Genomic DNA, 57,671 nt, shown 5'->3' on the forward strand with positions numbered 1-57,671 from the left:
TTTCTTTTGATATGTCAATATCTTTTTTGTGATTTTTTATATTTTTTTCTACAAATTTTACTCTAAATATTCACTCCCATTTCAGATAATATTCCCTTCAATATATGTAGATCTTTTAGATATGTATCTTTTAAATCCCTTTTATATAAAATCGCAGCAGGATGATACAGAGGAAAAACTTTATAAGGCTTTCTATCGATTTCGGCTTGTAACATTTCGCCATGTACATCTCCAATTTTTACATCATTTTGAAATATTCCTTTCAAAGGGGTATTCCCGAGAGTAACCAATACCTCTGGATCAATAATACATATCTCCGCAAACAAAAAATCCACAAATTTTTCGATTTCCTTTTCTGTAGGAGGCCTATTTACTAATCTTCCAGTTTTAGCACTTTCTTTCGTTGGTCTGTATTTAACAATATTAGTTATATATACTTTTTCTCTTTTTATTTCCAATGTCGTTAGAAATTCATTTAAATATTTCCCTGCTTGCCCCACAAACGGTTTTTTTTGCTCAACCTCTTTTGCTCCTGGAGCTTCTCCTATAAGAATTATAGGACTATCTACGTTCCCATTTCCTAACACTATGTCTTTATCCTTATAAGCATTAAGTATTTTATTATTTAGTTTCAACAATTCTTCATTCTTCAATAACTTCATCCTTTCTCGGAGTTAAAATCACTTCCTTATATTTATCTCTTATTTTCTTAAAATCTTCCCAAGAATCTTTTTTCTTATTTTCGTCTCTTAAAAGCGCTGCCGGATGATAAGTAGGCATAATATAAAAGCTTCCTCTCTGAATCCATTTTCCTCTATCAGCAGTAATCTTAAAATCCGGACTGATAATATTTCTTGCGGCTATAGCTCCAAGGCAAACTATTATATCAGGATTTATTATTTTAACTTGCCATCTTAAATATTCAATGCATATGACACTTTCCTCTTCATAAGGATTTCTGTTATTCGGAGGTCTACATTTAACTACATTTGCTATATAAACATCTTCTCTCTTCAAGCCGATTGCTTCTACCATCTTATCTAAAAGTTGCCCTGCTTTTCCTACAAAGGGCCTTCCCTGCTGATCTTCATTATATCCGGGCCCTTCTCCAATAAACATCAATCTTGCTTTTTTATTCCCTTCTCCAAATACTACATTAGTCCTTCCCTGGCTTAAATCACATCTGTGACATTTAGAAACTATATATTCAAGTTCCTCTAAAGTATACATTTTAATTCCCCCGAACTATATCTTAAACTACATATATTTTATCACAATTTGGTTTGTAAAATAAAATTATATTTGCTTTAGGATTTATTATTAAATTCATAATTTTATCTACATCTCAAATTTACACCTTTAAGTTTATGAAATCTTTTCTGAATTATCCGAGTAAATTTAAATTTAGTTCTTCTGTTCCGTTACAATTTAAAATCATGTCCTTACTGTGATTGATATATTTAATTTTCTACTGTAAATATAAACAGCGGCTTTGAAATTCTAAATAAAAGAGCACTGCAAATATTTTAAAGACTAAAATATTTGCGGTACTCTTAATCGAATACTAAAAATATATCGTTATTCCTCCAAAGGTTTCATAGTCGGGAATAATAAAACATCTCTGATACTTGGCTGATTTGTAAGCAATATTACCAGTCGATCTACTCCTATCCCAAGGCCTCCTGTAGGTGGAAGTCCTACTTCTATGGCATTAACAAAATCCGTATCCATCATATGAGCTTCCTCATCTCCCAGTTCTCTTTGTTTTAATTGATCAACAAATCTTTGTTTTTGATCTATGGGATCATTAAGCTCACTAAAAGCATTGGCGATTTCCCAAGTATTGATAAATGCTTCAAACCTCTCAGTTTTTCTTGGATCATTAGGATTCTTTTTAGCAAGAGGAGAAACTTCAACGGGATGACCCGTGATAAAAATTGGTTGAACCAAATTCTTCTCACAGAAAGCTTCAAAAAATTCATTGATTACATGTCCTCTCGTCATTCCGGATTTTATTTCTAATCCTTTTTCTTTAGCTATTTCTATAGCCTCTTTGTCAGTATTTATTTTACTAAAATCTACACCAGAAAATTCTTTTATAGCTTCTTCCATATCCATTCTCTTCCAAGGAGGAGTTAAATCTATATCTATACCTTGATAATTAATCTTAGTAGTTCCTAATGATTCCTCTGCCACATAGGCTACTATTCCTTCCGTTATCCTCATCATTTCTTCATAATCCACATAGGCTTGATAAAGCTCAATGTTTGTAAACTCAGGATTATGTTTATAGTCCATACCTTCATTTCTAAACATTCTTCCCATTTCATATACTTTCTCAAAACCGCCGACTATAAGCCTTTTCAAATATAATTCATTGGCAATCCTTAAATACATGTCTATGTCCAAAGTATTATGGTGAGTAATAAAAGGTTTTGCATTTGCTCCCCCAGCTATTGTACCAAGTATGGGAGTTTCAACTTCTAAAAAACCTCTTTCATCAAGATACTTTCTTATATTCTTTAAAATTTTAGTTCTAAGAATAAATGTATCTCTTACTTCAGGATTTACTATTAAGTCCACATATCTTTGTCTGTATCTCAAATCCATATCTTTAAGCCCATGAAACTTTTCCGGAAGTATCTGAATGGATTTTGAAAGAAGAACAATTTTTTCGGCTCTAATTGATATTTCCTCTGTATTCGTTTTAAACACCTTTCCTACGACCCCTATTATATCTCCAATGTCATACTGCTTTATCCAACCATATTCTTCTTCTCCTATAGAATTCATCTTCGCTAATATTTGAATTTTATCTTCACTATCCTGTAAGTCAAAAAATATTATTTTCCCATGGCCTCTTTTGGACATAATCCTCCCTGCCACAGATACTTCTTTTTCTTCCAATTCATCAAAATTCTCTTTTATTTCTGTGCTATGATGAGTATAGTCGAATTTTTCAATAATAAAGGGATTCCTTCCTGCTTCTACTAACTGTTTTAGTTTCTCTCTCCTTAGTTTAAGTATTTCATTAATTTTTTCTTCAGTTCCTGGCATTTCCGTTCCTCCTCTACTTGTTAATTTTCAGAATTTCATATTTTATAATTCCATCTGGTACATGTACTTCAACAATATCCCCTATTTTACCTCCTATTAACGATTTCCCCACGGGAGATTCATTTGAAATTTTGCCTACATAAGGATCTACCTCTGCTGAACCAACTATAGTATACTCTATTTCTTCATCATACTCCAAATCTTTAAGAAGCACTTTAGAGCCAATCGTTACCACATCTGTTTTAATATCATCATCATCAATTACTTTAGCATTCCTAAGCATATTCTCCAATTTTACTATTCTTTCTTCCAATTGAGCCTGTTCATTCTTTGCTTCGTCATACTCGGAATTTTCACTTATATCTCCAAATGCCAAGGCTTGTTTTATTCTCTCAGCAACTTCTTTTCTTCTGACTGTTTTTAAAGTTTCCAGTTCCTCCTCCAACTTTTTTAAACCATCAACCGTAATAAAAACATTTTTATCAGCCATCTGTACCTCTCCTTTTCTTATAATAACACATCTCATTTATCTATTTGTTAGAATATTGATTTCATTATATGGTGACATTATAATTTAGCTTTTCTTTATTGTCAAGTACTTACAATTTTATTTTATTGCTCCTATGAATAATAACAAACTCTTCTATTGTATATTCCCTTCCATTTGCCAATATCCCCAGAAAATCTTTATAATCATGTTGTTCAAGTAATTCATATTTATTAGAAAATATTTTCTCCTCAGGAGCAAAGTACTCATTTGTTTTTATTTTACCTTTCGTCGAAAATAAAAAATCTTCAATGGGCACTATTGTTTTCTCTTTAATTTGAGTCAAAAATATTTTATTTCTGCTTAAATCAAATACCACAGACTTTTTTCTTAATTTATTTGAGTCAATGATATTTTTTTCTTTAAAATTAATTATTATCGAATAATTGGACAATATTTTATCAACATTCTGAGAATAAAATATCGATAAACCAGTTTTTTCTAACGTATTAGAAGTCAATTCATCAATATAACCCCTTTTTTCATCTGTAACAGTTAAAAATCCTATTCCTTTGGAAAGATTTTCTACTAATAAATAAAATGACGGATCATCTTCTCCAATAATCAATATTTCTTTTCTTCTCAGATCCTCTTTCATTTCTTGAAAAATCTCATTTAACACGTGAGGAAGAAATTCTGCCATTACCATCTTTCCATCTGCTACAGAAAAACTTGTTTCTCTTTCAATTTTCAGTATATCTTCATTGTCAAAAATATAGGAACTATCAAATACAATATTCTTAAAATCCCTTTCTTCGATATTATTTATGCTGTGAATTATTTCATCAATAAATTTATCTTTTTCCTTCGGCATAAGAGGTGATATTCCAAAGCTCTTTCCTATAATATTTTCCTTAATGTCAACGATATCCATTATTATCTTAGAGCCGAAAACTTTCATTATTTTGTCAGGACAATATTTAAATATTCCTTTTTTTAAGTATCTTCTATAATCTTCCTCCCCTATAACATATAAAAAGTCAAAACATATATATCCCCCCAAATTTTTATTATATGAACATATATATTACCCACTTCTCAAATTATGCCGAAATTCTTTTAAATATTCTAATAATAATTCTTCTATCTCATTTTTATCATTCATTTGATTGATATGATTTTTAATCACCGCCGAATTTTTCATACCTTTTATATACCAGCTTAGATGTTTCCTCATTTCTTTAATTCCTCTTTTTTCTCCTTTAACAGAACAAATGAGTCCCATATGTCTTATGGCAGTATGAATTATCTCTTCTTCTGTAGGCAAAAAATCTTCTTTGCCTTGAATCAGCCTCAGAATCCGTTTAAATATCCAAGGATTTCCTCTGGCACTTCTTCCTATCATAACTCCGTCACATCCGGTATAGCGAAACATTTCAACAGCATCTTTCGGTTCGTAAATATCTCCGTTTCCTATAACCGGTATTTTAACCGTTTTTTTAACTTCCCTAATAATATCCCAATCGGCTTCTCCAGAATAAAACATATCTCTGGTTCTTCCATGAATAGTTATCCCTTGAGCACCTGACTCTTCTATTATTTTAGCTACTTTCAATGCATTTATATTTTCTTTGTCCCATCCTTTTCTTATTTTAACCGTAACAGGCTTTTCTGCAACTTTAACTACATTGCTTACTATCTTTCCTATTAAATCAATGTCCTTAAGTAATGCACTTCCATCTCCATTTTTCACCACTTTAGGGGCAGGGCAACCCATATTTATATCTATTACATCTATGTCGTTTCTCTTATTTATATGGTCTGATACTACTTCAGCCATAATATCCGGATCAGACCCAAATATTTGAACTCCAACAGGTCTTTCTCCATTTTCTATACTCATAATATCGTAAGTCTTTTTATCTTTATAATAAAGGCCTTTTGAACTTACCATTTCAGTATATACAAGGCCGGCGCCCATTTCTCTGCATATAATCCTAAATGAACTATCAGTTACTCCTGCCATAGGAGCAAGAAATATATTATTTTTAACATCAACACTGCCAATTCTCATCTTTCCACTCCTTAGAATTTAAAAATAAGTAGCCTTAAAGGCTACTTGAATTTTTATTTCTTTTGTATATTATCTTTAACCCCTCTAAAGTCAGGAGTTTATCTATCCTGTTAATATACTTGCTTTCACTCGCCAAAAGAGAAGCAAATCCTCCCGTCGCTACTATATTTTTAACTTTCCCTTCAGGTTTCAACTCATTTATCATTTTTTCGATAATATAATCAACCAGCCCTCTGTATCCATATACCAATCCGGCCTGTATACTGCTTACAGTATTTTTACATATTACTCTTTCAGGTTCTACCAACTCAACTTTAGGTAGTTTCGCCGTTCTCATAAATAATGCTTCACTGGAGATTTTAATACCGGGAGCTATAGCTCCTCCCAGATAATCCCCGTTTTTGGATATGGCACAAAAAGTTATTGCGGTTCCGAAGTCAACTATAATCAAAGGTCCGCCGTACTTTTCATATCCGGCTACCGCATTAACTATTCTGTCGGCACCCACCTCTTTGGGATTGTCATATTTTATATTCATTCCGGTTTTTACACCTGGCCCTATTATCAAAGGGTCATGTCCAATATACCTCTTAATAGTGGCATCTAAAGTATACATTAAAGTAGGTACTACTGAAGAAATTATAACATCTTCCACATCCTTAAAACATAAATTGTGATAACTAAATATCTGCCTTAGTAAAAGACCGTATTCGTCGGAAGTTTTGTCCTTATCCGTAGCTATTCGCCAATCATAAAGTAATCTATCTCCATCATATACTCCCAACACAATATTTGTATTTCCTACATCTATAACCAATAACAATGTTATACCCTCCTATAAACTACCCTTTTTATTAAGGGAAGCTATTACGCTTGTAGTTATTATTATTGCGACAATTATTTCCGGTATTCCGTTAGCCACTCCAATTCCGACTATAGCTTTTCCTACAGCCGTTGAGCTAATTCCTGCTTTTTGTACGAATTCCTCTCCATAAATCCAATATATTCCTGACATAACTCCAACGGTATTGGTTAATGTTCCTACTGCAGCAGCCATAACCAGCTCTATTCCATTCCTTTTCAAATGTTTATGAGAATAGTAACCCATAAACAAAGTTAATAAAATAAGTACTATATTGAATACTAATATCCAACCACTATTTGAATTCTTTATACCGTTAGTAAAGGATACTATAAGATATATCAGGATTATACTCCATAAAAAATACAATACTCTCCGTGAAGCCTTTTCCCCTAATTTCTTAAATCCGATATAGGTATAATAAGAAGTGATTCCTATAAGAATTCTTGGCAGAACCGATATAATTGGATTCAAAAATACAAAAGAAACAGGCGTAGGATTTGCTATAGCTTGAAATATACTGAATAAGCCAAATATCAATCCTACTAATCCTCCAACTGTAGGTCCTTCGGTTATAGCCCCTATTATAACAGGTATGTGCATAATTGTAGCTCTTGTAACACCTACAGGTATAAAACCCAAGGGGGTAAGACCAAGAACCGCAGAAATCGCCCCCAATACTCCTGTAATTACTATCTTTCTCGCTGTAAAGCCCTTAATTTTTGACATAAATCATCCTCCGTTCTAGTTCATTATTTAGATACCAGACGATATTCCATATAAAACGAAAACAGTCCAGCTCACAATGGATGCCAGCTATAGCATTCTTTTAAAGATATTTTAATACCAATTCCGAAAAAATTCAATGACTATTTCATAAAATCTGTATTGCCCTCACCATTTATGTCTTTATAGGATGGAATATCTCCATACCCTTCAGCAGATAACACTCCGTTAGTTATCGCTCTTGAAACTGTTTCACTTGCCAAAGTCCCTATTAAATTTATATCTTCTTTAACTTCTCCCGTTCCCATAACAAATATAGTATCTCCGTCATATGTAGTATTAATGGGATTTATCGATCTGGCAAGACCGTTTTGAGCCATCTGAGCTATTTTATTACCTTCCGCTTTCGTAATTTTTCCATTAGTGGCTACGACCCCTATAGTCGTATTGCCCATGGGAAAACCTGTTGTTTTTTCTTTTTCTTTCATCAATTCATAGGAATTCATCAACTTTTTATTTTTTCTGTCAAATATTCCTGCTAGTATATGATTATTGTTATAATCGTATACATCCCCATAGCTGTTCACCACTACCAACGCTCCTACCCATAAATTTCCTACATTCATACTGGCACTGCCCAATCCAGATTTCATAGAATTTTCAGGCCCCAATATCTTTCCCACAGTAGCACCGGTTCCACAGCCTATATTTCCTTGCCTTCTTTCTTCACTACTGGAATTTTTTGCTGCTTCGTAACCCATATGAAAATCAGGTCTTATTTTATAATCTCCTAAATTCAAATCAAATATTACTGCACCACAAACTATAGGGACTTTGGTAACTCCTACATCAAAACCCGAACCCATTTCTTCCAGATATTTCATCACTCCTCCTGCTGCATCCAAGCCAAAAGCACTTCCCCCCGAAAGGACAACTCCATGAATTTTGTCAACTAATTTTTCAGCTTTAAGCAAATCCGTTTCCCTTGTTCCAGGCGCAGAGCCTCTCACGTCTACTCCCCCGGTAGCACCCCTCTTGCATAATACAACGGTGCACCCTGTCATTCCTTTATCAGAACTAAAGTGTCCCACTTCTATTCCGGGAATATCCGTTATATATCCTTTATACATAAAATCACCCTCTTTATTATTTTCTAAAATAAAATATTGAAAAGGCTTCTATCATGATATTAATATATTTAAAGAAGCCTTTTTTGAAACTCATTATATGAAAAGTATGAATTAAGGAAAATATGACTTTCCTATAGGTTATAAATAAGTAAAATCAATGAAATTCTTATACTAATTTTAACCTTTAAAAAACATCAGAAGCAGCCCTGCAGCCACTGCAGAACCAATAACTCCGGCAACATTCGGACCCATTGCATGCATAAGTAAAAAATTTCTTGGATTTGCTTCTTGTCCCACTTTCTGAGAAACCCTTGCAGCCATAGGCACTGCCGATACTCCTGCAGAACCAATCAGCGGGTTTACTTTTCCTCCACTCATTTTATACATTATTTTCCCAAATAACACTCCACCTGCTGTTCCTATGGAAAATGCAATTAGACCAAGCATTATTATCTTAAGTGTTGAAGGAGAAAGAAACGTTTCTGCATTAGCTGTTGCACCTACCGTTGTTCCTAAAAATATTGTAATTATATTAATTAATTCATTTTGTACTGTCTTAGAAAGTCTGTCTACCACACCTGACTCTCTAAGCAAGTTGCCCATCATCAGCATACCAATCAACGATGCTGCTGAGGGAAGGAGTAATGTTACAACTACTGTAACCAATATAGGAAATATTATCTTTTCTTTTTTAGATACAGGTCTTAACTGCTCCATTACAACTTCACGTTCTTTTTTTGTTGTTAACGCTTTCATAATCGGTGGCTGGATAATTGGCACTAATGCCATATACGAATAAGCAGCCACTGCTATAGGGCCTAATAAATGGGGAGCCAATCTGCTTGTTAAGAAAAGTGCCGTAGGCCCGTCTGCACCTCCTATTATTCCTATACTTGCTGCCTCAGGCCCTGTAAATCCTAAAGTTACAGCTCCCATAAACGTAATAAATATTCCGAGCTGAGCCGCAGCTCCAAGAAGTATACTGCTCGGAGCTGCGATTAACGGCCCAAAATCTGTCATAGCCCCTATACCGAGAAATATTAAGGGAGGATATATGCCTAACTTAACTCCTTGATACAAATAATATAAAAGTCCGCCTATTTTCTTTGTTTGGGGAATTAAAGTTCCCGTCGCAGAATCCTTTACTACTTCAATTACCGGTGGATCCATAAGGCCACTAATGGGAAGATTAGCAAGCAGCATTCCAAAAGCTATTGGTATCAAAAGGAGTGGTTCATATCCTTTTTTTATAGCTAAATAAAGAAGTATAAATGAAATAATAAGCATTATTACTTCTTTATATGTAAGAGCTGCAAAGCCTGTACTTTGTAAAAAATCTTTCAATATACTAAATAGCATTCAATCCACCACCTTCTCATATTTTATTCTATGCCCACCAATTTATCTTCCGTTTTGACGGTTGCTCCTTTGCTAACATAAATTCCCGTAACTTTTCCGTCTTTGGGAGCCACTATTTCATTTTCCATTTTCATTGCCTCTAATATAATTAGTGTCTGACCGGATTTAACAATATCGCCTTCCTTAACATTTATATTTAAAATAGTACCTGGCATTGGTGCATAAACTACTTCCGTGCCCTTAGCTATCGATATATTTTTCTTATCTTCTTCTGAAGAAACTTCTTTTTCTGTTGGGTTTTGTTTTTGAACCGAGCTTTCAACTACTTTCTGCTGGATCGGCTGACTTTGATATTGAACTTCATTAGATACCTCTTCTACTTCTACTTCATATTTTTTTCCATTTACGTTTATAAGAAATTTTCTCATTTTTTACCTCCTAAAATTGTTTTATTTATAATCTCTTAAACATTTGCTGTTCTCTTCCTACTCTTGACCATATACATTCATTTGTGGATATTCTTTTTATACTTTTTATATTCATTTCGGGTATCGATACTCCCAAACTTGCAGCTACTGCTGCAGATATAATTGCTATCAATTCTTCGTTTTCATCATCCTTAATATTTTCCATATTGGCCTCCTTAGCTACTAATTTCTGACTTGTTTTCTTCATCTTAGTGCCTTTATTTGTTATAACCTTAGAGCCCTTTATTAGGTATGATATTATTAATAAAGATATAAACACAATAGCCATGCTAAATATAGTTATTATTAAGCTATCAGACATTGTTATCTTATCTCCCACTATCTCACCTTCCTACAGAGGAATATTTCCATGTTTTTTAGCCGGTCTCTCTTCTCTCTTACTTCGAAGCATATCAAAGGCACTTATAAGTCTTGGTCTGGTAGTACTGGGCACTATTACATCGTCTACATACCCTCTTGACGCTGCAATATAAGGATTATTTACAGTGTCTTTATATTCTGCTATTTTTTCCTTCCTGAACTCTACAGGATCTTCAGAGCCTTCAATTTCCTTTTTGAATATAATATTTGCTGCACCTTCGGGTCCCATAACTGCTATTTCAGCATTAGGCCATGCAAATACTTGATCTGCTCCCAAGTCCTTAGAACACATCGCAAGGTAAGCTCCGCCATAGGCCTTTCTTATTATAAGAGTGACCTTAGGTACTGTCGCTTCACTATAAGCATAAAGCATTTTGGCTCCATGTCTTATAATCCCTCCATATTCCTGTTCTGTTCCAGGTAAAAATCCCGGTACATCTACGAGATTAAGCAGCGGTATGTTAAAAGCATCGCATGTCCTAATAAATCTGCCGGCTTTATCAGAAGCATTAACGTCAATACATCCCGCCAAAACTTTAGGCTGGTTTCCAATCACTCCTACGGTCATCCCGTTGAGTCTTATATATCCTGTAATCATATTCTGAGCATAATAGGGCTGAACTTCAAAAAATTCTCCTTTATCTGCTAATATATTTATTATTTCCTTCATATCATAGGATTTATTTGGATTTTCAGGTATTATTTCGTTAAGTCTCTCTTCAACCCTATTTATATTATCATCAGCTTCAATAATAGGAGGCTCTTCAAGATTATTTGATGGAAGATAACTCAGCAATCTTTTTATCCTTTGAATGCAGTCTTCCTCATTTGAATCTATAAAATGAGCAACTCCACTGATTTTATTATGAGTCACAGCTCCTCCCAACTCTTCCTGAGATACTTCTTCTCCGGTAACCGATTTTATCACCTGAGGTCCGGTAATAAACATCATTCCCGTATTTTCAACCATAAATATAAAATCCGTCAGTGCCGGTGAATAAACAGCACCTCCCGCACATGGCCCCACAATTACAGAAATTTGGGGAACTACACCTGAAGCCAATGTGTTTCTATAAAAAATATTTCCATATCCCGATAGAGCATCTACTCCTTCCTGTATCCTTGCTCCTCCGGAATCATTAAATCCTACTATAGGTGCACCCATTTTAATTGCCATATCTTGAACCTTGCATATTTTTGCTGCGTGCATCTCTCCAAGAGAACCTCCCAGAACTGTAAAATCCTGAGCATATACAAAAATCAGTCTTCCATCTACAGTGCCGTATCCTGTCACAACTCCGTCTGCCTCTGCTTCAACTTTTTCCATTTCAAAATTAGTACATCTGTGCTTTACAAAAGCATCTATTTCAACAAAGCTGCCTTCATCCAATAAAAGATTTATTCTTTCTCTCGCAGTAAATTTACTGGATTTATGCTGTTTTTCAATACGTTTTTCACCTCCTCCAAGAGATATTTTATTCTTGGATTCGATTAGTTCCTCGATTTTGTTTTTCATTTTTACCCTCCTTCTTCTCTACATAATACTAATTTCTTTCACAAAGTTCTATCAAAACTCCAAAGGTGCTTTTGGGATGCAAAAAAGCAATTTTTGCTCCTCCTGCACCATAACGAGGCTTTTCATCAATCATCCTTATACCTTTCGATTTCATCTCTTCAATAGCTTTATCGATATCATCTACTTTATAAGCTATGTGCTGTATTCCCTCGCCTTTCTTTTCGATAAACTTCGATATAGGGCCATTTTCCTCTGTAGACTCTAAAAGTTCAATCTCTGTATCTCCAATGGGCAAAAAAGCAACTCTCACTTTCTGTTCTTCTATAACTTCATTGCCTTGAGCCTTTATACCCAACACATTTTCATAAAACTTTAAAGTCTCATCTAAATCTTTAACCGCTATTCCTATATGATCTACCTTTTTAATCACTTTATTTCCTCCCTTCTTATTTAAGTAATTCTATAATCTTATCCCTTCCAGTATAAGGATCTAAATTTCTTAAGACCACTTTCTCCGCCAATTCCTCTAAAATAGAATTATTTTTAATTGTCTTCATAACTGAGCTCATTAGCTCATCTTCCACTAACTTTAATATTTCGAGTTTTGCATTTCTAACCCTTATGTCCTTTAATTTATTGGTACTCTCCAAATATTTTCTATGTTCTATTATCTTGTCAAGAAGAATATCCATGCCTTCGTTCCTGACCCCCGATACTTTTAATACAAATGGCCTATAATCCTTCTTATCGTTTAAATCAAGCATCATTTGAATTTCTAACTCAGTTTTATCGGCTCCATCCAGATCCGATTTGTTTATTGCAAAAATATCTGCTATTTCAACGATTCCCGCTTTAATAGCTTGTATATCATCTCCCATATTAGGAGCCGTCACCATAAGCACCGTATCCGCAAGCTTAACTATATCTATTTCGGACTGGCCAACTCCTACAGTTTCAATGAATATATAATCTGTCCCAAATATATCAAGTATCTTTACAGCTCCTTGGGTGGCCTTGGATAATCCTCCTAAAGAACCTCTGGTACCCATACTTCTGATAAAAACTTCTTTGTCAAGGGCTAAATCATTCATTCGAATTCTATCGCCTAAAATTGCTCCTCCTGTAAAGGGACTTGTAGGATCTATTGCTATTATCCCCACTTTTTTCTTCCTTTTTCTCAATTCTTTTGTAAGCTTATCAGTGATAGTGCTCTTACCGCTTCCAGGAGGGCCTGTAATACCTACAATATAAGCCCTGCCAGTATATTTATATAACTTTTTAATCATGTCAAAAATTTCTTTGTCCCCGTTTTCAACCATAGTTATAGCTCTTGCACAAGCCCTCTTATCTCCCATTATTAGTTTATCTTCCAAGTCCAACTTATGCACCACCTATTTATTCCTCTTTATATGAGTCCTAATATATTCTACTACATCTTTTGTGGAGGTCCCCGGAGTAAATATCTCCTCTATTCCTTTTTCCTTAAGTCCCGGAATGTCATCTTCGGGAATTACCCCTCCTCCCATTATAAGAACGTCTGTCACTCCTTCTTCTTTTAGAAGATTAACTACCTTGGGAAATAAATAATTATGTGCTCCTGAAAGAATACTCATTGCCACAACATCTACATCTTCCTGTATTGCTGTAGCAACAATCTGTTCGGGGGTTTGTCTTAAGCCCGTATATATTACTTCCATTCCTGCATCTCTCAAAGCTCTTGCAATAACCTTTGCTCCTCTATCATGCCCATCAAGTCCAGGCTTTGCTACCAAAACCCTTATTGGTCTATTCATTCTGTTTCCTCCTTTTATAATATAACACTTTGCTGATATTCTCCAAATACTTCCCTCAATACATTACATATTTCTCCAAGAGTCGCATAAGCTTTAACCGCATCCAATATACAAGGCATTAAGTTTTCCTTGCCCTTTGCTTCATCTTTTAATCTCTTCAATACCCTTTCGACTTCTTCATTATTCCTTGAATTTTTTAATTCCTGTAATTTCTTCTTCTGCAATTTTTCTACCTCAGGATCGACTCTCAATATATCTTTATGATGTTTTTCTTCGATTTGGAATTTATTTACTCCCACAACTACTCTTGTATTAGCCTCTATTTCCATTTGATATTTATACGCACTATTCTGAATTTCTTTCTGAATAAATCCCTTGGAAATAGCTTTCGGTGCTCCTCCCAGCTCATCAATTTTTCGTATATACTTCATTGCTTCTTCTTCTATTTTATCGGTTAAGTTTTCAATATAATAGGACCCCGCCAATGGGTCAACAGTCTCCGTAACTCCGCTTTCATAGGCTACAATTTGTTGAGTCCTTAATGCAATTCTTACAGACTCTTCAGTAGGAAGAGCTAAAGCTTCATCCCTCGAGTTGGTATGAAGAGATTGAGTCCCTCCAAGAACCGCTGCAAGGGTCTGGATAGTAACTCTGATTATATTATTATCCGGTTGCTGAGCTGTCAATGTAGAACCTGCCGTCTGAGTATGAAATTTCAACATCATGGATTTTTCCTTTTTAGCTTTAAACCTTTCTTTCATTATTCTTGCCCACAATCTTCTTGCTGCTCTGTATTTAGCAACTTCTTCTAAAAAATCATTATGAGCATTAAAGAAAAATGAAAGTCTGGGCGCAAATTCATCTACATCCAATCCAGCTTTTATTGCTGCTTCAACATATGCTATTCCGTCAGCTAAAGTAAAAGCAACTTCCTGAATTGCCGTAGCCCCTGCTTCTCTTATATGATATCCGCTAATACTTATGGTATTCCACTTAGGAACATTTTTCGAACAATATTCAAATATATCCGTTATAAGCCTCATGGACGGTTCCGGTGGAAATATGTAAGTTCCCCTTGCAATATACTCTTTTAAAATATCATTTTGAATTGTTCCTCTTAATTTACTCTTGGGTACTCCCTGTTTTTCCGCTACTGCTATATACATCGCAAGCAAAATACTGGCCGGAGCATTTATAGTCATAGATGTGCTTACCTTATCCAACGGAATCCCTTCAAACAGTATTTCCATGTCTTTCAACGAATCAATAGCAACTCCTACTTTTCCTACCTCTCCTTCACTTAAAGGTGCATCTGAATCATATCCAATTTGAGTAGGAAGATCAAAGGCTACACTTAAGCCCGTTTGTCCTTGTTCAAGCAAATATTTATATCTCTTATTAGACTCTTCGGCAGTTGCAAATCCTGCATACTGTCTCATAGTCCAAAGTTTTCCTCTATACATCGTAGGCTGAACTCCTCTTGTAAAAGGATATTGTCCCGGGTATCCCAAATCCCCTTCATAATCTAAATTTTCATTATCCTCAGGAGTATATAACCTATTAACTTCAATATTTGAACCTGTACTAAATTCTTCTTTTCTTTCCGGAAATTTTGATAAAGTTTTCATAACCTTATCTTCTTCCCACTTTTTCTTTGAATCTTTAACGTTTTCAATGGTGTCCTTGTCAAACATTATCAAATCCTCCTCATATTAAACAAACAGGTTTTTTAGTATCTTTATTATATTATACTACATCCTTGGGGAAAATTTGCAACTATTATTTCAAATTATATTAAAAATGAAACAAAAATTGCATATTTTAAAAATCTACTTATAAATAAAAGCACTATCAGCAATTATTAAAATCTAATAATATCGATAGTGCTTGTTTTATATCACAGAAATTTCATTCAATGTTTTTTACTTTATGCTGCTTCAAAAGCCGCTGTAAATTCTTTTTCATCAAGAGTTTCTTTTTCCAATAAAGCCTGAGCTACGGAATGCAATTTATTTATATTGTCTGATAAAAGTTTTTCTGCCGTCTGATATGCTTTATCAATTAAGCTTCTCATCTCTTTGTCAATCTGAGCAGCTACTTGTTCACTATAATTCCTTGTTCTTCCAAGATCCCTTCCTACAAATATTTCTTCATCATCAGTTCCGTAAGTCATCGGCCCAAGATTATCACTCATTCCATAATGAGTGACCATTCTTCTTGCCACTTTAGTTGCTCTTTCTATATCATTTTGGGCTCCTGTACTGATGTCTTTTAATACTAACGCTTCGGCTACTCTTCCTCCCAAGAGTTGAACAAGTTCACTCTCCATTTGACGTTTAGTCATATAATTTCTTTCATCTTCCGGAAGATATGCTGTAAATCCTCCTGCCATTCCTCTCGGTATGATAGTTATCATATGAACAGGGTCAGCATCCGGTAAAAGCCTCGCTGTTACTGCATGACCTGCTTCATGATAAGCTGTTATCTTCTTTTCCTTTTCACTTATCACCTTGCTTTTCTTTTCGGGTCCTGCCACAACTTTAATGGACGCTTCCTCGATTATATTTGCTGGAATAGCTTTAAGTCCATGTCTGGCAGTCAAAAGAGCTGCTTCATTGACCAAATTCTCCAAATCTGCCGGGGTAAAACCCACAGTTCTTTTAGCTATAACTTTTAAGTCCACATCAGGAGCCAATGGCTTATTTTTAGTATGAATTTTCAACACTGCTTCTCTTCCTTTAACATCAGGGACTCCCACATACACTCGCCTGTCAAATCTACCGGGTCTCAATAATGCTGAGTCTAAGATATCCGGTCTGTTAGTAGCTGCCATGACAATAATCCCTTCGTTCGTTCCAAACCCATCCATCTCAACAAGAAGTTGATTCAAAGTTTGTTCACGCTCATCATGGCCGCCTCCTAATCCTGCACCTCTTCTTCTTCCTACGGCGTCTATTTCATCTATAAAAACTATACATGGAGAGTTTTTCTTTGCCTGTTCGAATAGATCTCTTACACGGCTTGCACCTACACCAACAAACATTTCTACAAAATCCGAACCGCTTATACTAAAGAAAGGTACTCCAGCCTCTCCTGCCACAGCTCTGCTCAAGTAAGTCTTCCCTGTTCCCGGAGGTCCCACAAGAAGAACGCCTTTCGGTATTCTTGCTCCAAGTTCAATATATTTTCTCGGGCTTTTTAAGAAATCCACTATCTCCATCAATTCTTCCTTTTCTTCTTCCAGACCAGCTACATCGGCAAAAGTAATTTTGGTATTGGGATCGTCCTTTACCATTCTCGCTTTGCTTTTCCCAAAGGACATTACCTTATTTCCTCCCCCTTGGGACTGTTGCATAAACACAAACCAGATTATTCCAAATACCAAAACAGTAAATATTGCCGGAAGCATATCAACAAACCAAGGTGTTCCTTGTTCTTCCTCGACATTATATCTGACATTCTTATTACCTTCTATATAATCCAAATAAAATTGGTAGCTTACCTCATTTGACGGTAATGTTGTTGTAAATTGCGTATCATCCTTTAATTTTCCATTTAAAACATTTCCAACGGATGTAATGCTTTTTACATTCCCTGCTTCCAATTGCTCCTGAAGTTCAGTTACATCCATCTTCTTTACTTGCTCTACTCCCTTTCCTAACATCTGTACAGCAATAATAATCATGACAAGTATAAGCAAATAAACACTTATACTCCTGAAAAATTTTCTCAAACTGAGTCCCTCCTTCTAACTTTAAGCCAGATTACATTATCAAATTATAGCATGTTTATTTTAATTATACAAATAAATTTATCATTATAAGGTAGCTTTTCTTGAAACTCATTTACGGAAAGTTCTTTTTATCTGTTTTTTATAAGTGAGAACTTTCCTATTCGTTATAAAAGCATTCTTTGAACATATTAACTATATACTTCTTTTTTTAAAGCTCCTACAAATGATAAATTCCTATAATTCTCTGAATAATCAAGCCCATATCCTACTACAAATTCATCAGGAATAACAAATCCTCTATACTTTACAGGAACATCAACCTTTCTTCTTTCTGGTTTATCCAAAAGAGTACATATCTCTACACTTTCAGCTCCCCTTTTCTTTAAATTTTCATATAGATATTTAAGAGTAAGTCCTGTATCTATTATATCTTCAACAATAATAATATCTTTTCCCTCTACGCTGCAATCCAAATCCTTGTTAATTTTTACCACTCCTGAAGATTTAGAAGAATTTCCATAACTGGAAACCGCCATAAAATCCATAGATATAGGAAGATCTATACTTCTTACCAAATCTGACATAAAAATTACTGCTCCTTTAAGTATTCCAATCAATACAAGATTTTTCCCTTTATATTCTCCAGTTATTTCTTTTCCTAATTCTCCAACTCTTTTTTTTATTTGATCCTCTGTAACAAGTACTTCTTTTATAAAATCTTCCATTCTGATCCCCCTCAATTTGCTATTATTTTTTAATACATTTTATGACTAGTACCTTTTTGGTATTGGAAGTAATTTTATATTCTTCATTAGTTCTATATCCCACAATCCAGAGAATATTTTTTTCATCTGCAATTATAGGAATCGACTCTCTTAAATTTTTCGGAATTTTTTCATCTATAAAATAATCCTTTAACTTCTTTGTACCATTCATTCCATAGGGTTTAAACTTATCTCCCGAAATTCTGTTTCTAATAATTAGTTCGCCATATATTTTATCATAATCAAATGATTTAATATACATATTTTTAAAATTTAATTTTACTTTTTCAATAGGAACTGCTTTCATTTCAAAATAGCATTTACATTCAGGCACGTAATTTACTCCATTTTCTCTCATTTTATATGAAAAAGATCTAAATTCTTTGTTTTCTCTTTTTTGAATAATAATTTCCCCATAGCTTGTCTTAGCAATCAATCCATTACTTAAATCTATACTTTTCCCTGTATCTCCTTTATCAAATAGCACCATAATATCACTTATATTCTTTTCCGTGATTCCGTTAATATCGTCAGCAACTTTCATCAAACACAGCTTAATTATTCTTTGCTTTATACTCTTATGCTCCTTCAGAAAATCATTTCTATTTAAAATTATACTATTTTTACTTTCGGTCTTCACTATCTTTTTATAAATATTTGATGAATATTTATCTAAAAAATTACAATCCAAATTAGCAGTTCTGCTTAATCTGCTCAATCCATCCAAAAAATTAGGGTTATATTCTCTTTCAATATAAGGTATTATTTCCAATCGTATTCTATTTCTCAAATACTTAGGCTCTAAATTAGTTTTGTCGATTCTTACTTCTATATTATTTTTGCTGATATATTCTTCTATTTCTTTTCTTGTAACATTTAACAAAGGCCTGATAATATTTCCATTTAAAAATTTCATTCCTTTCAATCCATCAATTCCAGTCCCTCTTATTATTCGCATAATAAGCGTTTCGGCTTGATCATTCTTATTATGAGCAACAGCAATTTTACCTCCGCCTATTTCAAAAAGAACTTCATTAAAAAAATCATACCTTAACTTTCTTCCCGCTTCTTCAGAAGACATTTTATGTTTTCTTGCATATCCATTCATGTCTACTTTTTCAGAATAAAAGGGTATATTCATTTTTTCACATGTAAGCCTTACAAATTCTTCATCTTCATCTGCATCTTTTCCTCTGACCCCATGATTTACATGGGCAACAAAAATGTTAAAAGGAATTACATCTTGTATTTCCACCAATACATGAAGAAGACACATGGAATCCGGTCCTCCCGAAACTCCTACCAGAATATTATCATTTTTTTCAATTAATTTATACTCTCTTATAGTCTTTAATACTCTTTCTTTCATAAACCTCACACCTATGTATTTAATTTGGACTTGACTTACACAACTCGTATCATCAGCTAAAATGGAGAAAATTTTCCCTGTAAATGCTAAAATAATTTATATTTAAAACCCAAAAATATACTTAACACAAAAAAAATAATACTTGAAACAAAAACAAACTCTACTCTGTCGAAAGTTAATCTAAACGAAGTGGATTGATTGTAGTACAATTTTCTAAGATCTTCTTTAAATTTAAAAGAAGAATTATATTTCCCGCTGATTCCTTTAGATAATACATAAATTATATTTTCATCTCCATTGGTTTTCCTTAAAAGTCCAATAATCTCATCTATATTTGAAATCAAAGGGTTAAATTCCTTCTTTGCTATAAGAGAAATCATAATCATGGATATTCCGAAAATCATGGTATGGTCATAGCTTTCAGATAATTTGTTCCATGAAATAATATTATAGGCGGGGGAATATTCTTTTGTAGAATATTCCACACCTACAGCTCCTCCGAAATCTATAATGTAAATTTTCCCATTTTCATCAACAATAATATTTTCGGGTTTAAAATCAGTATATTTATATCCTAATGACTTTAGCCTTTCCATTTTACCGATTATATTATACCCAATTTTAATAATATGTCTAACATTTAATTGGTTTTTTAAACATAATTCTTTTAAATTCCTTCCTTTAATCCATTCCATTAAGATAAAATGATATATTTCTCCTTTATAAACAAAATCATCATATTCATATACCCTTGGAATAAATTTCAGTTCCTTAAGATTATCCATAGAATTATATTCTCTTGTTATGGATTGAACATCTCTTGATACTTTTAACGCAAATTCCCGACCATTTTTATCCGCTACTTTATATACCCTTCCGAAACCCCCTCTTCCCAATTCCTTAATAATAGTATACTCATTTTTTCCCCATCTGCCAATTATATTTCTCATAAAGTTTCATCTACACCGTATATTCAGTAAGAACATCTTCATCTTTTTCTTTATGGAAAAAATTTATCCCTTCAATTATGGCTGGTCCTGTTGGTGTAGTTCCCCCTGTTTTTATTTGTTTTAAGCTTCCTTCCAAAATATCAATATCATGAGTAAAATCACATAGGACCTGAAAAAAGGATTCTCCTCTTTTAGAAAAAGCACATACCCCTATATATGTTTCTCCTTTTCTTTCATTTAAAAAGTTTAACAGTTCCAATATGCTCTTTTTGGCAATTTCTATTTTATTATTCATACTTCCGCTTGTATCTAACAATATCATACATTTCAATGAAGCTTCTTCTTCCAGTTTATCTATAAGTTGTACAATCCTCTTCCTTTCCTTAGGTTGAATTTCCGTCATATCTTTATTAATAATATTTTTTAATTCTTTATTCACAGCTTCTTCTATGGTTTTATAAACGGAATTCACAGTAACCTTACTTAAAGTTTGGTATAAACTCTCAATATCTGTAATTTCTCCTATGCCGCCTCCTGCCTGAGCCGTCATTTCCAATTCTACCAAAGATTTTTCCTTTCTCATATTATCAACTATACCTATAGTACTCACCTTTATCCCTTTTTCACAGGATATTTTCGCCGCTTCAACAGGACTAATTCCTGTATTTGACTCTCCATCTGTAACTAATATCATCTGATTTATAACCATGTTCATTCCTCCTTCTTTTTATAAATAATTATTGACAGTTCTTCTTTTTGTATTCAGTATATTAGTTACTTGTCCTAATTATTACTAATAATACGACAGAAAAAAATGGAACAGTTTTCACTGTTCCACTCTTTTTCTTTTAAATGTCATTACAAAGATAAGGCTAATTACTAAGGATACTGCACTTATTCCGATAATCCATAGGTTTTCATCTATTATTTCCGTATTTTGAGCAGTAGTATCGGAATTTGTCTTTAATTCTGCTCTATCATCGGGAGGTCGTTGATTTCTGTCGGTATCTCCTCCCTCTCTATTTGAATTTTTCATATTTTTCATCATTTCTATCTGCTCTTCCGTTAATCCTAAATCTTTTAATTGTTGTATTTGCTCTTCCGTTAATTCACTATCATCTACAGACCCAATAATATCCTGAGCTTTTTTCATAACATTCATATCAGGCATATTTCCCGGTTGCCGATTTTCTCCTTTCATTCCTCCTTGAGATCCAAGATCGGAAAGATTTATGCCGGAAGAATCTATAAGTTTGTCCTGATTTTCAGACTGTTCATCCGTTGTTGAAGGTATAGTCCCGTTAAGCTGCCCTTCTATACTTTGAGCTCTGAGTTTTCCGAACTCTTTCAATGCAGACAGACCTTTTAAATATTCTTCATATGTGTAAAAAGCTGATGCATCATTTTCCACATATTCACTTATTTGACTATCAAGTTTGTCAATAGTATCTTCAAATTTTCCATTGTTAAAATAGTCATCCAATATATCCTGAATGTATTGATGATATTTATCCTTGTATTCGCCTACTTCTAAAAGTTTTGCAATCAACGGTCGTTCCGATAACTCAACTCCCGATACTGGTGTATCTATAGGAAAATTTACGGCTGAAGACGCATTTCCCGATTGAAACCCTGCAAAGGAAAGATTATAATCCCATGGAAGAATGGACAGTTGACCATCTTTTTCATATAAATAATAATTATGTTTCATATTGCTTACATAACTGTCAAGGTTAACAAGTACTGTGTTAACGGCAAAATATCTAAGTACTTCGTCAACATCAATATATTTTTCAAGATCTGTGCCATCATTCAAATTTTTTAATGCTTTAATAACTCTTTTATAATCCGATTTTTTGGAATCAAACACGGAATTATCAAAAATATTTGGATAGCTGTCAACATCGTCATCGATATATTTTAAGTCAGAACCTCCTCCAGAGCCTTCTGCTCCCATTTTCTCTCCAAAATTTCCTTGTTGTGGGTTAAATGGCTGTTGGCCATTCTCACGTTGAATATTTTCTTGGTCCTCATTATTCTGTTGAGCGTTTCCCTGATCTTCATTATTCGGCTGAACATTTCTTCTCTCCTGATTATCATCTTTATCATTACGCCCCATTTCCATACTTTCCGGCTTATAAAGCATACCATAAGTAGGTCCGAAATTTCTATAAGCAAAGGACTCCTCTAAAGCTTCTACCGCTAAGTAAAATCCCCAATCTTCACCGTTTACCTTTACATCTGCGTAAGAATAAAGAGGAGTAGATATTCCCATACTATTCATTAAATCATAGGATAGATATTCTTTCATATAAGTAGAGTCTGAATAAATATTATTTATGGTCATCTTGTCAAGGCCAAAACATGACTGATGTTTTACATAATGATCAAATTCAATTTTAAAACTAAATCTGTCTGTAGTGTCATCATTGGCTACCATAGATAAACTGGAATTTCCTTTAGGCCTAATCCCTACGGAATAAAAGGTAGTACCATTTATGGTAATATCGCAGGAAATATATTCCTTGTCAGTAGCATTTTCAAGCATTTCATTCCAATCTTCTTCATCAACATTTATATCCATGGAAATGATATTATCTTTATTAAAAACCTTTGAAGCATATTCAGGTTGCGCGCTTTCTTTAACTATTCCAAACAATTGAGGATTAAACATAAATACAGTAGTAAATACAACTGCTATAAGTAATGTAAGAGCAATAATTAAATTTATATGTTTACTTTTTATCATATGCTAAAACACCTACCTTAAGACATATATTCTCCATTGTAACTTACCAATACCGCATTTTCCACTCCTTCAATTTTAGCAATATTATTTACAAAATCCGTAGTCATGTTTTTTAATCTGACTTCAATTGTAAGTTCAATTCCTTTTGGTGAAACAGTTTTTGATCTAATCATATACTTTTTGACACTTAATTCCACAGCATTTTTAACAAGTTGTTCTCCATTATCATCAGCACAATTTATAAGAAGTATGTATGGGTCATCTGTACTCTTTCTGTTTATAAATATTACCATAACTATACCAATAAAGATTGAGCCAAACACAGCAAGTGGAATTAACCCTGCGCCAATAACTATTCCAACGGATATTGACCAGAACAAAAATGTTATGTCGAGAGGTTCTTTGATTGCTGCTCTAAAACGAACGATAGACAGTGCTCCAACCATACCAAGAGAAAGTACTACATTTGAAGTTACTGCCAATATAATAAATGTGGTTATAAGAGTCATTGCTATTAGGGAAACCCCGAAGCTTGCAGAATACATTACGCCTATAAAGGTTTTTTTATAAACATAAAATATAAAAAGACCTAAGACAAATGCAAGTCCTAAAGCAATTACCATATCCAGCGCAGAAAAGGACGATACCTTTTCAAGAAAGCTTGATTTAAAAATATCATTAAATGTCATAATTCTCCCTCCAAATATTTTTAGCCGTAAATTCTACAGACAGCATATTTTGAAAATGATGAACACTGTTTATTTTTTATCTGAATAATATTCCTGATAATCTCAGGTAAAAATTCATCAAATTTCACTTCCAATATTACTGTTCCTTCAGAATTCGTAATCATTGTAGGAACATTTTGATTAAACAAGTCCTTAGAATTGAGGCCGGTTTTCACATTACTATCAATAGTTATCCTTACGTTTCCTGGTTTATAAACAAATGGTTCTCTGATATAGTCCACCAATGTTTTAGGTTTAAGCTGCTGATAGTACATTTTTGCATAAAGTTCAGTAAGCAACGGTTCGTTTGAGTTTTTAAGCCATTCAATATTTCCGTCAATAATTTCTTCGCATTGTTCTTTAGTGACACTTACCGATATCTTATTACAAAGACCGTTGGTTTTACTCTTTTTCTCAACTTTAATAAAAGAAAAATCATCGTTATAATAACGGATCCTAAATTTTTCCCTGTTATTCACTCCGTATATCTTTTCTCTGAGAGCCTTATCATCAATATTATCAAAGTATAAACTTCTAACTCTGTATTTTCCGTCCATACCAGCATGTGAATCAGAATCGGCAATTACTTTTAACCTCTGATGCAAGGCAAAGTAATCTGACATGTTTATATAATATTTAAGTTCATGTCTCAGTATTTGATTCTTCATCCTTATCACCTCCTGTTTTGTTTAATATGACTTTATTATAAATACCTTGTGTGATGAATTCATGAACTCTATATGAATTGTAAACGAATTATTAATATATTAACTCTCCCATGGATTATAAAAAAATACGGATTCCGAAGAATCCGCAGATAATTTACATTATTCTATTTTTATAGTACTTAGTTCAAACCAAAATGTACTTCCTTGGCCCTCTTTACTTATTACTCCATATTCAAGATCGTGCATATCAAGAATCATTTTAACAATGGAAAGCCCCAAACCTGTGCCAATTGAAGCCCGTTTATGAGTCTTATCTACTTTATAGTATCTATCCCAAATAAGCGGCAGATTCTCTTCCGATATACCCTCTCCTGTATCTATAACCTCAATTCTCACATGGCCCTTCATTAATTTCTGACGGACTTCCACAAACTTATCTTTGCCAGTATAAGTAATAGCATTATTAATTAAATTATAAATAACCTGTACAATTTTTATTTCGTCTGCATTTACATAAACGTCGTCATCATAGATGAATTCGATCCTATACCCATCTTGCTCTGTAAGTTTTGTATACCTTTTTAATACTTCCCTTATAGTTTCAGTAATATTAAAATCTCTTTTATCCAATTCCTGAATACCGGATTGAAGTTTTGAAATATCCAACATATCATTTACAAGATCCGTAAGTCTTTTTGCTTCATCAATAATAATCTGAACATTTTCAGGCGTATTTTCTCCGGGGATATCGCGGATTACTTCTCCATATCCGGTAATCATGGTAAGAGGTGTTCTAAGATCATGAGAAACATTTGCAATCAATTCTCTTCTAAGGCTTTCAACCTTGGAAAGCTCTTTTGCAGCATAATTTAACGTACTATTTAATTCTGAAATTTCAAGATATCCTTTCCCTTCAAATTTGATATCATAATTCCCCTTTCCAAGTTCTTTGGCCGAGTCATTTATTTTAATAATCGGTTGTGATATTTTCCTTGAAATAAAAAATGCCAGAAAAACAGACAATATAATTAAAATTACAGTAATGTATATAAGTTGAACTCTTAATGTTTCCACAGTGGCATTTACAGGAGAAATAGTAGAATTTAGCATAACCATCAATGGAAGTCCATCATTTCTTTTTACAATAGTGCCATAGATTATGCTTTGAGTTATATTATTGGGAGGAGGATACCTCCCAATAATATTTCTGTTTATGTCTTCCCTATCCTTCGAAATATTCTGTGGTAAAAGTTCAAATGTTGTTCCGCCTTTATCCTGAGCTTGTTTAAAAAAATGATATATTTCACTGTATGGCATCTTACGAATTATACAATCAAACATTACATAAGAGGAATATAGACTTCTTCCTTCCTCGTCTATTACCCTTATACATATGTCATTTTCCTGGGATATACTCTTGATAATGGTTCCTATGTCCTCATCGTCTATGTTTTTCGAGATAATCTCAGCAGAATTCTCAATATTTTTTATTTTTATATGTTTATAGAAACTGTCTAAGAATACAATTTGGAACAGCCATAAGAGTATAATAATGAAAGAAATAAGTCCTGCTAAATAAGAAAATATTTTCCATTTAATGCTAAAACCATTAAAATTAAGTTTCAAATCGATACCCCACCCCTCTAAGCGTAACAATATATTTGCTATAACGTTCAAGGCTTTTACGGAGAAGTTTTATATGGGTATCTAAAGTTCTGTCATCTCCAAAAAAATCGTACCCCCATACATCGGTAATAATTTTCTTCCTCGTCAATGCAATTCCTCTATTTTTAACAAGATAAAAAAACAAATCATATTCCTTTGGAGACATATTAATCCTTTTATTATCTATATAAACAATTCTGCCTGTAAAATCTACGGTAAGCCCTTCAAAACTTATTATTTCCTTTTTTATTTCTTCATTGCTTGGACTGCTGCGCTTAATTATAGCATTTACCCTCATCATCAATTCTTTTGGAGAAAAAGGTTTTACCACATAATCATCTATACCCAATTCAAATCCATGTATTTTATCATATTCTTCTCCTCGAGCAGAAAGCATGATTACAGGAATTGTCTTATATTTTCGTATCTCCCTACAGGTAGAAAACCCGTCTAATTCAGGCATCATAATATCAAGGATAATAATATCAAAATCCTGATTTTTACAAATACTTATAGCTTCCATGCCATCCTTCGCTTCCACGACTTCATGACCTTCAAAAACCGCATATTTTTTTATTAATGCTCTTATCTTCTCTTCATCATCAACTACAAGAATTTTATACATATATCAATACCTCGCCTTCCATCAGGTTCATATTCTCATTATATAATATTTCCTGTATTTTATGTGATGGCTGAGTGAAGGTTTTTTGAATTATATCTAAATTTATCTCACCTATTCTTCCATATTTTAGTTACCAATACGGTTGTGTCATCTTTTATATAGTCTTTATATTTTCTTTTCGCCTCCTCTATAATTTCTTTAGATATGGTTTGAGGATTAATACTTTTAATATTCTTAATCACCTCCATCATCCATTCTTCCTTGTCAATTACTTCTTCATTTGAATCCAATACTCCATCCGACATCATTATGATAAAATCTCCGTCTTCAAGATATTCCTCGCAAACTTGAAAGTCTACGTCCTTCAGCATTCCTACAGGTAAAGACTGAGAATTTATCATTTTTACTCCATTTTTCTTTTTTATAAAAGTGGGAGCTGCTCCTGTTTTGATTGTCTGAAGTTTTCCGTTAAATAAATCAATAGCGGAAATATCCAAAGTAACAAATGTTTCTTCATTGCCTTTAAGAAACAACATGGAATTAATAGTGCTTAAAACCATTTCTTTATTAAATCCTGCTTCTAAACATTTTTCCAGCATAGATATAGCTGTATTGCTTTCTGAATTTGCTTTTTGCCCTGCCCCCATACCATCACTTAATGCTATATAATAGTTATCTTTACTTTCCATATAGGTAAAAGTATCTCCCGAGATATGGTTCCCCTCTTTATAAATTGTTGAAAAGCTGGTCATAGCACTTATCTTCTTTGCCTGAGTGAATTTATAAATTTGATTCTTTTTCTTCGATTCGCTCAAATTAAATTCTCCGCTTAATTCTATTTTCAATATATCTGAAAGAATTTCTTTGATGGAATTCTCCATATTTTCGTTTTCACAAGTATTTTTTACCTCGACAAAGATTTCTAATTTCCTTTTACTTGATTCCAACACATTTACATTGGAAACATTTATCTTATTATTTTTTAATTCGGTATATATTATTTCTTCCAAATCCCTATTAAAAACTATGGGAGCATTAATGTCTTCAACTAACTCCTTCATTATTTCTGAAATCTCCTTGAACTGTTCCGACACAAGCTTTCTGTTTTCTGATACTCTTTTCTTCCAAGTATAATTTATCTTATGAATATCATAATATTTATATATGTTTTCAATCATGTCTTCTACTTTCACACATCTTTTCCTAAAAAGCTCCGGTAAGTTCTCTTCCCTTATCTCTTCCTCCGTTTCAATCTTTTCTATAAGATTAAACATAGAATAATAAGTAGTATAAAAATCCTCTCCCCAGCAAAATTTATTTAGTGAACATTTATTACATACGGTATTGGCTATTCCATCAATAAGATCATACATATCTTCCGAATTCCCGTCTGTTTCTTTTTCCGCAGCATGGACAAAGACCTCTCCCATCTCGGAAAAAACGTTGGAGATTCTTTCAATTCTGTTTGAAACGATACCCTGTATCCTTTTCCCCATGTTTTCATCTTTTTTTAATTCTCTAGGGTTCTTTAAAAAATCGGAAAAAAGCTTTTCTATTCTGGATGAGAAGATTAAAAATAAAATTGCCCCTATTCCTATTTCCTTTAAATTCAATAAACTTGAATTAAACCCGCTGATATAAAAGTTCATGATACTGTTTCCCATTAAAAACCCCAGTATTGCTCCAGTCTTTCCCAGGTCCTTAAATACTCCCGACATAAGGCCTGAAAGTCCAAATATAGATATTAAAAATGGCATATTTGTTTCTGGCAAATAAGATATCATTCCAACAGCTATTCCCATTGCTCCACCGAGAGAAGCGCCATAAATATATCCAAAAGATATTACAGTAAATATGCTTATTATATTTTTAACTGAGATACCTAAAACGCCTGCATTTTTTACCCCTGACAACGCTAAAGCAAGAGTAATGAATGTACATATAGTTTTCTCGTTTGTAATAATATCGAAATTGTTATTTTCTATTACGGTACTGAAGAAAAATATATAGGTCATCGTAAACACTACTATTCCTTCAAAAAAAACAATTAAAAAATCATATATATAGTAATGCCTGAATATTATTAAAAACAATATTCTTGTAAAAAGAAACACCAAAGAAGAAAGAAAAGACATCTTGATATAAGAAATTTTTCTTTTTCTTTTCAATATTTCATAAAAAAAATAAATTCCTATCATTGAAAAAATATAAACAAAACCTTTAATCCCATGAAAAGACAATAACCCTAATGATATAATCAATAAAAGACCTATGGAATTATTATTTAAAAGATAACTGGAAAAAAATGAAACACCAAAAGGAGTAAGTTCTCCAAGTATCACCCCTCTGGATAAAAAGAATCCTAATATACCAATAAAAACAGCCTCTTTATTAAATTGAAATTGATCTGCTATTCTTCTCCTCTTTGAAGAAATCATATCTATCATTGTTTTCATCCCTTTCACTTATTTTTGTATATACTTTATCAAGTATCAAGGGAAAAAGTTGTCAATACTGGTAATCTGAAAAATAAAATATTTAGACATAAATTCGGAGTAATTATTATATTTTTCCTTTATTTTTTTAATGTAAAGTTCTATTTCTTAACTTGCAGTATGTGTATATTATTAACTCTAAAGTTAACATACCAAATTTTTATATGTAATGTATAATATTGTTTATTAACCCAACTTTAACAGAAATAAAAAAAGGCCTCTACTAAAGAAGCCTTTCTTGAAGCCCATTTAAGGTCAAGTATAAAGTAAGAAAAATTAGGACTTTCCTATGGATTATAAAAAAGGCTTTCATTAAAGTATTAACACCTTAAGGAAACCCTTTTTGAAACTCATTTAATGGAAAATGCACATTAAGGAAATCATAATTTTCCTCTGAATTATAAAAAAACCGGATTAATCCGGTTTATGAATCTTATGAATCCACTGTGCTTTTGCTTTTCTTTTGACCAAGTCCCCTTCTATTTTCCCTTGACTTGAGTTGATCTTGCCTTTCATTACTTTCTTTTAAAAATTTTGAAAGCTTATCTTCGAAAGTTAAAAGTTTTTGTTTTTCATCAGTTTTTCCCCAATCTATTTCAACAGGCATATTAGTTTTAGGTTTGGCTTGTCTGATAGAAAGGCTTATTTTCCCTTCTTTAGAGATAGAAAGAACCTTCACCTTCACCTTTTGATCCTTTTTCAGATAATCGCTAACCTTTTGAACATAATGATCTGAGATTTCTGAAATATGAACTAACCCAGTCTTTCCCTCAGCCAATTGTATAAATGCTCCAAAATTTGTTATTCCGGTAATAGTGCCGTCAACTACCTCTCCTACAGTTACAGGCATATATAAAATACTCCTCCTTATAAAATTTTTTCTCTCTTAAGTATATATTAAAAATTTGTTTATGTCAATTTAATCCGTTTATTTTCTTCCTTTGAGAAAGGCATTATTACTCTTATTAAGGTCAACGTACATGATCTCCCTTGGCTTTACCATATTCAAATCTTCCCTTGCAGTTTTTTCTACAAATTCTAAGGTATTACTTTGATCAATTTCTTTATCTATTTCATTAATTTGTTTTTTAATTTCTTTTACTTCCTGCACCTTTTGAGCCTTTTCTTGGGATAAGTTTTTAAACATCTTTTGCTGACTAATAATAGCACTGCCAATATATAAAGCAAAGAATAAAATAAATAAATGCCTAATTTTAATTCTCTTGTTTTTCTTCATAAGATCACCACCTTAATATAGAATATTCTACACCAATTTTAAAAATCCTCTATTTCTTTTTTGATATTATATCTTTATATTTTCCAACATCTTTTATCATTCTGTTAAAAATATGTCTTATATTTTTTACTTTCTTTGTTCTTAGTTTCAATTTTCTTTTTAAAATTATAACGGGATAAAAAATTATTGAAAAAACTTTTTTAAATCCTTTTATTAAAGACCCAAAAATAAAAAATAGTATTTTAAATACAACTTTTTCAAGTATTTTTAAATACAACAATATTCCTATAAAGAATCCCAAAAATACATATCCTCTTAATTCTCCCCAATTACTTTTTAATAATATATTAAATATTACTAAGGCGGCTATAATCCAAAAGAATAAGTCTTCAATATAAGTTGCGAATTTCTTCGGTTTCAAAAAATATCTAATAACCTTATATAAATCATATATAAGTCCTATCATCAATCCGCCATAAACAGTACTCAAAAATATATACCCCTGTATTTTAAGAGAACTATCCATACTTACCACTCCAAAAATCATTTAAACATCTTCCCAAATAAGCTGTTTTTACCTATGTTATCCTTGTTAGAATAAGTAATACTATTAATTGTCCCTTCTATGTTTAAATTCCCCTTTTCTAAGTTTAAATTGCTTATATTCAGCTCATTTCCTTTTATAACTATTCCTCCTTTAATTGAATTCAATATAATGGTATTATCATTAAAGCTCTCCACTTGCTCTATCCCGGTAATAGTAAGATTACCTCTATTTTCAAGAATTATGTTTTGAGTTGTAAAAGTCGTTTTATTTTCACCCATAGGCCTATCCCCCTTATCATATTCTATTAAATATTATGAAAAAAAAAAGGCTTTTATTACAAAAGCCCTTTACAATACTTTAAATACTTCCTTAGAATTATCCCTGCTCACATTATTCTGTACACTTAATACTTCTATCTTCATGATACCCTGACCAAATTTAATTTCAACTATGTCTCCTACTTCAACTTCATCCCCCGGTTTTGCTATTTTTCCATTAATAATGACTCTTCCTTGATCACATGATTCCTTAGCTACAGTCCTTCTTTTTATTATTCTTGAATTTTTTAAAAACTTATCGATTCTCATGAAATCCCCTCCATAAAAAAATCAGGTCAAAGACCTGATTTTTCTTACTTATTCACTATTTCTTTTAATGCCTTGCCAGCTTTAAACACTGGAGCTTTTGAGGCTGGAATTTGAATAACTTCTTCAGGATTCCTTGGATTCCTTCCTTCTCTGGCTTTTCTTTCTCTTACTTCAAAAGTTCCAAAACCAACTAATTGAACCTTATCTCCTTTTGCCAGAGCTTCCTCCACTACCTTCATAAATGCATTTAAAGCATTCTCTGTGTCCTTCTTTGTCAAATTACTTTTTTCAGCTATGCTGGAAACTAATTCAGCTTTGTTCATAAATTTATTCCTCCTTACTAATTGTTTAAATCAGTTTATATCTTTATTTCTATGCTAATCTTGAAAATCCTTCTTTTAAACACTAATTTTTATCAAATCGTTTATTTTTATGTATCTTTGATAGATTCCATAGTTCATCCATTTCTTCTAAAGTCATTTCTTTTAAATCCTTGTTTCTTTGGTTACTTAAATTTTCCATTTCCTCAAACCTGTTAATAAACTTATTTATACTTTTGTTAAGAATTACTTCCGGATTGATATTAAAAAATCTACAAACGTTTACTACCGAAAATAATAAATCTCCCAGTTCTTCTTCTAATCTATCCATATCACCACCTTTAAAATTATTTAAGATTTCAAGTACTTCTAAATATTCCTCCTTAATCTTTGAAACAGCTCCATCTACATTATTCCAATCAAAACCTACTTCCTTAGCCCTTTCTTGCACCTTATAACTTCTCATAAGGGAAGGAAGGGGAGGAATACTTTTTAGTCTCTCTGTGTAACTTACAATATTTTGAACTTTAAATTTTATATCATTCCAATTATATACTACTTCCTCAGAATTTTCTACTTTTTTTTCTTCAAAAACGTGAGGATGTCTATCTATAAGTTTATTACATATTTTTGTGGTAACATCCCATATATTAAAATTTCCATCTTCACTTCCTATCTGACTGTGAAAAATGACCTGAAGAATCAAATCCCCCAACTCTTCAACTAAATTATCAATATCTCCCTGATCTATTGCATCTACTACCTCATAAGCCTCTTCAATAGCACATTCTCTTATCGATAAATGGGTCTGCTCTCTATCCCAGGGACAGCCGTCTTCTCCTCTTAACCTTTCTACCAAACTAAGGAGATCATTAAAATCATATAATTTTTTATTTATTTTATCCACCTTAGGAATATATATACTTGTAAGATAGCTTATTTCCTTTATTCTGTCAAGCCCATAAATAGGTATTTTAAATATTTTTTCTTTTCCCTCAATTCCTGCAGCATTTATTACATATATTTCAAATTCATCGCCATATATTTCTGATAAAATAATCTTTACTTCCGATGCTATTCTGCTATTGTATACTTGTGTTATAATCATATCCGTATTTATATCGACATAATAAGGCTTTAAGTTTATACCGTTTATTAATTTTAATCCATCTATAGGGTCACGATTTACTGCAATAAGTATAGGATCGATGAAACTCATTCCTGGGATTATTTCCAACTCCACTCTTTTTTGTTTCTCCATCTCCAAAAGAATCTCGACACTTTTTTCCGCCACAATAGGATTCCCTGGAACAAAATAATTTATTATATTAAATTCCTTAGATTTTTCTATTAGATCCTTAGCTATGAATTCATAAATATCTTCAAATTTATCCTTTTTTTCATATACGTAATCATAAGTCTCATAGGAAATATTTTTCCCCTTAATATAGTCTATAATAGGATGTTTCTCAGTCCTTAAATAATTTTTGTCTCCACTGTTAAGCCTTTCAACAACTTTTAAAGTTAAGCTTCCTACATCTCCAGGTCCTAACCCTAATACATATATCTTCCCCATATTATCTTCTCCTTATTTTATCATAATATTATTATTTAAGTAACTTTAATTTATAAAGGATTCCTGCAATTTTGTCTCCTTTGGGAAGAATTTTAAAATCCTCATTGGTAATGGCTCCTGTAATTATTAAAAGTATAAAATAAACAATCACTCCTATAAATATTCCTATTAAAGTAGAAATTTTACCTCCTAATATTCCCTCAAAAAGTCTATATCCTAAGAAAGCCGCTACTGCCATTCCTAAGGAAGACAAAAAAGGTTTAATAAATACTTCTTTCATATTAAATTTAACCTTCGAATATCTTTTTACTGCAGATAAATCCAACATTCCGGCAATAAAATAAGCTACTACTGTACTAATGGCAGCACCCTTCACATTTATCCAAGAAATTCCCGTTAATATATAAGTGAGAAAAGTTTTAACAACAGCACCTAAAAAAAGATTTTTTACGGGAACAAAGGGCCTTCCCATACCTTGAAGCATTGCCGTTAAGGACTGTACCATGGTTAAAAATATTACTCCAAATGAAAGAAGTTGAAGTATCTCTCCGGTATTATTCAATGATTCAATATCATTCTTAAAATATAAAAGTTTAATAATCGGTTTCCCAAGGACAAATAAGCCAAAAGCACAGGGAAGTCCTATAAGCAAAGTAATTCTTAATCCCGAGGATGTAATACTTTTAACTTCGCTGTAGTTTCTCTTTGTATAAGCTTCCGATATAGATGGCACAAGGCTTATAGCTAAAGCCATAGAAAACACTTGAGGTAAATTAATCAATGTTTGAGCAAGACCTTTAAGTTGTCCGTAAAGATTATTTGATTCAAATTCAGAAAATCCTATACTTTGAAGACGTCTTAAAACTATTGCCGCATCTATAGTATCCATTATTGGGGCAATGGAAGCCCCTATTGTTATAGGTATGGCTATAATAAGTAAATTTTTTATGATTCTGCTTACCGATTCTTCCTTAGCATTTAAAGAACTTCTTATCTCCTTATTCATCTTTTTTCTATTTAGAAAATAAATCCATACTATGGAAAGGGTTCCCGCTATAGCTCCTATAGAGCCACCAAAAGAGGCTCCTCCTGCTGCTATAGGTATCCCTTTATCCAAGAGGTAATATGTAAGAAAAAGTCCGACAATTACCCTAAAAAGCTGCTCTGATATTTGAGATAAAGCTGTGGGTTTCATGTTTTGAGTCCCTTGAAAATATCCCCTGAAGGCAGACATTATAGGAACAAAAAAAAGTGCCGGCACAAGAGCGATTAATGCGTAATATGCATTTTTATTTCCAAGATGCTCTACTATTGACTCCGCATTTAACAAAACAAGCATGCTTGAAAGTATTCCGCATATAAATAATCCTAACAAAGCAATTTTAAATATTTTATATGCTCCCTTAAAATCTCTTAAAGCTCTTTTTTCAGATACTAATTTCGCAATCGCTACAGGAAATCCTGATGTAGAAACAGTAAGTATCAAAACATACAGGGGATAAGCTGTTTGATAGTAACCCATACCTTCTGTCTTAATTATATTACTTATAGGAAGTCTATAAACAGCACCTAAGAGTTTAACAATCATTCCGGCAACTCCTAAAATCGCTGCTCCTTTTAAAAATTTTTCTTTACTCATATTCATTAATCCTCCTGCTAAATGCTTATTTAAACGTTTTAATAAATTCTATTATATCAGAAATATACTTTATATCAAACAAATTTATGACAAATTAATATAGCCTGCATTTTATAAGCAGGCTATATTAATTCTCCATTTGTTTGGAAAGAAACCCAGCAGCGGTTTCTGCCAATTTTATTTCTACTTCTCCCATATTAGCATTCGGTTCTTTAGAAAAGAAAATTACAGTACCTATAGGATCTCCCTGCATAACAATGGGAGCTATTACTTGAGCAGTATATCTATCTGCATTTTCATCTTCATAGAAAAGTTTAACAGGTCTATTGCCTTCATCTGTCGTATAAGTTTTTCTTCCTTCCATTATTTTCTCGAGATCAGGACTTACTCTTTTATCCAAGAATTCCTTTTTTGAACCTCCGGAAATTGCTATTATAGTATCTCTGTCTGTAATCACACATACATTATTATTAACTTCATACAAAGATTCACAATATTCTGTAGCAAATTCATTCAACTCTCCAATAGGAGAATATTTTTTAAGTATTACCTCTCCTTCTCTATCAGTAAATATCTCTAAGGGATCTCCTTCTCTTATTCTTAGAGTTCTTCTGATTTCTTTAGGAATAACAACCCTACCCAGATCGTCGATTCTTCTTACTATTCCAGTAGCTTTCATTTTTTCCCTCCTTTGAAGTATAATATAAACTTATGTATGCTTATTATTTTACTATCAGAGGTATTTTATACATGTATAGTAAAGTTAAGTTAAAGTATTACTTTAAATTGGATAAAAAATGGTTATATATAGTAAATGTAACTTCACTTAAATAGGTTCAAAAAAGGCTTCCCAGCGTATTAATTCTCTGACGGAAGCCTTTTTTGCTCTCTTATGAAATTATTTCTTTTCTTCATTATTATTAGTCTTAGTACTCGTAGCGGTATCTAAATATATTTTTACATCCGCTTCATCTCTTAGTTTAGTCAAGTATTCATTATATTTCTTCTCTTTTAAGCTGGCAATGACGTCTTCTTTTAATTTATCATATTGATCAACTTTATCATCAACTTTTATAATATGAAATCCATAATCCGTTTTGACAATTCCGCTTACTTCCCCGACTTTAAGAGCAAATGCTGCATTATCAAATTCTTCAACCATCTGACCTTTTGTAAAGTAACCTAAATCTCCGCCCTTAGCAGCTGATACTTTATCGATGGACAATTCATAAGCTAAATCATTAAATTTTTCTCCCTTTTTCAATCTTTCCTCAACTTTTTTAGCTTCATCTTCGGTTTTGAGTAATATATGACTTGCTCTTATCTTTATAAAAGAATCCTTATTTTCTTCAAAGTATTTCTTTGCATCTTCATTACTAATTTTAAGATTATTTATATAATCATCTTTATATTTTTGAATAAGAAGTTCTTTTTTTATATTGTCCTTAAAATACTCTTCAGTCATATCATTATCCTTTAAGAATTGAGTATATTTTTCCTCTCCTCCCAGTTCTTCCTTATAGCTATTAATCTGATCTGTTATGTCCTTCTCAGAAACAGCTATTTTCTTTTCATTTGCCCTTCCGACTATTAGCTTTTCTGAAATTAATAAGTCTAAAGTTTTCTCTTTTAATACTTCTTCAAAAGTCTTGTCTCCACTCACTACTGTAGACATAATATCTGAACCGTATTGTGATTCATAGGCTTTTTTATACATATTAAAATTTTTGTTAAACTCTTCTTTAGAAATATTATCTCCATCTACTGTTGCAACGGAATTTTTATTTAGCTTCTCACAACCTGCAAAGCTTGCCAAAATCATAATCACTGCCAAAAAAATTATCAATATTCTTCTTTTCATATTTACCAATGAAAACATCCTTTCTTATTAGAGTGGCTAACATTATTATATATCATTTACCTTAAATATAAAACAACTAATTTTTTCAATAAGTTCTTTAAGTTCTTTAATAACATCTTTTTTTATCCTAAATTTAAATATAGGTTTATCAGACAGATCAAATGAAATCTTCATTCCATATTCTACTGAAAGATAGTGTATGAGTTCCGGAGTTATATACTTAATTGAATCAAATTCCAAACTAATAATATCATTCTTTTGAAAAATAACGGATACCAAACATTTGCTGGCAATATTCTTTATATAAGAAATATCTATTAAATTTTTTACCTCTTGGGGAATATCTCCAAACCTGTCTATCAATTCATCAACCAAGTCATTATAATCCTCATTGGAAACAGTCCTTGCAATCTTTTTATAGATTTCTATTTTCTGTTCTTCATCCGGAATATACTCTTTTGAAATATATCCGTTTATATTTAATTCAATAGTGGTTTCGACAGCATCTTCTACTTTTTCTCCTTTTAATTTTTTAATAGCTCCATTTAAAAACTTCACATACAAATCATATCCTATGGCTTCAATATGTCCATGTTGTTCTACCCCTAAAAGATTTCCCGCTCCTCTTATTTCCAAATCTCTCATTGCAATTTTAAAACCAGAACCAAATTCAGTGAATTCCTTTATGGCCCTCAGTCTTTTCTCCGCCACTTCGCTTAAAACCTTGTCTTTTTCATAGGTAAAGTAAGCAAAAGCAACTCTATTTGTTCTTCCAACTCTGCCTCTTAACTGATAAAGTTGAGAAAGTCCCATTTTGTCAGAGTCTTGAACAATTATAGTATTTACATTAGGGATATCAAGACCTGTTTCAATAATAGTAGTACACAAAAGTACATCATATTCTCCATCAATAAAACTTAGCATTACCTTCTCCAGTTCTCTTTCTGACATTTGACCATGTCCTACTATTATTCTTGCTTCTGGAACAAGTTCCTTAAGCTTTTTGGCCACCTTATGGATTGTTTCAACCCTGTTATAAACGTAATAAACCTGTCCATTTCTATTTATTTCCTTTATGATAGCATCTCTTATAATTTGTTCATTAAATTCCACCACATAAGTTTGAACAGGATATCTTTCTTCCGGAGGTTCATCCAAAACACTCATATCTCTTATTCCTATTAATGACATATGAAGAGTCCTTGGAATGGGCGTAGCGGTAAGAGTCAAAACATCCGCATTTTCTTTCAATCTCTTAAGTTTTTCCTTATGTTTGACTCCAAATCTTTGTTCCTCATCTATAATTATAAGCCCTAAATCATAGAATTTTACATCCTGTGAAAGAAGCCTGTGGGTACCTATTACCATATCTACAATTCCCTTTTTTAAATCAACAATTACCTTATGCTGTGCCCCAAGAGTTTTAAACCTGCTGAGCATTTCTACCCTAATAGGAAAACCAGCGAATCTTTCCTGAATAGTATTATAATGTTGCTGAGCCAATATAGTTGTTGGAACAAGAAAAGCCACCTGTTTTCCGTCCATAATTGCCTTAAACGCTGCCCTTATGGCTACCTCTGTTTTCCCATATCCTACATCTCCGCATAAAAGTCTATCCATAGGTTTGGGCTTTTCCATATCCTTTTTTATTTCATTTATGCTTCTTAGCTGAGCTTCTGTTTCTTCATAAGGAAACATCTCTTCGAACTGGCCTTGCCAAACATTATCCTTACTAAATTCAAACCCTTTTGATGTCTCTCTCTTTGCGTATAATTCAAGAAGATCTTTAGCCATGTCCTCTATTGATTTCTTTGCTTTATTCTTTGTTTTCGTCCAATCTGAATTGCTGAGCCTACTAATTTTGGGTTTTGCTTCATCGGAACCAATATATTTTTGAATTAAATTCATCTGATCAACAGGTACATAAAGCTTGTCATTACCTGCATATTTAATGGTAAAATAATCCTTCTTTATTCCCTGAACATTAAGTTGTTCGATGCCTATATATTGACCTATTCCATGATTTTCATGAACTACATAATCTCCAACATTAAGGTTTAAAAATGATACAATTTCCTGTTTATCTTTTTTTACAATTTTTCTGCTTTTTTTCTTTTTAACTTTAAAAATTTCATTATCGCTAATAAATACTTGTTTAATAAATGGATATTCAAATCCTCCGTTTACAGTACCTGCCAATATAAAAACCTGTCCGGATTTAATATCTCTGTTTTTATCTTTAACAAAGGAACACTCCAATCCCTTTTCACGAAGAATTTTTTCTAATTTTATACCTCTTTCCTCAGTTCCTGAAAATATTATAACCTTATATCCCCTGTATTTATAATGATTTAATTCTTCTATCAAAAAATTCATATTATTATGAAATGACTGCATTCCTTTTGTAGTAAAATTAATAGATACTTTAGGATTAAACTTTGAATCATCATTTAACAATGACATAGTGATAATGGTTATTTTCTCTTCGACTTTCTTAATTATTTCATCATACCTATATAGTATTTTTTCATGGTTTGGAAGTAATTCTCCACTCTCATATATGTTTGAGAATTTAAACACAAATTGTTCCTTCAACTCATTTGCTTTTTCTTCAATTCTCTGAAATTCATGAAGAACTATTAAACTATCTTGAGAAAAATAGTCAACTAAACTTGATACATATTCTCCCGGAATATATGGAATTATTAAATCTGAATTGGCAATAGACAAGTTTCCTTCAACAGCATCAATATATTTTAAAAATTTTTTATTAAGCTTTTCCGATTTATCTTTTATCCTTTTGTTTTTACTTACCTTAGATAAATCTCTTTCTATTCCTTCTATAATTTTACTTTTATATTCGTCAAGAATAAGTATTTCCTTTGCAGGAGGTATAAAAGCAGAGTCTAATTTGTTCATAGACCTTTGATCGGAAATATTAAAATTTCTTATAGAATCGATCTCATCATCAAATAATTCTATCCTTATTGGAAATTGTTCTCCTGGAGAAAAGAAATCTATTATTCCTCCTCTAACGCTGAATTGACCTTTTCCCTCTACCATATTTACTCGTTCATAACCTTTAATAGTTAAATCTTCCACAAATTTTTTTAAATTTAGCTTCTCATCATATCTTATTTTAGTAGAAAGTTTTTTAAATATTTCCGCATTCATGACTTTTGAAAGAATCGCTTCTATACAAGTCACAACTACTATCTTCTCACCCTTTATTAACCTTGTCATAACTTTTAATCTTTCATGAACAGTTTCAAGGCTCAAGGCATCTACATCATAGAAAAATATTTCTTTTGACGGAAAAATTTCCACATGACTATTTGCAAAATTTTTTAAATCTTCAAATATACTTTTCGCCTTTAACTCGTCTTTAGTAACAATTAATATTTGTTTTTTGCTATGTTTGTTTATTCCATAAAAAAAATGCCCCAGGTTATCATCATTTAACCCATGTATAGAAATGGGACTACTTCCCATTTTTATTTCTTCCAAAAGCTTTTTGTAAGACGGCATGTTTTTTAATGAATCTATGAACATGTCTCCACTCATCAAATCAACTCCTTGCAAAAGTCCTAAGCCCAGGTTTAATCCTGAGCTTTTATATCTTTTTTCATATTAATTTCATTCATTGCTTTATTCACATCATATTTAACAATCAACTCTGCTGCTCGTGCAGCCTTTTTTATAGCTTCTTCAATAATTGTCCTGTCTTCTTGTGAAAACCTGCTTAATACAAAGTCTGCCAAATCCATGTCTTCCTTAGCTTTCCCTATCCCTACTTTTATTCTTGGAAAATCATCTCTTTGAAGCTGGTAAACTATGGACTTCAGCCCATTATGAGTTCCTCCGCTTCCTTTTGCCCTAACTCTTACTGCTCCAAAATCTATATCCACATCGTCTACTATTACTATTATATTTTCTATAGGCATCTTGTAGAAGTTGTACAAATCCAATACTGCCATGCCACTATTATTCATATATGTTTGAGGTTTAACCAATAAAATTTTTTTATCATCAATATTTCCTTCACCATATATGGATTTAAATTTTCCTTTATTTAATTTTATATTATATTTAGATGATATAAGTTCTACAGTATCAAATCCTATATTATGTCTTGTATTCATATATTCTCTTCCGGGATTGCCGAGACCTATTATCGCATACAAATAGACCAGCTCCTAACTACTTAAAAAGCTCACTTACAGATTCATTTGTATATATCCGTCTTATCGCCTTCGCAAATAAGGACGCAACCGACACTACCTCAATTTTATCTATTTTTTTCTCAGGCGTAAGAGGTACGGTATCTGTAATGACAAATTTTTCTATTTCAGATTCAGCAATTCTTTCTACGGCAGGACCGGAAAGAATAGGATGAGTGCCACAGGCATATATCTTCAAAGCCCCAAAATTTTTAAGTACTTTAGCTGCTTTTGAAATAGTACCTGCTGTATCTATTATATCATCTATTATTATTACGTCTTTTCCTTCAATATCTCCTATAACGTTCATTACTTCTGACACATTAGCTTTAGGTCTCCTCTTTTCTATTATAGCTATAGGCAGATCCAAAAGATTGGCGAAGTTTCTTGCTCTCGTAACTCCTCCCAAATCTGGAGAAACAACGACAGTTTCTCTTGTCACTATATTTTTAAAATAATCGGCAAGTATCGGTACCCCAACAAGATGATCTACGGGAATATCAAAATATCCTTGAATTTGCCCGGCATGAAGATCCATAGTCAATATTCGATCTGCTCCGGCCTTTGTTAAAATATCCGCGATTAATTTTGCTGTTATTGGCTCTCTTGCTTTAGTCTTTCTATCCTGTCTTGCATATCCGTAATAAGGTATAACCGCATTTATTCTTCCTGCAGAAGCCCTTTTGAAACCATCGAGCAAAATCAAAGCTTCCATCAAATTATCATTTACGGGAGGACAAGTAGGTTGTATTAAAAATACGTCATAGCCTCTTACTGTTTCGTTAATGCTAACCGAAATCTCACCATCGCTAAATCTTCCCACTTCACAATCAGACAACGGAACCTCCAATTCCGCACAAATCTTTTCCGCCAGTTCTTTGTTTGCATTTCCGGAAAAAATCTTCATTTCCTTTCCACTTAAGTTCATTTTAATTTTCCCCCCAATTATTTATTATCTTTTACAAATCCTTTTTTAATAACCCAATCCTTTTTATTAACCTGTCTTGCTCTTGCTATAGATAAATCATACTCATTCACAGCATCGGTAATAGTTGACCCTGCCGCAATATATCCCCACTTCTCGACTTTAACAGGAGCTACTAAATTAGAATTACTTCCTATAAAAGCATTGTCCCCTACTAAAGTTCTCTGCTTTATTTTCCCGTTATAATTGACAAATACTACTCCACATCCCACATTTACTTTTTTGCCCACTGTTGCATCGCCTATATATGATAAATGGCTGGCTTTAGAATAATCTCCTATTGTGGAATTCTTCACTTCCACAAAATCTCCTATCTTCACATTTTTGCCTATATGACTATTAGGTCTTAAGTAAGCATAAGGCCCAATTGTAGAATTATTACCAACAGTACTTTCTATAATAGTAGAACTTTGAATTTCAACTTCGTCTCCTATCTTGCTGTCCACTATTCTGGAATCATGACCGATTATACAATTTCCACCGATTTCGGTATTCCCTTCAAGAAATGTTCCCGGATAAATCATTGTATCTTCTCCAATTTTAACCCCACTTTCTATGTAAGTATTGCCTGGATTTATTATTATTACTCCCTGCTCCATTAATTTTTCATTTACTCTTTTTCTCATTATCATATCTGCCTGTGCCAATTGCACCTTAGAATTAACTCCAAATATCTCCGTATTATCCTGAGCTCTATAAACTCCCACTCTCAAATTTTCTCTTTTAAGGATCTCTATTACATCAGTAATATAGTATTCACCTTGAGCATTATCTCTATGGATTTTATCTAAACTCTCCCTTAAGGCCTTTCCATTGAAACAATACATTCCCGAATTTATTTCTTTAATTTTTTTCTCTTCTTCATCTGCATCTTTTTCCTCTACTATCTTTAACAGCTCACCTTTTTCATCATATAATATTCTTCCATATCCTGTAGGATTTTCGAAAAATGCCGTAAGAACCGTTCCTTGATTTTCTTTTTCAATATGATATTTAACCAAATCCTTTAAGGTGTCCCCTTCGATTAGAGGAGTATCTCCGTATAATATGACAACATAATCATCATCTTTTATATAGTCCTTTCCTTGCATCACTGCAAACCCTGTCCCATATGGTACGTTTTCCCCCACAGGTTGCTCTTTAAATATTACCGTCTCATCTTTAACACTTTCTACTAAATCCTTGCTTCCATTACTTATAATTATAACATTTTTATTAATTCCTGCAGCCTCCGAAGCCTTAATTACATATGATAATAAGGGCTTCCCGCACATTTTGTGAAGTACCTTTGGTATCTTAGATTTCATTCTTTTTCCTTCGCCTGCCGCAAGTATTATTGAGATTATCATTATACACACCTCTACCTTTCGTATTTTCCCACTCAATAATATTTTATACAATTTCAATTATAAGTCCATACTTATTTTTTATTTCTTTGCTATTGTAAATTTTGGAAAAGTAAAAAGGACCACTTTTGGTCCTTTAACTACTCCTCTGATATACTTTTCTCATACTCTTCAAATATAGCTTCTTGAATCTTTGCTCTGGTTTCCGGATTAATCGGATGTGCTATATCTCTGAACTCCCCATCGGCCATTTTTCTGCTGGGCATCGCAATAAATAATCCATTTTGTCCTTCGATTATTTTTATATCATGGACAACAAATTCATTATCAAATGTAACGGAAACTATGGCCTTCATCTTACCTTCATCAGCAACTTTTCTAACCCTTACGTCAGTTACCTTCAATACCTTTCACCACCTTCCCGGAGATGCAATGTTTATTAAATATTTTTTATATTCTCTAAATTTTGCAAAAATCCTTCTTCTTTTTTAAATAATATTAATTTTTCTTAATATGATTTAAATATTCAAAATTGGAAATTAAATCAATCTTCCTGTTCTCCTCATCTACATCCTTCAAAATCATCAATGAAGTATAATTATTTACAAGTTTCTTTTCAGGACTCATGGTTGAAATCAAAACTCCAGTACCCGCTACTTCTACATTAAATTCCTCCATCATCTCATATATTCCCCTAACCGTACCTCCCCCTTTCATAAAATCATCAATGATTAAAACTTTTGACATTTCCCTTAAAGCTTTTCTGGAAAGAGACATTGTCTGGATTATTTTGGTAGAACCGGATATATAATTTATGTTAACTGTGGAACCTTCAGTCACTTTAATATTTTTTCTGATTATAACCAATGGAACATTCAGTATCTCGGCCGTCATCAATGCTATAGGTATACCTTTAGTTTCTATAGTCACCACATAATCAATTCCCTTATCCATAAATTCATTGGCAAATATAATCCCCAGCTCTTTCACAATATGAGGTGAATACAAAATATCCAGCATATATATAAATCCACCGGAAATAATTCTGTTAGGTTCGGACAAATCCTTACATAACTGTTCCAAAAAATACTTGGTCTTCTCCTTCTGAACTTTCGGTGCAAATTTGACTCCTCCACCTGAACCGGTAATAGTTTCGATTGTTCCTATCTCAATCTTCTCTACCAATTCTTTTATTATTGATATGTCTCCGCTGATACTTGATTTTTTTACATCAAATAGTTCACAAAAATATCTATAAGAAAATACATAATTAGGTTTAGTAGTCAATATGTACATTATTCCTGCAACTCTTTCGTTTCTCTTTAATTTTTTCATATAATCACCTTAATTTTAAACTTTTGTATTTAATTAATTTTATCCTTTTTCATACAAAAATTCAACACATTAAATAGTATTCCTTTTTATATTTTTAAAAATATGATATAATCTATCAATGATATGAGTTGCAAAGGAAAAATTTTTGAATAGAATGATAATAATACGTTCTTTGGTAATAATAGATATATAATGAAAAAAACATTGTATTAGGAGGTAGATTTATGTTTTCTTTTGATATAAAAGAACACAGATTCAATCATGTACATTTTATAGGAATCGGAGGCATAAGCATGAGCGGATTAGCCGAAATTCTTCTTATGGAAGGTTATAAAGTTTCGGGTTCTGATATGAAAAATTCTTTAATACTTAATAAGTTAAAAACTCAGGGAGCAGATATCTTTCTTGGACACAGGGCTGAAAATATCAACAATGCCAATTTGGTGATATATACGGATGCCATATCAAAGGATAATCCAGAACTTTTAGAATCAAAAAAAAGAGCTATACCAACTATAGACAGAGGTAACTTTTTAGGAATGATTATGAAAAACTATAAACATTCCATTGCCGTTTCGGGAACTCACGGAAAGACTACTACTACCAGCATGCTGTCCACCATATTTAAAAATTCTACTTTAGATCCCACCATACTTTTAGGTGGTGAGTTAGATGATATCGGAGGAAATGTTTTGATGGGCGGTAAAGATCTTTTGCTTACTGAAGCCTGTGAATATAAGGGAAATATTCTTAAATATCGACCCACAATGGCAATTATATTAAATATGGAAGAAGATCATTTGGATTATTTCAGAAATATTGATCATATCGTAAACACATTTTCGGAATATGCGGCAAATATCAAAAAAGACGGCTATTTAATTATAAACTTAGATGACAAACATTCAAAAAAGGTAATAAATACTTCTCATTGTAATATAATAACCTTCGGTATTAATAACCAGAGTGATTATGTTGCCGAAAATATTTCCTATGCTCAGGACGGATATCCTAAGTTTATCTTAAATGTTAAAGGTAAAAAACATTATACTGTGGAATTAAACGTTATGGGAGTACACAATATATACAATGCTTTAGCAAGTATCGCCGCTGCTTCCATCTGCAATGTACCTATGGAAGATATAATTCATTCCATTAAAGAATACAGAGGAACCCATAGAAGGTTGGAAACAAAGGGGTATTCTAATAATATTAAAATTGTAGATGACTATGCTCATCATCCTACAGAGATTAAAGCATCTTTAGCTGCATTAAAAAGAACTAAACCTAAAAACTTATGGTGTATATTTCAACCTCATACATATTCAAGAACAAAGCTTCTTTTAAATGAGTTCTCTGAATCTTTCTATGATGCTGATAAAATTATAATAACAGATATATATGCTGCAAGAGAAAAGGATACGGGAATCATTCACGCAAAAGATCTTGTGGCTTTATTGCAAAAAAAAGGAGTCGATGCTATTTATATGAGTTCTTTCGAATCAATTAAAAATTATCTTCTTGAAAATGCAGTTCCGGAAGATTTAATAGTGACAATGGGAGCAGGAAACATATATCAAATAGGGGATATGCTATTAGAGGAAAACAGGAAAAAAGCAATTTAAAAATTTTGTGTAACAAAAGAAGCTTTTATTTACTAAAAGCTTCTTTTGTTACACCATATATTTTTTCCAACATTTCTTTTGTAGCTTCTTCATCTTGAATAAAATATGAAAGAGTTTTACCGTTTACTTCTTTATAATCTCCCGTTCCAGCCAAGGTATTAAAAGTAAAATCTTCCGTTTTCATTTTAAAAACGATTTTGCCTATTGTAACAGCTTCCTTTAAAGGAATATCAGTTTTTACATAATCAAAACATGCTTTGATTACAAATGGAAGTTTATAACTTAAGGATTTATTTATAAATGATTTCATAAATTCTTGTTGAGCTTTTATTCTGCCTATATCTCCATTTTTATAGCCTGATTTTCCTCCGTTTCCCTTTCTGTATCTTAAAAATTGAATCGCCTTTTTCCCATCTAAAATTTGTTTTCCTTGTGATATATTTATGTTTAGAGGTGGCTCTGCAGTCGGGTCCTTATACTTCATCGGAAATGGAACTGTTACTTCTACGCCACCTACAGAATCTACTATCTTTTCCACTCCGGCATAATCAACCATTATATAATAATCGACCGGTATTCCGGCAAGAACGTATTCCACTGCCTTTTTAACTCCGTCAGTACCGTGCTGTCCATATACGCAATTGATTTTTCTTTCCTCCGCTTTATCATATCCTTTTCTATGAAGATAAGTATCTCTCGGTATAGAAATTAAGTCCACATTATTTTGTTCCGGATCAATTGAAATAAATACTATAGTATCTGATCTTACATCCTCCATCCCCAATAATATTATATTTATTCTATCACTGTTTTTAACTCCTATTTCTAAAGAGTTGATATTCTCTTTCTGAACATTTTCTTCATTTTCATTTTCTGCTTCCCGGTTTTTTTTATTATCATTTTCATCTTGCTTACGATCAATAATATTTTTCTCTCCAATTTTTGTATTAATCCCCTTTTCCTGAATACTAACATATGATCCAAAAAGAAACGCCAACAAAAAACAACTCAGAGAAAGAAAAAAAATTTTTAAAAAATCTTTCATATATGTCACCCTATCCCAATAATTTACCTCACCCAACATAAAAAACTTATATGAAAGACCCATTTAAACTTAACTTTACATGGAAAAAGCAAATTTTTTATAACCCATAGGAAAATTCCATTTTTATTAATTTAGGTTTTTTGTAATGGGTTTCAAAAAGGTTTCCTAAATTTATTAATATTTTTATTAAAGCCTTTTTTATAATAATAGTCTGCACTCAGTTCAATTGTTTTAATCAAACCTTTTTATTTGTATAAATGCAAAAAATTCCTTAGCTTTAAAAGCTGAGGAATTTTTTGCATTTATTGTTTATATTAATTATTTTGTGTAGTCAAAGAAACCTTTACCGGTTTTTCTTCCCAACAATCCACCTCTTACCATCTTTCTCAAAAGAGGATGAGCCCTGTACTTGCTGTCTTCAAACTCATTATACAGCACATCCATGATCGCCAAACAAACATCCAATCCTATTAAATCTCCTAATGCCAAAGGTCCTATAGGATGATTTGCACCGAGTTTCATAGCTTCATCTATATCTTCGGCACTGGCAACTCCGTCGGCCAATATTCCTATGGCTTCATTTATCATAGGAATAAGTATCCTATTAACAACAAATCCCGGGGCTTCTTCTACTTCTACGGGAGTTTTCCCAAGCTTTCCTGCGAATTCAAATACTTCATCTCTTGTTGCTGACGAGGTTGAAATTCCTTTTATTACTTCAACAAGTTTCATAACCGGTACAGGATTAAAGAAATGCATTCCTATAACTTTATCAGGTCTTTTTGTAGCACTTGCAATGTCGGTTATAGACAAAGATGAAGTGTTTGTAGCAAGTATTGCTTCTTTCTTACATACTTCATCGAGTACCTTAAAAGTATCTTTTTTAAGAGACATATCTTCAGAGAGTGCTTCGATTACAAGATCGCAATCCTTTAAATCTTCATACTTCGTTATAATATCTATTTTCCCCAATATTTTATTTTTATCTTCTTCTGATAATTTTCCTTTTTGAACTTTCCTATTCAAATTTTTATCAACTATTTTTAAACTTCCTCTTGGTGAGTTGGTATCAATATTTCTTACCCACACCATCACATCATAATCATTTTCAGCTAATACTTGAATAATTCCGGAAGCCATAGTACCTCTTCCTAAAACTCCTACTCTTTTCATAAAAACACCTCCAAAATTTATCTTAATTTATAGTTTGGCTTACGTTTTTCTAAAAACGCTTCCATTCCTTCTTTTTGATCTTCTGTAGAAAAACAAATCCCAAATAGGTCTTTTTCTATAGCTATTCCAGTTTCAATATCCGTTTCTATTCCTCTGTTGATGGAAGTTTTTGCTAATCTGACTGCTATCTGTCCATTGGAATCAATTTTTTTTGCCAAGGAAATAACTTCATCCATTAATGATTCAAGAGGAACGACTTTATTTACCAATCCGATTTCATATGCTTCCTGAGCATTAATCATATTTGCCGTGTATATAATCTCTTTAGCTTTTCCTAACCCTACTAATCTTGCAAGTCTTTGAGTCCCAGAAAATCCCGGTATAATTCCCAATCCTACTTCAGGCTGCCCAAATTTAGCTTTATCGGAAGCAATCCTTATATCACAAGACATAGATAACTCACAGCCTCCTCCTAAAGCAAACCCATTTACTGCCGCGATAACAGGCTTTTCCAGCAATTCTATTTTTCTAAATACTTTGGATCCAGTTTTGGCAAATTCTCTGGCTCTTGCCGTATCCATGTCCTTCATTTCGGCAATATCTGCTCCTGCCACAAAAGCTCTTCCCTCACCTGTTATAATAATAATATGTACTTCATTATCTTCTTCAATTAAATCTATGGCTCTATCCAATTCTTTTAATAACTCTGTGTTCAAAGCATTCAGAGCTTTCGGCCTATTAATAGACAATATCCCAATATTATCCGATTTTTTAAATAATAAATTATTAAAATTCATATAATCCCCCCCAACACAATATAAACATTCTGTTTGTTTATATTTTATCAAATAACAAATAATAAATCAATATTATTCTGATAAAAAACTCAAATTAAATTGTTAATTTATATTCAAATTCATAAAATATTATTATATATTATGTTTCCCCATTACCCTTTTTTATAACTATATTACTATTCTTGCGGAAATTACCTTGAAGTTTATATTATAATTAAAATTATAAATTGATTTAGCATTAATTATAAAAATTGTAATTATTTTATTTACTAAATTTGGCAATTTTTTATCAAAAAATTATCAATTTATAGCAACACAAACTTTATTTTATAATGTAGCGTTAAAAAAATTTTTTTGGGTAATACATCTAATAATTAATACTAAAGGGGTGGTTCAATGCTGGATTTTATTATAAGAAGACATAGTATAAGAAAGTTCAAAGATGAAAATATTCCCGATAAAGATTTAATTGAGATAATTAAAGCCGCAACTTTGGCTCCTTCAGGCAAGAATTCTCAAAATTGGCATTTCATTGTGATTAAAAATAGAAATAAACTAAATGAAATAGCAGATATAGTTAAAAATAAAGAATTAAAATTATCGCAATACATTAAAGACGGAATCGAAAAAAATAAATTTATATCGTCTATAGATAATCATATATTCTTTAAAGATGCGCCGATAACAGTATTTGTATATGCCGGCCCTTACCCTGACAACAGGAAAAAAATCCTTAAAAATGCTAAAGTGGCAAAAGAAGAAATTGAGGAATACATAAATGTAGAGCCCAGAATTCAAAATATAGGTGCAGCTATGGAAAATTTACTTCTTGCAGCAGCTAATCTGGGATATGGAGGATGTTGGATGACAGGACCTATGTTGGCTAAAAAGGAAATAGAAGAATATATTGGGTTTCATAAAGACGGCTATAGCTTGGTATGTATGGCTCCTTTAGGAGTTCCTTCAGAAAATGAAATAATAAGTTCTACAAGAAAACCAATAGAAGAAATATTAACAATAATAGACTAATCAATTGATTAGTCTATTTTCTCAACAATTCAAACATATTCTTTTTATATTTTTCAACGCCGGGCTGGTCAAAAGGATTAACTCCTAAAAGGTATCCGCTTACCGCACAGGATTTTTGAAAAAAATACATAAGTTTTCCTAAAAAATACTCGTCAATTTTGGGCATATTAATGATTAAATTTGGTACTCCGCCGTCTACATGGGCCTTAAGAGTTCCTTCAAAAGCTTTTTTATTTACAAAATCCATACTTTTCCCAGCCAAAAAGTTTAAGTTATCTAAGTCTTTCTCATCCTTCCGGATAACTATATCCTCTCTCGGGCTAATTACATTCAAAACAGTTTCAAACATATTTCTTCTCCCATCCTGAACCAATTGGCCCATTGAATGTAGATCAGTTGTCAGGCTCAAAGAAGAAGGATATATACCTCTTCCGTCTTTTCCTTCGCTTTCTCCAAATAATTGTTTCCACCACTCTTGAAGATAAAACAGCCTTGGTTCATAAGAAACCAATATCTCTATTTCTTTTCCCTTCCTATATAAAATATTTCTGATAGCTCCATATATATAGGAAATATTTTCTTTTATTATATCCGAGGAATATTCCATTACTCCTGATTGAGCTCCTTCCATTAACTTATCAATATCTATTCCGGCTACCGCTATAGGAAAAATTCCTACAGGAGTAAATACCGAATATCTGCCTCCGATATCGTTAGGAATAGTAAATCTGTTATACCCTTCCTCCTCAGCTATTTGGCTAAGAACACCTTTTTCTTTGTCCGTAGTTATATATATTCTCTCCTTAGAATTCTTCCTTCCGTATTTTCTTTCCATATATTCCTTAAATATTCTGAAAGCAATAGCCGGTTCTAAAGTAGTTCCTGACTTGGATATAACGTTGATAGATATATCTTTTCCTTCCAATACATCCATTAATTCCTTTAAATAAGTGCCACTAATGTTATTGCCTACAAAATATATCTCAATATTATTTTTCTTTACTGCCATATTATCATAAAAGGAATGGCTTATACTCTCTACCACTGCTCTTGAGCCTAAATATGATCCCCCTATTCCGATAACTATAAAGGCTTCCGAATTGCTTCTCACCTTTTCCGCTGACTCCTTAATCATCTCAAATTCTTTTCTGTCATACTCGTTAGGATAATTCAACCATCCTACATTTTGATCCTTGCCTTCATATAATATACGATGAACTGTTTTCAACTGAGGTTCTAATCTTAATATTTCCTCATCAGAAACAAATCCATTGGCATAATCTAAAATAATATCTTTCATAATATATCCTCCTATTAATGATCACTTTTCTACCTTCATTAACACCAATGCAAAATCATCTTTTTGATCTCCATACATATACGAATTAGCTTTGTTTTCTATATTTTTTATAGGACTTTCGGGAGCCTCTTTAACCGCTTTTATTATTCTTTTCTCTCCGAATTCTTCCTTATTTTTATTTCTTACTTCTAATATTCCATCTGTATAAAAAAGTATTCTATCTCCATTTTTCAGTTGAACCATATTCTCATTATAATGTATTTCATCAAATAAGTAAGAAATTGGATATCCTTTCATCTTCAGCAATTCCACATTATTATCATCAAATAATATGGGAATACAATTATGTCCGCCATTTGCGTATTTAAATGTATCGGTAGAACAATTAAAGATGCCATAGAATATTGTAAGATATTTTTCATCATCTAAGTTTAAATCTATAAATCTTTTATGAAGTTCCGTTAAGGTTTTAGAAGGACTGAGTATATCATCTTTTATTGCTCTCATGGTCTGTCTTATAAACATGGTCATCATTGACGCGGTAATCCCGTGGCCAGCCACATCACTTATATATATGCCTATATTGTCCTTGTCTATATAAAAAACATCAAACATATCTCCGCTGAGCATTTCACATGGCTTGTACAAATAGTTGATTTTAATATTATTATAGGAGCCCTTTCTGGGAAGAATTTTTTCTTGAAGAACCTTTGCAAATGTAATATCTTTGTTGAGTTTTTTAGTTTTTTCCCTCAACTCATTCTCTAATTTTCTTTCTCTTGTGACATCCCTAAACACTTCCACCGCGGCATATATGTTACCATCGGAATCTGATACAGGTGAACTCTTAACAGAAAAAATACGATCTCCGACATTTTCTTCTTTTTGTATAATTTCTCCTGTTGCTATACTTCTTTCAGTAATGCAAAAACTGCAGGGCCTAATTTTACCAAGAGCTTCATAACATTTTTTCCCTACAATTTCTGTTCCCAGAGCACCTTTCATGGTCTTATTTGCATATATAATTGTCCCATTTCTGTCTATAACTCTGACCCAGTCCGCCATTCCCTCAAGAACGTGATAATTAAGCATATTGAAATTTTTTATTTGGTCTTCAAAATAACTAACTTTGTTCTTTTCCAACATAGCTATCACCCATATTTTAGAAATTTTTTTGCTCGCCTTCATAATAACACACTATACAATAAAATACAAAACAATTTAATATTAATCTTGAGTGTTCTGTAAAATATCATGATAAATATTGATTATTTCTTCCCTATATATCTCATCTGCATCTATAGAACCCCATCCTAATTGATTCTGAAATATGCCATCATAAACCTGATCATGATAACTCCTTAAAACATGAGGAATATTTTTTTCTGACAATATTTCATCCAGTAACATGGCTTCAACTTCATTGTTAAGAATCAAAATCTTTTTTATTTTTCCCATTAAACTATCTCCTTTTAAAAAAGCATTCACCTCAATTGAAATGAATGCTTTAATTCACCTTACTTTATAGAAGAATTATAGATTACATTTAAATAATCGGGATTAAATATATCCTTTTTTACAAATCCCTTTTCTTTATTGTCATATTTAAAATCAGACAACTTAAATGTAGCAGAGCCCGTCTGAAGGGTAGCTATATGATAATCATCTTTAGATGTAAACACCCAAAATTCCAATGCTCCCAATTGTATATAATCATCAAATAAAACAAATTCTCCATCTTCATCTTTTATAATGAGAAACCATTTCTGTCCATCATCCCATGCTATTTCTCCATTATCATACCTTTGAGCTGTAGTATACATCTCTATACTTTCATCTTCTCCGTCTCTATCCAGATCAACTTTTTTACTGTCTAAGAGAGTCAAATCGGAAGTATCAAGTTTGTCTCCGGAAAGATGTACATATTCTAATTTTTCTTCCTGTTCAGTCTTTTCATTTTCCTCTTTCAATGCTTTATCATATATCGTTTCTCTCAGAGATTCATTTAATTGAGCTTTAATTAAAGTCTTATTCTTTGAATCATCTTGAGAATAAGTCATATAATAATATTTATCCTTCTTCAAACCATCCCATAGCTTTTTATTTTTTACATAGATCGTAATTTCTTTTAACTCACTTTCTTTATCTTCTCCCAATATTTGAAGGATAATTGAATGACTATCACCCTCCTCATCTTTGCTTAAAAGAAGTCCCGAAGTAATAAAAGTATTACTATTAATATTATTGGAGGATTGAAAAATATAAAAAACAACTATTACTATTGCCAAAATCAGTATACCCACTATATTTTTAATCTTATTATTCATTCTCTCACCCTTCCTTAATTTTATAGCCTATAGGAAAGTTCCATTTTTCTCAATATAATTTGAAATAAGTTTCAAAAAGGCTTCTCTGATTTATTAATGCTTCTATAGAAGTCTTTTTTATATATTATCATGTCTTGTATACAATTTCAACCTATAAATTTAAAAACCTCACTTACTATTTAATTATATCATAAATCTAATTATAATTTTTTTATTAGCAATTATTACTTTATATTATTTCATTTTTTGTCGATTTAATGTACAATAGATATTGTATTGTAAAATTATTATATTTAAGGGGGGTTTATTATGGAAAGCAAAACTACAAAGGAAAACACAAAAAATAAAGATAACAATCTATCTAAAATTAAAATAGGACTTATAACACATTTAGTAATTAACTTACTTATAAGTACCTTAATATCAAATGGATTATACGTCTTATTAGCAGAACATATGAATGTTAGTCCTAATTTTATAATGTTAATTTTTTCATTTGTAAACATAATTATTTTCTTATTAATAACCTATTTCTCAATTAGCCGTTGGCTTGTAAAGTTCTTCAAAGCTATCGAACCGGTTATTGAAGAAATCTCTAGAGGCAACTTAAACGAAATAAGTTTATTCAACGGTAAAAATAAATTCAGTGGAATCACGGATTCATTAAGCAAGGCTAATTCAAATATAAAAAATATGATTACAGGAATAACACAGAATTCTGAGGTATTATCTAAAAACGCCAAAGATCTGTCTGATATTGTCGAAGATACTACTCAGGCAGTGGAACAAATCGCTTCCAGTGTTAACGATATAGCCTCCGGTTCAGAAGATACATCAAAAAATATTACTGAATTAAGCGAAGCCATATCCAATCTTACTACTCTTTCACAAAATACAGAAAAAAATACTCAATTGGCTACGGACCTTTCAGCTTCCATGGCCAAATCAGCAGAAAAAGGTAGCAAAGATATGGAAAAGATAATCGATAAGGTAAGTTTAATTGATTCTTCTACCAAAAATACTTCAGGAATAATCGAAAATCTTAATGAACAAATTAAAAACATTGAAAATATAGTAGTAATCATAAACCAAATAGCAGAACAAACGAATCTTCTTGCATTAAATGCAGCAATTGAAGCAGCAAGAGCAGGAGAATCAGGAAAGGGATTTGCTGTAGTGGCAGATGAAATAAGAAAACTTGCCGACGAAACCCATACATATTCAGATGAGATATCCAAAATTACAAATTCCGTTACAGGAAGCAGTAAAAGTGCTGTAGACAGCATTGAAAAGGTAAGCGGAATAGTTAATGAAAGTGTAGAAGTCGCTGATTTAACTAAAGCTTCTTTTGAAGAATTGGTGGAAAAATTCGATAAGATCAATCTTTCAATAGTCGAAATTGCGGAAGCTTCTAAAGAGGTAAGAAATAATAGCGAATATATCCTTGAAAGAGCTACGGAAATATCCGCTATATCAGAAGAAACTACTGCAGCATCTCAAACCAGTTCGGAAGCAATAGATAAAAATCTTGCAGCCATGGAGGAAATCACCTCTTCCATTGAAAGCTTATCGGAAATTGCAGATAAACTAAATAAAATGGTAGAAAAATTTAATGTATAAAATCTACTTTTATTTCTTCTTCTTCAAAATATCTTGCTATGGAATAGAGTAAATCAGATAATCTGTTTAAATATTTCACAACATTTGAATCTATTTCAGCATTTTTTTGAAGAGAAATTGTTCTTCTTTCGGCTCTTCTGGCAACTGTTCTTGATACATGAAAATATGAAGATGCTTGTCCGGCCCCAGGTAATACAAAACCTGTGGGCTTTTTTACCTTTGCCATATACTTATCTATATTTTTTTCAAGATAGTCTATATCCTCATCTTTTATTCTATGAGGAACCTTTGTTTGATCTTCTGTGGCAAGATTGGCTGCAACAATAAAAAGTTTATTCTGAATATGATTTATTAATTCATATGTATCCTTATCGTCTTTTATATAATTTTTAGCAAGACCCAAAAATGATACCAGCTCATCTACAGTGCCATAACTTTCAACTCTTATATCATCTTTTGATACTCTCTTATTGTCAAAAAGACTTGTCTGCCCTTTATCCCCGGTTTTCGTGTATATCTTCACAAATAATTCCTCCTTCATTTTAATTTCTCTTTTTTGGTCTTGGACCATAAAACTGATAATAATTCACTTTAATTTTTCCATTAAATAATTTTCTTCTCCTATCAGCTCTCCTTCCGTATATTTTTTCAAACTCCTCGTTAGATGTAAGAAAATAAAGAGACCATGTATCCAAAAAACTGAAAACTTCACCCATTTTTCTGTATAAATCCTCTACTTTTTCTTTCTCTCCCATTCTCTCTCCATAGGGAGGATTTGATATGATAACTCCGTATTTTTTCTTGGAGCTTAGTTGCAATGCATCCTTTGTTTCATAGGTAATACAGTCGTCCACTCCCATCTCATACGTATTCTCTCTTGCAATTTTAACAGCTTCTTTATCAATATCATACCCAAAAATTTTCAGTTCTCTCTCCTGTATAATAGATTTCCTTGCAAAAATCTTTTCTTCTTTCCAATATTCTTCTTTTATTTTTTGCCAATCTTCTGCCGCAAAACTTCTCTGTATTCCCGGAGCGATATTTTTCCCTATCATAGCAGCTTCAATGGGAATAGTGCCGGAACCGCAAAATGGATCAATAAGTATTCTCTCCGGACTCCAATAACTTAGTTGAATCATAGCCGCAGCAATTGTTTCCTTTACAGGTGCATTGACATGCATTTTTCTGTATCCTCTCATATGAAGGGCTTCCCCTGAAGTATCAATGGATAGAGTTACCACATCTTTTAAAATCGAAACCAATATTGTAAATTTAGCTCCTGTTTCTTTAAACCATTCAGTTTTATATTTTGTTTTTAATTTTTCTACAACTGCTTTTTTAACTATGGCTTGGCAATCTGAAATGCTGAATAGCTTAGAATCCACGGATTTTCCGTTTACGGTAAACTCCCCGTCTTCATCTATCCATTCTTCCCAAGGAAGTGCTTTAGTTTTTTCGAACAATTCATCAAAGGTTAAAGCCTTAAATTCCCCCATTTTTAAGA

At 32.2% G+C, this 57,671-nt stretch carries 56 protein-coding genes (1 of these 56 running past the window's edge); 3 read left to right on the forward strand and 53 right to left on the reverse strand.

The window, feature by feature from the left end; all coding sequences use genetic code 11:
* Positions 1-62: 62 nt before the first annotated feature.
* The 44 genes from PP176A_RS13920 to purR all read right to left on the reverse strand — a co-directional run bounded on the left by PP176A_RS13920 (position 63) and on the right by purR (position 45,251).
* Positions 63-653 carry a uracil-DNA glycosylase gene (locus tag PP176A_RS13920; protein WP_234958951.1) on the reverse strand — a complete coding sequence of 197 codons (591 nt, stop codon included), beginning with the start codon at positions 651-653 and terminating at the stop codon, positions 63-65.
* Positions 643-1,230 (reverse strand): uracil-DNA glycosylase, encoded by a 588-nt coding sequence (locus PP176A_RS13925; RefSeq protein ID WP_143037698.1) that lies wholly within the window; start codon positions 1,228-1,230, stop codon positions 643-645. The genes PP176A_RS13920 and PP176A_RS13925 overlap by 11 nt, the downstream gene beginning before the upstream one ends.
* Before the next feature lie 348 nt (positions 1,231-1,578).
* Entirely contained in the window at positions 1,579-3,057 is a 1,479-nt protein-coding gene (gene lysS / locus PP176A_RS13930) for a lysine--tRNA ligase (RefSeq protein WP_071141082.1), read from the reverse strand.
* A 13-nt stretch (positions 3,058-3,070) separates the two neighbouring features.
* Complete coding sequence (gene greA / locus PP176A_RS13935) at positions 3,071-3,547, reverse strand: transcription elongation factor GreA (protein ID WP_071141083.1); 477 nt, start codon at positions 3,545-3,547, stop codon at positions 3,071-3,073.
* 109 nt (positions 3,548-3,656) lie between these two features.
* Positions 3,657-4,505, reverse strand: coding sequence for a hypothetical protein (locus tag PP176A_RS13940; protein ID WP_143037699.1), 849 nt, complete (start codon positions 4,503-4,505; stop codon positions 3,657-3,659).
* A gap of 126 nt (positions 4,506-4,631) precedes the next feature.
* A complete protein-coding gene (dusB, locus tag PP176A_RS13945; RefSeq protein ID WP_071141085.1) occupies positions 4,632-5,618 on the reverse strand; it encodes a tRNA dihydrouridine synthase DusB in 987 nt (328 codons plus the stop codon).
* A 34-nt stretch (positions 5,619-5,652) separates the two neighbouring features.
* Positions 5,653-6,441 (reverse strand): type III pantothenate kinase, encoded by a 789-nt coding sequence (locus PP176A_RS13950; RefSeq protein ID WP_071141086.1) that lies wholly within the window; start codon positions 6,439-6,441, stop codon positions 5,653-5,655.
* 12 nt (positions 6,442-6,453) lie between these two features.
* Positions 6,454-7,209 (reverse strand): ECF transporter S component, encoded by a 756-nt coding sequence (locus tag PP176A_RS13955; RefSeq protein WP_071141087.1) that lies wholly within the window; start codon positions 7,207-7,209, stop codon positions 6,454-6,456.
* Between the two features lie 140 nt (positions 7,210-7,349).
* Positions 7,350-8,336, reverse strand: coding sequence for a P1 family peptidase (locus PP176A_RS13960; RefSeq protein WP_071141088.1), 987 nt, complete (start codon positions 8,334-8,336; stop codon positions 7,350-7,352).
* A 177-nt stretch (positions 8,337-8,513) separates the two neighbouring features.
* The gene (locus PP176A_RS13965) at positions 8,514-9,695 is read right to left on the reverse strand and encodes a sodium ion-translocating decarboxylase subunit beta (protein WP_071141089.1); all 1,182 of its coding nucleotides are present in this window, start codon (positions 9,693-9,695) and stop codon (positions 8,514-8,516) included.
* A gap of 23 nt (positions 9,696-9,718) precedes the next feature.
* A complete protein-coding gene (locus PP176A_RS13970; RefSeq protein WP_071141090.1) occupies positions 9,719-10,123 on the reverse strand; it encodes a DUF2118 domain-containing protein in 405 nt (134 codons plus the stop codon).
* A gap of 25 nt (positions 10,124-10,148) precedes the next feature.
* Positions 10,149-10,502, reverse strand: a complete 354-nt coding sequence (locus PP176A_RS13975) for an OadG family protein (RefSeq protein WP_071141091.1) — start codon at positions 10,500-10,502, stop codon at positions 10,149-10,151.
* Positions 10,503-10,514: 12 nt separating this feature from the next.
* A complete protein-coding gene (locus tag PP176A_RS13980) occupies positions 10,515-12,059 on the reverse strand; it encodes an acyl-CoA carboxylase subunit beta (protein WP_071141092.1) in 1,545 nt (514 codons plus the stop codon).
* A 28-nt stretch (positions 12,060-12,087) separates the two neighbouring features.
* The gene (gene mce, locus PP176A_RS13985) at positions 12,088-12,489 is read right to left on the reverse strand and encodes a methylmalonyl-CoA epimerase (RefSeq protein WP_071141093.1); all 402 of its coding nucleotides are present in this window, start codon (positions 12,487-12,489) and stop codon (positions 12,088-12,090) included.
* Positions 12,490-12,505: 16 nt separating this feature from the next.
* Positions 12,506-13,450 carry a methylmalonyl Co-A mutase-associated GTPase MeaB gene (gene meaB, locus PP176A_RS13990; protein WP_234958954.1) on the reverse strand — a complete coding sequence of 315 codons (945 nt, stop codon included), beginning with the start codon at positions 13,448-13,450 and terminating at the stop codon, positions 12,506-12,508.
* Positions 13,451-13,852, reverse strand: coding sequence for a cobalamin B12-binding domain-containing protein (locus PP176A_RS13995; protein WP_071141094.1), 402 nt, complete (start codon positions 13,850-13,852; stop codon positions 13,451-13,453). It abuts the gene before it with no gap.
* A gap of 14 nt (positions 13,853-13,866) precedes the next feature.
* Positions 13,867-15,546, reverse strand: a complete 1,680-nt coding sequence (locus PP176A_RS14000; RefSeq protein ID WP_071141095.1) for an acyl-CoA mutase large subunit family protein — start codon at positions 15,544-15,546, stop codon at positions 13,867-13,869.
* Positions 15,547-15,779: 233 nt separating this feature from the next.
* A complete protein-coding gene (gene ftsH / locus PP176A_RS14005) occupies positions 15,780-17,585 on the reverse strand; it encodes an ATP-dependent zinc metalloprotease FtsH (protein WP_304441914.1) in 1,806 nt (601 codons plus the stop codon).
* Positions 17,586-17,773: 188 nt separating this feature from the next.
* Positions 17,774-18,310 carry a hypoxanthine phosphoribosyltransferase gene (hpt, locus tag PP176A_RS14010; protein ID WP_071141096.1) on the reverse strand — a complete coding sequence of 179 codons (537 nt, stop codon included), beginning with the start codon at positions 18,308-18,310 and terminating at the stop codon, positions 17,774-17,776.
* Between the two features lie 22 nt (positions 18,311-18,332).
* The gene (gene tilS / locus PP176A_RS14015) at positions 18,333-19,718 is read right to left on the reverse strand and encodes a tRNA lysidine(34) synthetase TilS (RefSeq protein ID WP_071141097.1); all 1,386 of its coding nucleotides are present in this window, start codon (positions 19,716-19,718) and stop codon (positions 18,333-18,335) included.
* 86 nt (positions 19,719-19,804) lie between these two features.
* Positions 19,805-20,668 carry a protein kinase domain-containing protein gene (locus tag PP176A_RS14020; protein ID WP_071141098.1) on the reverse strand — a complete coding sequence of 288 codons (864 nt, stop codon included), beginning with the start codon at positions 20,666-20,668 and terminating at the stop codon, positions 19,805-19,807.
* Between the two features lie 10 nt (positions 20,669-20,678).
* Positions 20,679-21,377: a vWA domain-containing protein gene (locus PP176A_RS14025; protein ID WP_200796169.1), complete on the reverse strand. Its 699-nt coding sequence runs from the start codon at positions 21,375-21,377 to the stop codon at positions 20,679-20,681.
* 117 nt (positions 21,378-21,494) lie between these two features.
* Positions 21,495-23,417 carry a CotH kinase family protein gene (locus tag PP176A_RS14030; protein ID WP_071141100.1) on the reverse strand — a complete coding sequence of 641 codons (1,923 nt, stop codon included), beginning with the start codon at positions 23,415-23,417 and terminating at the stop codon, positions 21,495-21,497.
* A 17-nt stretch (positions 23,418-23,434) separates the two neighbouring features.
* A complete protein-coding gene (locus tag PP176A_RS14035; RefSeq protein ID WP_071141101.1) occupies positions 23,435-24,106 on the reverse strand; it encodes a DUF4956 domain-containing protein in 672 nt (223 codons plus the stop codon).
* Positions 24,107-24,126: 20 nt separating this feature from the next.
* Positions 24,127-24,813 (reverse strand): polyphosphate polymerase domain-containing protein, encoded by a 687-nt coding sequence (locus tag PP176A_RS14040; RefSeq protein WP_071141102.1) that lies wholly within the window; start codon positions 24,811-24,813, stop codon positions 24,127-24,129.
* A 159-nt stretch (positions 24,814-24,972) separates the two neighbouring features.
* Positions 24,973-26,439 carry a sensor histidine kinase gene (locus PP176A_RS14045; protein ID WP_071141103.1) on the reverse strand — a complete coding sequence of 489 codons (1,467 nt, stop codon included), beginning with the start codon at positions 26,437-26,439 and terminating at the stop codon, positions 24,973-24,975.
* Positions 26,429-27,103, reverse strand: coding sequence for a response regulator transcription factor (locus PP176A_RS14050; protein WP_071141104.1), 675 nt, complete (start codon positions 27,101-27,103; stop codon positions 26,429-26,431). Before PP176A_RS14050 ends, PP176A_RS14045 begins: the two co-directional genes overlap by 11 nt.
* A gap of 107 nt (positions 27,104-27,210) precedes the next feature.
* Complete coding sequence (gene spoIIE, locus PP176A_RS14055) at positions 27,211-29,550, reverse strand: stage II sporulation protein E (RefSeq protein WP_159429071.1); 2,340 nt, start codon at positions 29,548-29,550, stop codon at positions 27,211-27,213.
* 481 nt (positions 29,551-30,031) lie between these two features.
* Complete coding sequence (locus PP176A_RS14060) at positions 30,032-30,448, reverse strand: S1 RNA-binding domain-containing protein (protein ID WP_071141106.1); 417 nt, start codon at positions 30,446-30,448, stop codon at positions 30,032-30,034.
* Positions 30,449-30,526: 78 nt separating this feature from the next.
* Positions 30,527-30,835, reverse strand: a complete 309-nt coding sequence (locus tag PP176A_RS14065; protein WP_071141107.1) for an FtsB family cell division protein — start codon at positions 30,833-30,835, stop codon at positions 30,527-30,529.
* A gap of 49 nt (positions 30,836-30,884) precedes the next feature.
* Complete coding sequence (gene yabQ, locus PP176A_RS14070) at positions 30,885-31,382, reverse strand: spore cortex biosynthesis protein YabQ (RefSeq protein ID WP_083381979.1); 498 nt, start codon at positions 31,380-31,382, stop codon at positions 30,885-30,887.
* Complete coding sequence (gene yabP / locus PP176A_RS14075; RefSeq protein WP_071141108.1) at positions 31,379-31,660, reverse strand: sporulation protein YabP; 282 nt, start codon at positions 31,658-31,660, stop codon at positions 31,379-31,381. Before yabP ends, yabQ begins: the two co-directional genes overlap by 4 nt.
* A 69-nt stretch (positions 31,661-31,729) precedes the next feature.
* A complete protein-coding gene (locus PP176A_RS14080; RefSeq protein WP_071141109.1) occupies positions 31,730-31,969 on the reverse strand; it encodes an RNA-binding S4 domain-containing protein in 240 nt (79 codons plus the stop codon).
* Between the two features lie 44 nt (positions 31,970-32,013).
* The gene (locus tag PP176A_RS14085; RefSeq protein ID WP_071141110.1) at positions 32,014-32,292 is read right to left on the reverse strand and encodes an HU family DNA-binding protein; all 279 of its coding nucleotides are present in this window, start codon (positions 32,290-32,292) and stop codon (positions 32,014-32,016) included.
* An 82-nt stretch (positions 32,293-32,374) separates the two neighbouring features.
* Positions 32,375-33,865: a nucleoside triphosphate pyrophosphohydrolase gene (gene mazG / locus PP176A_RS14090; protein ID WP_071141111.1), complete on the reverse strand. Its 1,491-nt coding sequence runs from the start codon at positions 33,863-33,865 to the stop codon at positions 32,375-32,377.
* Between the two features lie 31 nt (positions 33,866-33,896).
* Positions 33,897-35,504 (reverse strand): putative polysaccharide biosynthesis protein, encoded by a 1,608-nt coding sequence (locus tag PP176A_RS14095; protein ID WP_071141112.1) that lies wholly within the window; start codon positions 35,502-35,504, stop codon positions 33,897-33,899.
* A gap of 127 nt (positions 35,505-35,631) precedes the next feature.
* Positions 35,632-36,183: a stage V sporulation protein T gene (gene spoVT / locus PP176A_RS14100; protein ID WP_071141113.1), complete on the reverse strand. Its 552-nt coding sequence runs from the start codon at positions 36,181-36,183 to the stop codon at positions 35,632-35,634.
* Positions 36,184-36,402: 219 nt separating this feature from the next.
* The gene (locus tag PP176A_RS14105) at positions 36,403-37,374 is read right to left on the reverse strand and encodes a peptidylprolyl isomerase (RefSeq protein WP_071141114.1); all 972 of its coding nucleotides are present in this window, start codon (positions 37,372-37,374) and stop codon (positions 36,403-36,405) included.
* Between the two features lie 36 nt (positions 37,375-37,410).
* Positions 37,411-40,929, reverse strand: a complete 3,519-nt coding sequence (gene mfd / locus PP176A_RS14110) for a transcription-repair coupling factor (RefSeq protein WP_200796170.1) — start codon at positions 40,927-40,929, stop codon at positions 37,411-37,413.
* Positions 40,930-40,964: 35 nt separating this feature from the next.
* Positions 40,965-41,549 carry an aminoacyl-tRNA hydrolase gene (pth, locus tag PP176A_RS14115; RefSeq protein WP_083381981.1) on the reverse strand — a complete coding sequence of 195 codons (585 nt, stop codon included), beginning with the start codon at positions 41,547-41,549 and terminating at the stop codon, positions 40,965-40,967.
* Between the two features lie 16 nt (positions 41,550-41,565).
* Positions 41,566-42,513, reverse strand: a complete 948-nt coding sequence (locus PP176A_RS14120) for a ribose-phosphate diphosphokinase (RefSeq protein ID WP_071141115.1) — start codon at positions 42,511-42,513, stop codon at positions 41,566-41,568.
* A 17-nt stretch (positions 42,514-42,530) separates the two neighbouring features.
* A complete protein-coding gene (gene glmU / locus PP176A_RS14125) occupies positions 42,531-43,919 on the reverse strand; it encodes a bifunctional UDP-N-acetylglucosamine diphosphorylase/glucosamine-1-phosphate N-acetyltransferase GlmU (protein WP_071141116.1) in 1,389 nt (462 codons plus the stop codon).
* Between the two features lie 137 nt (positions 43,920-44,056).
* Positions 44,057-44,320, reverse strand: a complete 264-nt coding sequence (gene spoVG / locus PP176A_RS14130) for a septation regulator SpoVG (protein WP_071141117.1) — start codon at positions 44,318-44,320, stop codon at positions 44,057-44,059.
* Between the two features lie 94 nt (positions 44,321-44,414).
* Complete coding sequence (purR, locus tag PP176A_RS14135; RefSeq protein WP_071141118.1) at positions 44,415-45,251, reverse strand: pur operon repressor; 837 nt, start codon at positions 45,249-45,251, stop codon at positions 44,415-44,417.
* A 224-nt stretch (positions 45,252-45,475) separates the two neighbouring features.
* Between purR and murC the strand changes: the two genes are divergently transcribed.
* A complete protein-coding gene (murC, locus tag PP176A_RS14140) occupies positions 45,476-46,876 on the forward strand; it encodes a UDP-N-acetylmuramate--L-alanine ligase (RefSeq protein ID WP_071141119.1) in 1,401 nt (466 codons plus the stop codon).
* 25 nt (positions 46,877-46,901) lie between these two features.
* Here the strand turns inward: murC and PP176A_RS14145 are convergent, their stop codons facing one another.
* The 3 genes from PP176A_RS14145 to PP176A_RS14155 all read right to left on the reverse strand — a co-directional run bounded on the left by PP176A_RS14145 (position 46,902) and on the right by PP176A_RS14155 (position 49,891).
* Positions 46,902-47,921 carry an LCP family protein gene (locus PP176A_RS14145; RefSeq protein ID WP_071141120.1) on the reverse strand — a complete coding sequence of 340 codons (1,020 nt, stop codon included), beginning with the start codon at positions 47,919-47,921 and terminating at the stop codon, positions 46,902-46,904.
* Positions 47,922-48,239: 318 nt separating this feature from the next.
* Positions 48,240-49,094: a 3-hydroxybutyryl-CoA dehydrogenase gene (locus PP176A_RS14150; RefSeq protein WP_071141121.1), complete on the reverse strand. Its 855-nt coding sequence runs from the start codon at positions 49,092-49,094 to the stop codon at positions 48,240-48,242.
* 17 nt (positions 49,095-49,111) lie between these two features.
* Positions 49,112-49,891 carry a short-chain-enoyl-CoA hydratase gene (locus tag PP176A_RS14155; protein ID WP_071141122.1) on the reverse strand — a complete coding sequence of 260 codons (780 nt, stop codon included), beginning with the start codon at positions 49,889-49,891 and terminating at the stop codon, positions 49,112-49,114.
* A gap of 396 nt (positions 49,892-50,287) precedes the next feature.
* Here PP176A_RS14155 and PP176A_RS14160 point away from each other — a divergent pair, with 396 nt between their 5' ends.
* Positions 50,288-50,920, forward strand: coding sequence for a nitroreductase family protein (locus PP176A_RS14160; protein WP_071141123.1), 633 nt, complete (start codon positions 50,288-50,290; stop codon positions 50,918-50,920).
* Positions 50,921-50,933: 13 nt separating this feature from the next.
* On the opposite strand, the gene PP176A_RS14165 is transcribed toward PP176A_RS14160, so the two are convergent.
* The 4 genes from PP176A_RS14165 to PP176A_RS14180 all read right to left on the reverse strand — a co-directional run bounded on the left by PP176A_RS14165 (position 50,934) and on the right by PP176A_RS14180 (position 54,547).
* Positions 50,934-52,220, reverse strand: a complete 1,287-nt coding sequence (locus PP176A_RS14165; RefSeq protein WP_071141124.1) for a glucose-6-phosphate isomerase — start codon at positions 52,218-52,220, stop codon at positions 50,934-50,936.
* A 21-nt stretch (positions 52,221-52,241) separates the two neighbouring features.
* Positions 52,242-53,366, reverse strand: coding sequence for a SpoIIE family protein phosphatase (locus PP176A_RS14170; RefSeq protein ID WP_071141125.1), 1,125 nt, complete (start codon positions 53,364-53,366; stop codon positions 52,242-52,244).
* A gap of 81 nt (positions 53,367-53,447) precedes the next feature.
* Complete coding sequence (locus PP176A_RS14175; RefSeq protein WP_071141126.1) at positions 53,448-53,678, reverse strand: hypothetical protein; 231 nt, start codon at positions 53,676-53,678, stop codon at positions 53,448-53,450.
* 59 nt (positions 53,679-53,737) lie between these two features.
* Entirely contained in the window at positions 53,738-54,547 is an 810-nt protein-coding gene (locus PP176A_RS14180; RefSeq protein ID WP_071141127.1) for a hypothetical protein, read from the reverse strand.
* Between the two features lie 309 nt (positions 54,548-54,856).
* Here PP176A_RS14180 and PP176A_RS14185 point away from each other — a divergent pair, with 309 nt between their 5' ends.
* Positions 54,857-56,167: a methyl-accepting chemotaxis protein gene (locus PP176A_RS14185; protein WP_071141128.1), complete on the forward strand. Its 1,311-nt coding sequence runs from the start codon at positions 54,857-54,859 to the stop codon at positions 56,165-56,167.
* Here the strand turns inward: PP176A_RS14185 and PP176A_RS14190 are convergent.
* The gene (locus PP176A_RS14190) at positions 56,157-56,690 is read right to left on the reverse strand and encodes a cob(I)yrinic acid a,c-diamide adenosyltransferase (RefSeq protein WP_071141138.1); all 534 of its coding nucleotides are present in this window, start codon (positions 56,688-56,690) and stop codon (positions 56,157-56,159) included. The genes PP176A_RS14185 and PP176A_RS14190 overlap by 11 nt on opposite strands.
* Before the next feature lie 19 nt (positions 56,691-56,709).
* Positions 56,710-57,671 carry the 3' portion of a THUMP domain-containing class I SAM-dependent RNA methyltransferase gene (locus PP176A_RS14195; RefSeq protein ID WP_071141129.1) on the reverse strand. 178 nt of this gene lie beyond the right edge of the window, so 962 of the gene's 1,140 nt are visible here — the last part of the coding sequence; its start codon lies beyond the right edge, outside the window — the gene reads right to left on this strand; the stop codon is at positions 56,710-56,712.

This window comes from Sporanaerobacter sp. PP17-6a, from assembly GCF_900095615.1.
GTDB classification, from domain to species: Bacteria; Bacillota; Clostridia; order Tissierellales; family Acidilutibacteraceae; genus Acidilutibacter; species Acidilutibacter cellobiosedens.

Coding starts and splice junctions, on each gene's coding strand:
- PP176A_RS13925 (WP_143037698.1), bottom strand. CDS start 1,230: ATGTATACTTTAGAGGAACTTGAATATATAGTTTCTAAATGTCACAGA.
- lysS (WP_071141082.1), bottom strand. CDS start 3,057: ATGCCAGGAACTGAAGAAAAAATTAATGAAATACTTAAACTAAGGAGA.
- greA (WP_071141083.1), bottom strand. CDS start 3,547: ATGGCTGATAAAAATGTTTTTATTACGGTTGATGGTTTAAAAAAGTTG.
- PP176A_RS13940 (WP_143037699.1), bottom strand. CDS start 4,505: ATGAAAGTTTTCGGCTCTAAGATAATAATGGATATCGTTGACATTAAG.
- dusB (WP_071141085.1), bottom strand. CDS start 5,618: ATGAGAATTGGCAGTGTTGATGTTAAAAATAATATATTTCTTGCTCCT.
- PP176A_RS13955 (WP_071141087.1), bottom strand. CDS start 7,209: ATGTCAAAAATTAAGGGCTTTACAGCGAGAAAGATAGTAATTACAGGA.
- PP176A_RS13960 (WP_071141088.1), bottom strand. CDS start 8,336: ATGTATAAAGGATATATAACGGATATTCCCGGAATAGAAGTGGGACAC.
- PP176A_RS13965 (WP_071141089.1), bottom strand. CDS start 9,695: ATGCTATTTAGTATATTGAAAGATTTTTTACAAAGTACAGGCTTTGCA.
- PP176A_RS13970 (WP_071141090.1), bottom strand. CDS start 10,123: ATGAGAAAATTTCTTATAAACGTAAATGGAAAAAAATATGAAGTAGAA.
- PP176A_RS13980 (WP_071141092.1), bottom strand. CDS start 12,059: ATGAAAAACAAAATCGAGGAACTAATCGAATCCAAGAATAAAATATCT.
- PP176A_RS13995 (WP_071141094.1), bottom strand. CDS start 13,852: ATGAATAGACCAATAAGGGTTTTGGTAGCAAAGCCTGGACTTGATGGG.
- PP176A_RS14000 (WP_071141095.1), bottom strand. CDS start 15,546: ATGTTTGACAAGGACACCATTGAAAACGTTAAAGATTCAAAGAAAAAG.
- hpt (WP_071141096.1), bottom strand. CDS start 18,310: ATGGAAGATTTTATAAAAGAAGTACTTGTTACAGAGGATCAAATAAAA.
- tilS (WP_071141097.1), bottom strand. CDS start 19,718: ATGAAAGAAAGAGTATTAAAGACTATAAGAGAGTATAAATTAATTGAA.
- PP176A_RS14020 (WP_071141098.1), bottom strand. CDS start 20,668: ATGAGAAATATAATTGGCAGATGGGGAAAAAATGAGTATACTATTATT.
- PP176A_RS14025 (WP_200796169.1), bottom strand. CDS start 21,377: ATGGTTATAAATCAGATGATATTAGTTACAGATGGAGAGTCAAATACA.
- PP176A_RS14030 (WP_071141100.1), bottom strand. CDS start 23,417: ATGATAAAAAGTAAACATATAAATTTAATTATTGCTCTTACATTACTT.
- PP176A_RS14035 (WP_071141101.1), bottom strand. CDS start 24,106: ATGACATTTAATGATATTTTTAAATCAAGCTTTCTTGAAAAGGTATCG.
- PP176A_RS14040 (WP_071141102.1), bottom strand. CDS start 24,813: ATGAAGAATCAAATACTGAGACATGAACTTAAATATTATATAAACATG.
- PP176A_RS14050 (WP_071141104.1), bottom strand. CDS start 27,103: ATGTATAAAATTCTTGTAGTTGATGATGAAGAGAAGATAAGAGCATTA.
- spoIIE (WP_159429071.1), bottom strand. CDS start 29,550: ATGATAGATATGATTTCTTCAAAGAGGAGAAGAATAGCAGATCAATTT.
- PP176A_RS14060 (WP_071141106.1), bottom strand. CDS start 30,448: ATGCCTGTAACTGTAGGAGAGGTAGTTGACGGCACTATTACCGGAATA.
- PP176A_RS14065 (WP_071141107.1), bottom strand. CDS start 30,835: ATGAAGAAAAACAAGAGAATTAAAATTAGGCATTTATTTATTTTATTC.
- yabQ (WP_083381979.1), bottom strand. CDS start 31,382: ATGATTTTTGGAGTGGTAAGTATGGATAGTTCTCTTAAAATACAGGGG.
- yabP (WP_071141108.1), bottom strand. CDS start 31,660: ATGGGTGAAAATAAAACGACTTTTACAACTCAAAACATAATTCTTGAA.
- PP176A_RS14080 (WP_071141109.1), bottom strand. CDS start 31,969: ATGAGAATCGATAAGTTTTTAAAAAATTCAAGAATAATAAAAAGAAGG.
- PP176A_RS14085 (WP_071141110.1), bottom strand. CDS start 32,292: ATGAACAAAGCTGAATTAGTTTCCAGCATAGCTGAAAAAAGTAATTTG.
- mazG (WP_071141111.1), bottom strand. CDS start 33,865: ATGGGGAAGATATATGTATTAGGGTTAGGACCTGGAGATGTAGGAAGC.
- PP176A_RS14095 (WP_071141112.1), bottom strand. CDS start 35,504: ATGAGTAAAGAAAAATTTTTAAAAGGAGCAGCGATTTTAGGAGTTGCC.
- spoVT (WP_071141113.1), bottom strand. CDS start 36,183: ATGAAAGCTACTGGAATAGTAAGAAGAATCGACGATCTGGGTAGGGTT.
- mfd (WP_200796170.1), bottom strand. CDS start 40,929: ATGAGTGGAGACATGTTCATAGATTCATTAAAAAACATGCCGTCTTAC.
- PP176A_RS14120 (WP_071141115.1), bottom strand. CDS start 42,513: ATGAACTTAAGTGGAAAGGAAATGAAGATTTTTTCCGGAAATGCAAAC.
- glmU (WP_071141116.1), bottom strand. CDS start 43,919: ATGATAATCTCAATAATACTTGCGGCAGGCGAAGGAAAAAGAATGAAA.
- purR (WP_071141118.1), bottom strand. CDS start 45,251: ATGAAAAAATTAAAGAGAAACGAAAGAGTTGCAGGAATAATGTACATA.
- murC (WP_071141119.1), top strand. CDS start 45,476: ATGTTTTCTTTTGATATAAAAGAACACAGATTCAATCATGTACATTTT.
- PP176A_RS14145 (WP_071141120.1), bottom strand. CDS start 47,921: ATGAAAGATTTTTTAAAAATTTTTTTTCTTTCTCTGAGTTGTTTTTTG.
- PP176A_RS14150 (WP_071141121.1), bottom strand. CDS start 49,094: ATGAAAAGAGTAGGAGTTTTAGGAAGAGGTACTATGGCTTCCGGAATT.
- PP176A_RS14155 (WP_071141122.1), bottom strand. CDS start 49,891: ATGAATTTTAATAATTTATTATTTAAAAAATCGGATAATATTGGGATA.
- PP176A_RS14160 (WP_071141123.1), top strand. CDS start 50,288: ATGCTGGATTTTATTATAAGAAGACATAGTATAAGAAAGTTCAAAGAT.
- PP176A_RS14165 (WP_071141124.1), bottom strand. CDS start 52,220: ATGAAAGATATTATTTTAGATTATGCCAATGGATTTGTTTCTGATGAG.
- PP176A_RS14170 (WP_071141125.1), bottom strand. CDS start 53,366: ATGTTGGAAAAGAACAAAGTTAGTTATTTTGAAGACCAAATAAAAAAT.
- PP176A_RS14175 (WP_071141126.1), bottom strand. CDS start 53,678: ATGGGAAAAATAAAAAAGATTTTGATTCTTAACAATGAAGTTGAAGCC.
- PP176A_RS14180 (WP_071141127.1), bottom strand. CDS start 54,547: ATGAATAATAAGATTAAAAATATAGTGGGTATACTGATTTTGGCAATA.
- PP176A_RS14185 (WP_071141128.1), top strand. CDS start 54,857: ATGGAAAGCAAAACTACAAAGGAAAACACAAAAAATAAAGATAACAAT.